Raw genomic sequence first — 57,671 nt, forward strand, 5'->3', positions numbered from 1 at the left:
GAATCCAGCGAACCCGACTTCGGCGTAGTGGTCGAGGCGCAAGCCGGTGGCCTGTTCGACGGTCTGCGCCAGCAATGCCGCGACCACCGATGGCTCCGCCACACCAGCGCGTGGCGGCGCCGACCAGACCGGCCCCCGCGAAACCTCGCCTCAAAAAACGCAGGCGTCGCTGGCTCCGTACAACGGCCCTGTGCCTGCTGATTCTGCTGTTGCTGGGCACGGCGGGCGTGCTCGGCAGCATGCTGTGGTTCGACTCCGCGGTACACCGCCAGACAGTGCTCGCCAATTACGCAGGCCGGCCGGCGGATGTCGCGGTGGAGAATCGGCGGGGGTTCCCGTTGTTCCGGTGAGCGATCGCCGTTCACCTGGCTAACGTACGTCTCCCCAGCAGTTGGTTATGGACGCGCGCGCAAACCGTTGACGAATGGGCATCCCATCAGGACCCGAATCGCCTGGCTGAGCCCGTTCATGTCGTCGACGGGCTTGTGGAACGGCAGCCGGATGTCGCGGTCGCCGTCGTTTCCCTCGATGCGGAACCGCACGCCATACCGGTCCAGTCCGAGCGGACGGACATGCCCGCGCCGCAGCGGCGCGGGCAACCGCGAGACCAGGCGGGCGACGACGTCGTTGTGAGCGGTGGAGAGGTGCCACAACAAGGTCGACTCGATCTCACAGAACGGATCGGGCCGCGCGGCGAGCAGTTCGCGGACGCTGACCGGCTCGGCGCCGGTCGCATCGGTAACCACAACCGAGTCGATCTCTAGGCGCAGCAGGGTGTAGCGGGGATCGTCTCCGGTGGCGGGCCCCGACCTGGGGGTGTCGATCTGTAGCAATACCGGAGCCGGGTTCTCGGCGGCGATGAGGTCGAGCAACTTGGACACTGCCCCGCCGGGGATCTGGTGGAGCCGGCCGCGGACCCAGACCAGCGAGCGGACCGGTTCGCGCACCGGTAGCGGCGCGTAGTCGGTCAGCTCCAGCAGCGCTTGCGTGCCGCACGGCACGTCTTCCGCACCGGCGTGCTCGCGGGGGAGCGCGACGGCGAAGGTGCCGTCGCGCAGCAGGTGATGGACGGGTGTGGCCACCGGATCGTTGCCCTCGACGGCCAGCAGCGCGCCACCGGCCCGGGCACAGGCGCTGCGAATCCGCTCGGCCGTCGTCGGCGTAGGGTGTGTGACCGGTAGCACCATTACCTCCGTCATTTAGGTAAGCCTAAGATAACTTAGGGCTGGTACGGTCGCAAGGGCCGGTCCGCCGTTAGGGTTGTGTGCGTGGCCCGCATCGCTTACCTCGGTCCCGAAGGGACATTCACCGAGGCGGCATTGCTCCAAATGTCGGCCGCCGGACTAGTTCCCGGGCAGCAGCCCGATCAGCTGCAGCGACTGCCGGTGGAGAGCACGCCCGCCGCCCTGGACGCAGTGCGAGTCGGTACCGCGGACTATGCCTGCGCGCCGATCGAGAACTCGATCGACGGGTCGCTGACCTCCACGCTGGACAGCCTGGCCATCGGTTCGCCGCTGCAGATCTACGCCGAGACCACGCTGGACGTGAACTTCAGCATCGTGGTGCAATCCGGTCGCAGCGCTTCCGACGTACGCACCGTCGCAGCATTTCCGGTGGCTGCCGCGCAGGTGCGGCAATGGCTCACCGCCCATCTGCCCGTGGCCGAGTTGCGCCCCGCGTACTCCAACGCCGATGCCGCGCGCCAGGTGGTCGCCGGCGAAGTCGACGCCGCGGTGACCTCCTCGTTGGCCGCAGCGCACTATGGCCTTTCGTCGATCGCCGAAGGGGTAGTCGACGAGGCCGGGGCACGCACCCGGTTCGTCCTGATCGGCCGTACGGGACGGCCACCGGCCCGAACCGGAGCTGACCGCACCTCGGCGGTGCTGCGCATCGAGAATGCCCCGGGAGCCTTACTGCTGGCACTGACCGAGTTCGGGATGCGCGGCATCGATCTGACCCGCATCGAATCCCGCCCCACCCGCACCGGTCTGGGCACCTACCGGTTCTTCGTGGACTGCGTAGGGCACCTGGACGACGACGCCGTCGCCGAGGCACTAAAAGCGCTACACCGTCGTTGTGCGGAGGTGCGTTACCTGGGTTCCTGGCCGACGGGCCAGCCCGCGGGGGTACCGCCGCCGTCCTCGCACGAGGCCTCGAGTTGGTTGGCGGCGCTGCGGGAAGGCAACTCCGCGTCAGCAGTGAAGAGGGGGGAAGGGCAAGGATGAGTGGCCGACTGGTACTGCTGCGGCATGGACAGTCCTTCGGCAACGTCGAGCGCAGGCTGGACACCCGGCCGCCGGGGGCGGCACTGACGCCGTTGGGCCGCGATCAGGCCCGCGCGTTTGCGCTCGGCGGGTCCAGCCGACCAACCCTGCTGGCGCACTCCGTGGCGATTAGGGCGTGCGAAACGGCGCAGGTGATCGCCACCCAGGTCGATGTGCCGCCGGTAGAACTCGGCGGCATCCACGAGGTGCAGGTCGGTGCGCTGGAGAATCGCAACGACGATGACGCGGTCAAGGAATTCAACGCCATTTACGAACGGTGGCACCACGGCGAGCGGCAGTTGGCGCTGCCGGGCGGCGAGAGCGGCGACGAGGTACTGGATCGCTATGTGCCGGTGCTGACCGAGCTGCGCATGCGCTATCTGGACGACGACGGCTGGGACGGCGACATCGTGGTGGTCAGCCACGGCGCAGCCATCCGGCTGGTATCGGCAGTGCTGGCCGGCGTGGACGGCGGCTTCGTGCTGGACAACCCGCTGGACAACGCGGAGTCCGTGGTGTTGGCGCCGATCACCGACGGACGGTGGAGCTGCGTGCGGTGGGGGACCTTGACGCCGCCGTTCTACCCGGAACCCGAAACGACGCCGGTGCAGGACGCCGTCTCGTCAGGCTCCGACCCGATGGGTTGAGATGGCCACCGAGGTTGTTTCCGCGCAAGCGCAACCGACCGCGTCGCAGTCGATCACAAAAGTGTGGGTGAACAACTCGGGGGCTCCGCAGGCCGGGTCGGTGCACTCCGCTCTGCCCAGCCAATGACGAATGACGGTGCCATGGCAGTGATCTAAGCCTGCCTGGCAGTCGCGGCAGCCTGTGCTCATATGCCGTTCATAGCACTGGACGCTGACAAATGGGGGAGCAACGCCGGATTATCCAGGCCGGCTTAGGCCCAGCCCAGCTCATCGAGCCTGTCGTCGTCGATGCCGAAATGGTGTGCGATCTCGTGGATCACGGTGATCGCGACCTGGTCGACCACGTCGTCCTCGGAGTCGCAGACGTCCAGCAGCGCGTCCCGGTAGATCGTGATGGTGTCAGGCAGGACACCGGCGTAATCGGAGTCCCGCTCGGTCAGCGCCACCCCTTCGTAAAGCCCGAACAAGTCCTCTTCGGGATGCCGATCGGAAACGAGGACCACGACGTTGTCCATCGCGGCCGTGAGCTCGACCGGGATGAGGTCCAGAGCGTTGGACACCAGTTCGTCGAAACGCTCCGGGTCCATCCGCACGACCACGGCGCTAGCTCACCGGCGCCGGCTCGCCGGGTGGTGGGCCGCCGTCCGGCGGCGGCGCGGGTGCCTGGGGTGCCGGCGCCTGAGACGGCGGGGCGGCCGGAGCCTGGGTGGGCGGCGCCGCAGGCTGCTGGTTGGGCAGGTGCTGATTGCCTGGAGGTGCGGCCGGAGTCTGCTGGGCGGGCGTCGAGGGACGCTGGGTGGGCGCCTGAACCGGGATCGAAGGCAGGGTGAGCCGCTCCTGCGGAATGTCGGGTGGCGGCACCGGAGGCTGACCGTTGATCAGCAGCGGTCCCTTGGCGCTGTTCACCAGGGTCGCCCAGCCACCGTTGCCCAGCGTCGCACCGATGTTGCAGGCGACCTCCCGGCTGCCCGCGGACCAACTGGGCAGCGACACCGTGGGGTAGATCAGGGTCAGGGTGGTGGTGCGCAGTTTGATGGGCGCAAGGTAGGCGTCGGTCATCTTCGTGCACGCGTCCTTGATGAACCCGTCCTGCTCGGCTTCGGCGGGCAGCGCGTCAGGGAACTTCTCGGCGAGGTTGACCGTGCCCGTGACTTCCATCGCGTGGGGCGCGGCGCAGTCGACCGGAACGTCGACCGGTTGGTTGGTGGTCGAGTCGATGCCCAGACAGGTCCCGGCCGGCCAAACCTTCGATTGGTCGATCTCGGCGACCTTGCCTTTGTAGGCGACCTGCTGGTTATTGGGGCCTGGCAGTTGCAACCCGCACAGCATGCGGCGCTCGCCGGCCTGGCGCCAGGCCCGGTCACCCGACCACAGCATGCTCACCGTGAACTTGCTGTTGGGATCGAACTTGGTGCCCAGGTAGCGGCGTACCGCAGGTTCGCATTGTTCGGTGTTGATCTGCTGGATCCGCGCCGGTGACGGCGGCGGGGCAGTGGGGCCGTATTCGGTGCCGGGGAAGGTCCGCATGTCGACGGATTCGGCGACTTCAAAACGGTGGTCGTCGGCGCAGCTGACGATGGTCGCTGATTCCGGTGTGCCGTCCGGCCAGTTGAGGCAGTCGCCGCTGGTGGCGCGGCTGAACGCGGCGTTGCCCTTGGAGCCGGCGCTGGGCACCGGGTCGCTGTCGATGTAGCCGGCCAGCCGGCCGGGACCGGTGCCGACGGGCAGGGCGGTAACCAGCCCGGCGATCAGCAGACCACCCAGCGCCGTCAGCAGCAGTCCTCGTCGGGTGGCGGATGCCTGCAATGCCCGCGGCCAGCGAAACCCGCGGGCACGCTCGGGCTGCGGCACGTTCTCGTCTGCCGCGGGCTCGTCCGGCCCGACGACGGCGGCGTCGGGTTCGAGTTCGGATTGGGGTTGTGTATCTGGCGCGTCCAACATCGGCTTCCATTCTGACAGGGCCGGATGAGGGTCGTTACCAATGTTGCAGATGTGAGACCCGGGTGGACGGCCCAGTAGTCTTGCGCCCGTGATCGACCTGAAGTTGCTCCGGGAAAATCCTGACGCCGTGCGGCGTTCCCAACTCAGCCGAGGCGAAGATCCCGCGCTGGTGGACGCGCTGTTGGACGCCGACGTGGCCCGCCGGGCAGCGATTGCCGCCGCGGATACCTTGCGTGCCGAGCAAAAGGCGGCCAGCAAGAGCGTGGGCGCCGCCTCGGCAGAGGAGCGTCCAGCGCTGCTGCAGCGCGCGAAGGACCTTGCCGAGCAGGTGAAGGCGGCCGAGGCGGACCGGGGCGCGGCTGAGGCTGCGTTGACGGCAGCCCACCTGGCGATCTCCAACGTGATAATCGACGGCGTTCCCGCCGGGGGAGAAGACGACTACGCGGTCCTCGACGTCGTCGGCGAACCCCCGGCGCTGACCAACCCCAAGGACCACCTCGAACTTGGCGAATCGCTGGGTCTGATCGACATGCAGCGAGGGGCCAAAGTGTCGGGGTCGCGGTTCTACTTCTTGACCGGCCGCGGCGCGCTGTTGCAACTGGGCCTACTGCAGTTGGCGCTGCGGGTGGCAGTCGACAGTGGCTTCATTCCGATGATCCCGCCGGTGCTGGTTCGCCCCGAGGTGATGTCCGGGACCGGATTCCTGGGTGCGCACGCCGACGAGGTCTACCGGTTGGAGGCCGACGACCTCTACCTGGTTGGCACCTCCGAAGTGCCGCTGGCGGGCTACCACTCCGGCGAGATCCTCGACCTGTCCGGCGGCCCGTTGCGGTATGCGGGCTGGTCGTCCTGTTTCCGCCGGGAGGCCGGCAGTTACGGCAAAGACACCCGCGGCATCATCCGGGTGCATCAGTTCGACAAGGTGGAGGGCTTCGTCTACTGCCGGCCGGAGGACGCCGAGGCCGAACACCAGCGTCTGCTGGGCTGGCAGCGCGAGATGCTGGCGTACATCGAGGTGCCCTACCGGGTGATCGATGTGGCCGCCGGGGATCTCGGCTCGTCGGCGGCCCGCAAGTTCGACTGCGAGGCCTGGGTGCCCACTCAGGCGACCTACCGCGAGCTGACGTCGACCTCGAACTGCACCACCTTTCAGGCGCGCCGGTTGGCGACCCGGTATCGGGACTCCGCGGGCAAGCCGCAGACCGCGGCCACGCTCAACGGAACGTTGGGTACCACACGTTGGCTGGTGTCGATCCTGGAGAACCACCAACAGCCGGACGGCAGTGTGCGGGTGCCTGCGGCGCTGGTGCCGTTCGTCGGCACCGAGGTGCTGGAGCCCGCCTGAGGTCCGTTCCGGCGCTGGCGCGCTGAACATTTCGCGCTGCTAGACATTTCCTCCCGCAGCTGTCACGTTAAGAAGGCGCCGGACGTGGCCAAACGGGGGGACAGGTGGGTTTGCGATGAGCTGGCTCGGGCGCTGGTGGCGGCAGGCCGACCACTACGAGCAGCTGAGCGCGCACCTGCGTTACCGGGGAATGACGAGGCTGACCCGCAGCACCATCGCCACCGTTTGCGGCTCACTGGCGCTGGTCGCGATCGCGACGATCTGGACTCCGACCGGCCCGCGGGGCTGGCTGCAGATCGCGTGTGCACTGGTCGCCGGCGTCGGGGCCGGCATCGGTGCATTGCTGTGGGCGCGACGCTGGCCCGACCGCCGCGCGGCCGTGCGCTTCGCCGTGTTGTGCAACGTCAGCATCGCGTTGATCGCGCTGGCCCAGAGCGATCCCGTCGCCGCCATGCTGGCCTGCACGACGTTCGCGATCATGGCTGCGTATATCGCGGTGCTGCACACCGCGCCGTTGACGGCCTACAACTTTGCGGTCGCAGCCGGGGTGGGCGCGTTCGAGGCCGTGCGGTTCGCCGCGGCTCAGAACCTGCTCGCCGCCCTGTGCGGCTACTCGCTGGTGCTCACGCTGAACCTGGCGGTGCCGTTCGGCATCCAAACGGTCGTGCACTTGTTGGGCACCGACGCCATACGCGCCGAACTCGACCATCTCACCGGCCTGCTGAACCGCGGCGCCTTCCACCGGCGCGCGGGGAGATTCCTGCGGCGCGCCGATGCGACCCGAGCGGACCTGGTGATCACGGTGATCGACTTGGACCGCTTCAAGCAACTGAACGACGAGTACGGACACGGCACCGGTGACGACGCACTGGTCGCCGTGGCGGATGCGCTGCGGGAGAACACCGACCAAACCGCGGTTATCGCCAGGGTCGGCGGCGAGGAGTTCGTGATCGCCGACCTCTGGCATCCCGAAGAGCTGGAGGAGCGGGCGCAGATTCTGTGTGACGCCGTTGCGGCGTTGCCGTTCGGTCTCACTGCGAGCGTGGGCACGGCCCGCGTCCATCCCAGCGGTGGGACCAGCGCCGACGGTGAACTGCTCGGCAACCTTATCTCAGCGGCCGACGCGGCGATGTACGTCGCGAAACGTGGTGGGGGAAACCGGGTTTGCCACTATCGCGCGGCGGGTGCCGAATACTTCGACGACGAGCTCAGCGCTTAAGCAGTCACCGTCTGGCGGGAGCGTTCGTGCCGGTGCTGGCGTTCGATGGTGGCGAAGTAGAACGCGAAGGCGAACGCGAAGCTGGTAAACAAGCTGCTCACGAAGTACAACCACGGCCGCTTCAGTCCGCGCCGGTAGCCGTCGGTAATCGAGAACAGCGGCAAGAGAATGACATTCGCGATCGTGTAGTCCTGGCTTGCGGATCCTGCGGCCGGGTTGGTGAACATCAGCTGGATGTACTGCGTCCAACTGCCGGGGCCCCAGATGGGGTTGTGTGTTCCGGTGATGCCGTGCGGTGCGTAGCCCTGCACGAAGCGGATGTTGAAGTACCAGCCCAGCGCGATCGAGGCGACGCCGACGACGTAGTAAACGATCTCCAACCGTGAGAACGACGGTCCGTGGATGGGCCGGGCGTAGACCGCTGGGTTCGATTTGACGATCCAGAAGATGACGGCGATCCCGAGTACGGCGTGAGCAAGCAATGACACCATGCGCGCAGTCTCGCGCCCACCACAAAGTTTTGTCAATATTGCCAAAACAACGGATAGGAAAAATCGAGGCTTGGTAGTACTTTGTCGGGATGGTCCGGCCGGCACAGACGGTGCGCAGCGAACGCACCCGGGAGGCGCTGCGCCAGGCCGCCGTGGTGCGTTTCCTGGCCCAGGGTGTGGAGGAGACGTCGATCGAACAGATCGCCGCGGACGCCGGCGTATCGCTTCGAACCTTCTACCGCCACTTCAGTTCCAAGCACGACCTGCTGTTCGCCGACTACACCGGGCTGAACTGGTTCCGTGCCGCGCTGGAGGCGCGGCCCGCGGAGGAGTCGGTGGTCGATTCCGTGCAGGCAGCCATCTTCGCGTTCCCCTATGACGTCGAGGCCGTCACCAAGATCGCCGCGCTGCGCGGTGGTGATCTGGACCAGGGTCGCATCACCCGGCACATCCGGGACGTCCAAGCCGACTTCGCCGACGCCATCCAGGCCCAACTGCGGCGGCGCAGGCGCTCGGCGGGGCAGTCGGCCGAGGCTCAGCTGCGTATCACGGTGATCGGCCGCTGCATCGCGGCCGCGGTTTTCGGTGCGATGGAGGCTTGGATGGTCGGCGATGACCGATCGCTTGGCGCACTGGCCAAGATGAGTCACGTGGCGCTGGAGTCGTTGAGCCAGGGTATCGGCGACAGTTGGGCAGGCGCTGAAGTTTTGTCATGATTGACAAAACTTGTCGACCATGCCAGCCTTCGATCCGGGAGGTAGCGGCATGTCTGAATCGGAAACCGACTACGACGCGATCGTCATCGGGGCTGGCCACAACGGGTTGACCGCGGCGGTGCTGCTGCAACGGGCGGGGCTGCGAACCCTGTGTCTGGACGGCAAGCTCTATGCCGGCGGAATGGCGTCCACCGTCGAGCTGTTCGACGGCTATCAGTTCGAGATCGCCGGTTCGGTGCAGTTCCCCACGTCGTTGGAGGTCATCAGCGAACTCGGTCTGGACACGTTGCCGACGGTGGACCTCGAAGTGATGTCGGTGGCGTTGCGCGGCGTCGGGGACGACCCGCTGGTCCAATACAGCGACCCGATGAAGATGTTCGCGCACCTCAACGAGGTGCACGGAGCCGACGCCGTGGCCGGGATGGGTGGCCTGTTGATGTGGGCGCAAGCGCCGACCCGGGCGCTGGGCCGGTTCGAGGCGGGCACCCTGCCCAAGACTTTCGACGAGATGTATGCATGTGCGACAAACGAATTCGAGCGCTCGGCAATCGACGACATGCTGTTCGGGTCGGTCACCGAAGTGCTGGACCGCTACTTCCCCGACCGCGAAAAGCACGGTGCCATAAGGGGTTCCATGACCATGCTGGCCGTGAATACGCTCTATCGCGGACCCGCTACCCCGGGCAGCGCTGCCGCGCTGGCATTCGGACTCGGCATCCCGGAGGGTGACTTCGTCCAGATGAAGAAGCTACGGGGTGGCATTGGCGCGCTGACCACGCACCTGGCGGGAGTGCTGGAAGAACACGGCGGCGAGGTCCGTTTGCGCGCCAAGGTGACTGAGATCCTCGTCGACAATGCCGGTACTGGGGGGCGGGTGCGCGGTGTGCGCACCGAAGCGGGAGACACCGTGACGGCACCGATTGTCGTGTCCTGCATCGCACCTGATGTGACCCTCAACGACCTGATCGATCCCGCGCTGTTGCCGTCGGAGATCCGCGACCGCTACTCGCGTATCGACCACCGTGGCAGCTACCTGCAGATGCACTTCGCGCTCGAGGAAGCTCCCCGATTCGCGCCACCCTACGAATCGCTCAACGACCCGATCATGCAGGCATCCATCGGCATGTTCTGCACGCCGGAGGAAGTGCAGCAGCAGTGGGAGGACTGCCGTCGGGGCATCGTGCCGGCGGATCCGACGCTGGTATTACAGATACCGTCGGTGCACGACCCCGATCTGGCCCCGGAGGGTAAGCACGCCGCCTCGGCATTCGCGCTGTGGTTCCCGATCGAGGGCGGCCTACAAGAAGAGGGACGCTACGGTCAGGCGAAAGTGGAAATGGGGCAGCGCGTGATCGACAAGATCACCCGGCTGGCACCGAATTTCGAACGAAGCATCATCCGGCACACCACCTTCACGCCCAAACACATGGGCGTCATGTTCGGCGCGCCAGGCGGGGACTACTGTCACGGTCTGCTGCACTCCGACCAGGTCGGGCAAAACCGACCCGGTCCGAAAGGTTATATCGGACAACCCATTCCGGTCCAGGGCCTCTACCTGGGCAGTGCCGGGTGCCACGGCGGGCCGGGAATCACCTTCACGCCCGGGTACAACGCCGGGCGGGCTGCGCTGGCCGATCTCTAGCAGCGCGCTTGTAGCAGCGTGTCCAGGCAGGCGAGGAATTCGTCGGGACGTGCCGGGGTGAAAGCCGGCTTCGAACCCGGTATGTCCAAGGTAATCAGCGTGGACTTCAGCGGCCGGTACAGATCCAGCGGCAACCAGCGCCGAAAGTCGGGGCTGCCCCACACGTTGAATCGGAACGTGAACAGGCCCAGCGGCTCGGCCTGGTAGGACCGGATCTGGTCCAGCCCGATCACCTTCGCCGTTCCGGACGGAAAGTGATAGCGCCGCAACGTGATCGCCATCTCGTCCAACTGGACCACACCGTCGTCGTAGCAATGCTCGGCCATCGGGGTCATGCGCGGCCACTCCGCAACTCGTGGCCTCGGGTGGTCAGGCAGCGGCCGTCCGTCAGACGCCACTGCCAGCCGTGCAGGTTGCAGGTCAACGTGTCGCCCTCGATCACCCCGAATTTCGACAGGTCCGCCTTCAAATGCGGACACCGGCGCTGAATCTCCCAGCCGTCCATTGTGATCGACGCGGAATCGTCGTGGGTTTCGGCAAACCAACCGTCGGCGTAGGCGATCCGCTCGTCGGTCAGGCACTTGAAGAACGTGTACAGGTACTCGTTGTAGCCGCCCACCCGCCAGGCCCGGAAGCGCGTGGACAAGAAGATGGTGTTGACCCAGTCCGGTTCGTCGTCCCGCAACACGGTGCGCACCAACTCCGGCTCGATCGCGAACCCGTACCGCACCTTCTCGTCGGGAATGCGTTCGCGCACCGCCCTTTTGGGGAAGTCCAGGATCACCGTTTCGGGACCGATCACCAGCTCCACCGGATAACCGATGCCGTCGCAGATCTCGTTGCTCTGCAACATGATCGGCTCGAACAGCGCCCGCAGCGGCTCGAGCAGCGGCGGGCCGGCCGCTTCCGCCCAACCGGCCTTCTCGGCGGCCAGCACGGGCGCCATCCGCTCGGCGTAGTCGGCGATGTAGGCAGCCTTGCCGGTGGTGAAGATCTGCTCGACCTGATCGGTCGGCAGCGGGTGGTTCAGCGAGTTCAACGCCGAACCCGTGAAATCGGCAACCGTGCCCGGCATCATCAGCAGGCCGCCGTCATGCCCGTGGCTGCGCAACTGGTCAAGGAACACCATCTGGTCGGGAAAGATGTTGGCCGGATCTCCGCTGTCGTCGTTGAGGTCGCGCAGTGCCGGGTCCAGAAAGCACGGCGGGCCGGCCGACGGCACCACCCAGGTCGACCCGACCTGGGCGATGTACTGGCGGGCGCGGTCCATCTGGCGTTGCCGCTTCTGGGTGCCGAACGCCTCCTTGGCGCGAGCGGGCATGTCGTAGACCATCGGGTACCAAATCGCGCCGGAATACTGCAGCAGGTGCACATCGATGTGGCCGAAGTCCGCGGACAGGATGTCCAGGTCGACCGGGCGCGCGTCGTTCATGTTGAACACCGTGGTGTCACCGTCGGAAACCACCAGCGCCGAGTCGCCGATCGGTCCGTCGGCGGGTGCCCGCAAGGCGATGATCATGATGTCGAGATCGCCCTTGGGGCCCGAGAGCTGATGCTGCACCGAATCCGTGGTCTCGAAGAACCGGTGGAAGCCTAGCTTCTGTAACTCGTCGCGCAGGTCGGGGACCGGGAAGTCGGGCAACAGCACCACCGCGTCCTTGTTCACGTGGGCGGTGAGCAGGCGGGCGTCGAAGTGGTCTTTGTGCAGGTGCGAGACGTATAGGTAGTCACAGTCACCGAGGGCGTCCCAGTCCAGCCGGCTGTTGTCCGGGAATGGGAACCACGAGGCGAAGTACGCCGGGTTGACCCAGGGGTCGCACAATATGCTGCCCGCTCGGGTCTGGATGAGAAAGCCGGCGTGGCCGACGCTTGTGACCTGCACAAATACCTTTCGGGGGACGGTCGGAGTCACCACGAGTTTAGCGGCGTCACAGGCCTGGGTCTTGCCACAGCCGCATGCACCGGCCGGTCGCCCGCCAACCGTTGCGCTACCGCTGGAACGGCTGCGGACGGATGATCGGCTGGATATGTCAACACTCGCCCCGTACTAGGCTGAATTGCTGTGGAACCGGCATATGGCACCGCCATTACTCTCGCCCGCCTGATATTTCGCCTACAAGGTCTCAAGATCTCGGTGACGGGGGTGGAGAATCTGCCCACCAGTGGTGGCGCCGTGGTCGCGATCAACCACACCGGCTACCTGGATTTCACCCTGGCGGGCCTGCCCGCCTACCGGCAGGGATTGGGCCGGAAGGTGCGGTTCATGGCCAAGCAGGAGGTGTTCGACCACAAGATCGCCGGTCCGCTCATGCGCTCGTTCCGCCACATTCCGGTGGACCGGGAAAGCGGTTCCGCATCGTTTGCGGCGGCCGTCGAGAACCTGAAGGCAGGTGAACTGGTCGGCGTCTACCCGGAGGCGACGATCAGCCGGAGTTTCGAGATCAAAGAATTCAAGACGGGTGCCGCCCGGATGGCGCTCGAGGCGGGCGTGCCGATCGTTCCCCATGTCATCTGGGGTGCCCAGCGGATCTGGACCAAAGGTCATCCGAAGAAATTGTTCCGGCCGAAGGTGCCGATCCAGGTGATCGTCGGCGAACCGATCGAACCCACTCTCCCCACCGCCGAGTTGACCGCACTGTTGCATTCCCGGATGCAGCACATCTTGATCAAGGCGCAGGAGCAGTACGGGCCGCACCCGGCGGGTGAATTCTGGGTGCCGCACCGGCTGGGCGGTGGCGCCCCGTCGCTTGCGGAGGCGGCCCGCATGGACGCGGACGAGGCCGCACAGAAGGCGGCCATTCGAGCCGAACGCGCCCATCCATCTGGGGCCCCGGAGCAGTGAGCGATGGCGGAACCCACCTACCGCGCCTGCGAGATCCTGGCTCGCTTCCTGGTCCTGGCTACCGGAACCCGGATCACCTACCTGGGCGAGGAGAACATTCCCGAGCGCGGCGGGGCGGTGATCGCCATCAACCACACCAGTTATGTGGACTGGTTGCCCGCCGGGTTGGCAATGCGCCGGCGGGGCCGTCGATTGCGGTTCATGATCAAAGCCGAGATGCAACGAGTGAAGATCGTCAACTTCTTGATCGAACAGACGGGTGCCATCCCAGTGGATCGCAGCTCTGGAGCCGACGCCTACGCCTGCGCGGTGCAGGCGTTGCGGGCGGGCGAGGTGGTGGCGGTCTATCCGGAGGCCACGATCAGCCGCAGCTTCGAGCTCAAAAAGTTCAAGACGGGTGCGGCGCGGATGGCCATAGAAGCCGATGTGGAGATTGTTCCGTTGATCGTGTGGGGCACACAGCGCATCTGGACCAAGGGACGTCCGAAGCACCTGGGTTACCACCGGGTCCCGGTGACCGTGGCAGCTGGGCCGTCGATACATGCCACCGACGACATCTCGGCCACCAACGAAGTGCTGCGTGAGTCGATGAACGCTGTTCTGCATCGGGTCCAGGAGAACTATCCGCATCCGGCGGGCGAGTACTGGGTGCCGAGCCGTCTTGGCGGTAACGCCCCAACAATGGCGGAAGCAGCGAAAATGGATGCTGACGAGGCCGCGGCGAAGGCCGTCGGCCGGGACCGCGGGAGACGCGGTAGGGGTGAAGGAGACGTAACCGATGGCTGAGCCAGTCTTCCGGATGTTGGAATTCCTTGTTCCTTCTGCCGTCGCGTTGAACGGAACCAAGATCACGTACTACGGCCTGGAGAACATTCCCGCCAGCGGCGGCGCCATCGTCGCCCTCAATCACACCAGCTATGTGGACTGGATCCCGGCGTCGCTGGCCGCCAAGGAGCGTAAGCGGCGGCTGCGGTTCATGATCAAGGCCGAGATGCAGGAGGTGAAAGCGGTCAACTACGTGATCAAGCACATCCAGCTGATCCCGGTGGACCGCACGCAAGGGGCCGAGGCATACTCCGTCGCGGTTCAGCGCCTCAAGGAAGGTGAGCTCATCGGATTGCATCCAGAGGCGACCATCAGCCGAAGCTTTGAGCTGAGGGAATTCAGGACTGGCGCGGCCCGGATGGCCGTCGAGGCCCAAGTGCCGATCGTCCCGATGATCGTCTGGGGTGCGCATCGGATCTGGCCCAAAGATCATCCAAAGAAGCTGTTGCGAAACAAGATTCCGATCACCGCGGCAATCGGGCCACCCTTGCAGCCCGGGCGCGATCCCGATGCGCTCAATGGCACACTGCGCCAGGCGATGGAGGCGATGCTGTACTGGGTGCAGGAGCAGTACCCGCATCCCGAAGGGGAGTACTGGGTGCCGCGACGGCTGGGTGGCAGCGCGCCGACCCCGGACGAGTCCCGAGAATTCCGCATCGCCGAATTGGCCGAGCGGGCACAGAAACGAGCGCAGGACGGCGTGGCGTCGAAGAGGCGGAAAGAAGGCAACCCCCGCTGACGACACCGGCCGACTCTGACCAACGGATCCTATTGCTGAATCAGCCTGCACTCATTGGGTGCGACGTCGACGGCACCCTGTTCACCGATGACGAAACCCTCAGCCCTCGCACGCGTGCGGCAGTACGTGCCGCGGTCGACGGTGGCGCGCACTTCGTGCTGGCTACCGGCCGACCACCGCGCTGGATCCGGCCCGTCGTCGATGCGCTGGGCTTCGCGCCGGTGGCGGTGTGCGCGAACGGTGCCGTGATCTACGACCCCGGACAAGACCGGGTGATCTCGGCCCGCACGCTGGGCGTCAACACGTTGGCAGCCTTGGCCGAGATAATCCAGCGGGCCATCCCTGGCGCCGGGCTCGCGGTGGAACGGATCGGGGAGCGGGCGCATGACACGGCAACCCCGCAGTTCGTCAGCTCACCCGGCTACGAGCACGCCTGGCTCAATCCCGACAACACCGAGGTGTCGGTCCAGGACCTGCTCAGCGCGCCGGCGATCAAGCTGCTGATCCGCAAGGCGGGGGCGTCCAGCGCGGAGATGGCTGCGGTGCTGGCCCCGCACGTCGGCGACGAAGGAGACCTGACGTATTCCACCAACAACGGCCTGCTCGAGATCGTGCCGCGGGGCGTCAGCAAGGCCAGCGGTCTTCGTGAAGTTGCCGGGCCACTCGGGATCGGAGAAGACGAGATGATTGCCTTCGGCGACATGCCCAACGACGTCCCGATGTTGCTGCGGGCCGGCAGGGGCGTGGCGATGGGCAACGCACATCCCGACGCGGTGGCCGCGGCCGACGAGGTGACGGCCCGCAATAGCGACGACGGTGTCGCGCGGGTGCTGGAGCGTTGGTGGTCCTAGCCGTGGATGCGGCCGGGATGTGGGAGACTGCCCGCGGGTAGCGAAGGGACCGGAGGGTAGCTAGTGGGGTCAGAAGAAGACCCGCGGGAAGGTAACCAGCCCGCGGAGGGTGGGTCCGACGACGACCTCGAGGAGATCGAGCGCAAGAGAGAAGCCCGCGCGGACGGTGTCACCGAGCAGTTCGATCTCGAAGAAATCGACCGAACACGCAAGACCGCTGCTGAAGGCTCATCTGACAAAAGCAACGACCCGCCGGAGAAGCGCAGCCCGCGGAAGAGTTCGCTGGGCGCGAACCGCATCGCCAAGGACCCGGGTAAGGTGCCCGACTCTCCGCCCAAGCTCAAGCCCCTGGGCAGTGTCCAGTTCCAGGACGCCGCCACCACCAAGCCGCGCCCACCCACGCCGGCGGAGTTGCGCGCTCGACGGAAGTACGAAGACAAGCAGCGCGAAATCGAAGAGGCGCGACTCGCTGCCGAGGCCAAACGGCGCAAGCAGAAGCGGATCCTGATGGGTTCGGCTGCCGCGGTGGGCGTGGTGGGCCTGGTCGCGGGCGTCGGGTACTGGTTGTTGTCGCCCAGTCATGTCACCGCCCAGTGCGTCCGGGACGACCCGAGTGGTCAGCCGGTGATCGTCCCCGACAGCTACTGCACCGGGCACACTCCGGGTCTCAATGGATTCTTCTTCTGGGGCGGGCACTCTTACCGGTACTACTACGGAAGTTCCGGGTCGGTTGGCCAGCGGCCGATCGGTGGCTCGACTTCGGCCCCGAAGGGGGCCACCGTTACTACCAAGTCGGGCACCACAATTCAGCGCGGGGGCATCGGCGGCAGTGGCGGCAAGGGCGGCGGAGGCTCGTGAAGCGGGGCAGGACACCGCCGCGGCCGAACTGGCAGTCGATCGTCGAATCGCAGGGCCTGGTCTACGGGACGCCTGCGCGCGACGCCGGCGGTGCGGACCGGCCGTACTGGGACGAGTCGGTTTACTACGAATTCGAGATGGACGAGATCCTGGCCCTCGAAGCCGATGTTGAGCTACTGCACTCGATGTGCCTCAATGCCGTCGAGCAGGTGATCCTGATGGAGCGGTACGCCGATTTCGGCCTGCCGGAATGGAGTTGGCCCCATATCGCCGAATCCTGGCGCCGGTCCGACCCACATGTGTACGGCCGCTTTGACTTGCGCTACGACGGGCGCCGGCCGGCGGTATTGCTGGAGTACAACGCCGATACTCCGACCACACTGCTGGAAGCCGCCATCTGCCAATGGTATTGGCTCAAGGACAAGTTCCCCGGGGACGATCAGTGGAACTCGTTGCACGAACAGCTTGTCGACCGTTGGCGGGCAGTGCGAGATCTGTTGCCCAGCAACGAACTACACTTCTCCTGGTCTGGCGTCGAAGCCACCGGCGAAGATCAGATCACTACCACCTACATGCAGGAGACGGCCGCGGAGGCCGGCTTTCAGACCGTCGGCCTGCTGATCGAGGACGTCGGTTGGGACTCCGCGCTGGAGCGGTTCGTCGATTTGGAAGAAGACCCCATTCAGGCGATCTTCAAGCTGCACCCGTGGGAGTGGGTACTCGACGACCAGTTCGGCAAGTACGTGGTTTCCACACTGCCGCAGACGATGTGGATCGAACCGCTGTGGAAGACGTTGCTTTCGAACAAGTCGATCCTGGCCGTGCTGTGGGAGATGTATCCCGGTCACCCCAACTTACTGCCCGCATATCTCGACGACCCGCACGAACTCACCGAGTACGTGCGCAAGCCCAAACTCGGGCGTGAAGGCGCTAACGTCACCGTCGTCGGCGCCGGCATGGAGACCGCCACCGGCGGTTTCTACGGCGAGGAGGGCTTTGTCTACCAACTGCTGGACCCGCTGCCGGAATTCGACGACATGCGTCCTGCCCTGGGTGCGTGGGTTGTCGGCGACACCTCTGCGGGTCTCGGCATCCGTGAGACTGCCGGACTCATCACCGACGACGGCGCCGCCTTCGTTCCGCACCGAATCCCGCTCAGGTAACCGAAACAAGGGAGTTGATCTTCGATGACGACAAGCGTTGTAGCGCTGCATTCGGGAGACTACTGGACGCGGCTCGGCAGTGGCGCCGCGGCCATCGTCCTTTATTCGATTCTTGGGCTCGTGTTGATGGTGGTCGGGTTTTACGCGATCGACCTGACCACGCCGGGTCCGCTGCGCAAAATGGTCAACGCCGGAAAGCCCAACGCGGTCATCGTGGCCGCCGCCGGGATGGTCAGCATGGCGCTCATCGTGGTGCTGGCCATCTATTCGTCGTCGGGCAAGCTCGCTGAAGGGTTGCTGGCTTCGGCGGTCTTCGGGTTGGTGGGCATCGCGGCGCAGGTGTTGATGATGCGGATTGCCACCGTGGTGATCGGCATCGACATGGACGTTTTGTTCGAATCGGACGAGTACCGATGGGAATCGCGGATTGTGGCGGCAGCGCAATTCGCGCTGGGCATTATCGTGGCGGTCGCGATCCTCTGAGCCTGCTACCCGGTGGGCCTGATCGAGAGCGCAAGCTGCTGTGGGACGTAGTTGAGCAGTAGTGGGGCGAGCCCCATGAAGGGCGTGCCGAAGACGGTGGCCTCGATGTCAGTTGGCGGGGGGAACCCCAGGGGTGGGGCATAGCCCGGCACTCCAACCGTCGCGGTCAGATAATGCGGTTGCACAAGCAGCCCGTCGAATGGAACGTGGGGCGTGATCGCAATCGTGTGGGGGAGTGGAATTGCGATGTCAGGCACCGGTATGACGATGCCCGGCGGTATCACGATGTCCGGAAGGGGATATACGAAGTCAGTAAGACCGGTCGGCACCAGGATCGTCTCGTCCACGATCACCTGGCCGTTGAGAAAACCATTGAGAATGTTGGCCGGAGCGTCGACGAGGGTACTGATCGCTGCCACCGGGTTGCCCGTCGTTATCGCCTGGTTGAAAGAGACCAGACTGGCGGTGAAGGCGTCGAGTGCCGCGAACGGCGGGCCCGCCAGCGCATATGTGGTAATCAACGGCACACTGTAGGTGAGGCTGACGAATCCGGTTTGCGGGCTGAGCAGCGGAGCTACGACTCGCGCTTCAACATCGGTGGCGGTCAACGCATTCAGTACATTGGTGAAATTCTGCGATATCTGTCTTGGGATGGATGGCGGCATCAGGTCGGTGAGATATTGCGCTTCCTGACCGGGAATGTTCAGGATGGTGAAGAAATCATTAAGTGGGCCAAGCAATTTGGGATAGGCCGTGCCCGTCAGCGTGAGTGTGGTGGCGTCGAAGTTGATCGAGTAATTACTCACGTCGTAACCGGTGATCAGAAGCTTTCGATACGCGTCGGCTAGCTGCGCGATCGCGCCGTTGTAATTGCCTGTCGTGACGAGTGTCTGGAACGACGCCTGAACGCCCGACGCAAATGCGGGCAGTCCGGCCACCAGGCCGCTGAGCCCGCTGCTGGCCGACGTGAAGAACGTTTGGGCAAAGCCGGCCTGGGTGTTGACGAACTGCTGGACGAAGGACGCCGCGTTGAAAGACTGCAGTTGCTGGAAAGCTGCCTGAGCGGTCGTCGGCAGATTTGCCAAGATCGTGGGGAAATTTTGGATCGTACTGGCGAAGGCGGTTGCCGTCTGCTGTGCGTAACCCAACTGGTTGGCCAGGAATTGCCGCAGGAACGGGAACGGATTGGCGGTCCAAGCACCGCCGAGCGCCTGCAGGTTGTTGACCGTGTTGGAGAAAAGTTGGACGTACGCCCCGCCCGGGGTGGCGGCGGCACCGGGCGCGTTGACCAGAGTGCCTGTGGCGTTGGCGATTTCGGCGCCCACATAGGCCGCCGCGCTGCCGCTCATGAGGCGGACGAACTCCGCGTGGAATGCGGCGCTTCGAGCGCTGACGACCTGGAACTGCTGACCGAAATCCGCGAACATATTCGAAACAGCGACCGACACCTCATCGGCCGCCGCGGCGGCCAGGCCAGTTGTGGGGCTCGCCGCTGCGGCAGTCGCCTGTTCCAGCGTGGAGCCGACACTGGCTAGCTTCTCGGCCGCCGTCGTGACCCATTCCGGCGTTGTGACCACGAACGACATGGTCGTGTCCTCTCGACTGACTTCCCCCAGTTGCCTGTGCCCGTCAGACAGATTTGAGCTTAATCTCGCGCACCTCCGAGCGTCGGCGAATCGGCTTATTGATCCGGCTACCCGGCGAAATCCCGGGTCACGAACAGCAGGTGGACGAGCACCACTTGAGCGAAGAGCATTGCGAGCCCGGTGCCCAGAATCAGCGCTTTGCCCCGGCGATGATCGGCATAAATGAGCGCCAGGGCTATGTAGATACACAGACACGGCAGCGCATACCGATGTACCGCTACGAAACTGCTGTTGAGCGTGAAGAAAACGAGCGAGCACAGACCGAAGATGCCGAGCGGAACACCCTTGCCGCGATACGCGCAAAGCAGGTAAACAGAGCAACTCAACAGCAACGCGAGGCAAAGCAGCGGAATCGCGTAGTTGACCACGATGTCGTTGTCGATCGGGCGCCTACCCGCGACAGCAAGGACTGTTTCACGTGCCGAACGGAATATGGAATAGGCGAAGTTCGGATCGAACGAAAGATAACCCCACGCTTTGGTGGATTTGTAGGCAGTGAACATACCGAAGAAGTCACCGCGGACGGCCAACAAGTAGCACCCGTAAAGCAAGAACCCAGCGGGCGCCAGCAAGAAATAACCCAGGTTGCGGTTGACGGCTTTCTTGACGTTCCATTCGTACGCGCGAAAGTATTCCAGCCCGCACAGCCCGACAAAGAGGAATGCCGGGAGTCGGGTCGCGGTGAGGAGGGCGAGGGCAACGGCCATGAACGCCCAGCGCCGTTGCAGCGCGAAAGCATAGGCCCAGAACCCGACAGCGACAAAGACTGCTTCCGTGTAGAACAGATGCAGGAAGACTGCGGCAGGCGCCGCGAGGAACAGCGCGACGGTGACGTAGCGAAATTCTCGAAGCTTGAATTCACGCGAAATGGTCAAGAGCGCGGCGATGGCTAGGGCAAGGGCGACAGTGTTTACCAAGAGGCCGAGCAGCGGATAGGGAATGCTGTGGAGGGTCAGCGCCGAGCCGGTACCGACAATGAGCGGGAATAGCGGATAGAACGCGGCCGACGCGGGATTGATTTGGTAGCGCTCGTTGAGAATATTCAAATACCATTGCGCGTCCCACTGCATGGTGTGATCGAAGATCCCCGACCGATCACTGGACAGAAGCGCACCGATGAGTGTCAGCAGCGCCTGCCACGACACGGCAAGAAGCAGAGCGGTCGCTGCGTCGGAAAGACGTGCGCGGGTTCGGCGAACTGGTGCCGGTGTCTGGTGTGCCGGTTCCGGAGCAGTTGTCTCGCTGGGGGCCGCCAGCGTGAGCAGTTGTTCGGACTCGATCCGCACACGCCCTCCCTCGGTAAGCGCCGGTACGAAGTCCCTGAGGCTACCGAGGCGCCGCATTAACCGCACTTGATACCCACTTGCGCGGGGAGTCACACCTTGTCCGGCATTAGACGCGGACAGGGGCTGCCAGGTTCCATCCTCAAAGCTGTTGCACTGCATGGGGATTTGCGTCTCAACTTGTCGGGACCGAGCGGTATTATTCGAACATGCTTTCGAGTTCTCGTGAGGAGATTGACGAGGTCTTCGACGCACTCGATACCGACGCTGATCGGTTCTGTGCGTTGACTTTCGACGCGATCACCACCCCGGAGCGGTTGCGGGCGTTGGAGCGGTTAGAACAGGTGAGCCGCCGCCTACGCAGCCCGCAGCACACCCTGATCAACGAGGTCGGCGCCCAGGCCAGCGCTGAAGAGTTGGGCGGGACGCTGCGGGGTGCGTTGGCGGACAGGTTGCGGATCACCAAAGCCGAAGCCAGCCGCCGCATCGCCGACGCCCAAGACCTCGGGCCGCGCCGCGCCTTGACCGGGCAACCCTTGGCGCCGGTGCTCAGTGCGACCGCTCAGGCCCAGCGCGAAGGCTTGATCGGCGACGGGCACATCAAAGTCATCCGCGACTTCTTCGACCACCTGCCCGCCACCGTGGACGTGTTCACCCGCGAAGCCGCCGAAGCCGACCTGGCCGCCAAAGCTTGTGAATACCGGCCCGATCAGGTCGCCACATACGCCCGCCACCTGATGGACCTGCTGCACCCCGACGGCGACTTCTCCGACGGGGAACGCGCCCGCAAACGCGGCCTGACCCTGGGCGCCCAGGACGCCGATGGCATGTCCCGGTTGACCGGCGTGATCACCCCCGAGTTACGCGCACTGCTGGAGGCTGTCTGGGCCAAACTCGCCGCCCCGGGCATGTGCAACCCCGACGATGAGGCTCCACGCGTGGACGGCGAACCCGACGAGGAAACCGCCCGCCGCGACACCCGCAGCACCAGCCAACGCCACCACGACGCCCTGGTCGCCGGGATCCGCGCGCTGTTCGCCTCCGGCGATCTGGGTCAGCACCGTGGGCTGCCCGTGTCGGTCATCGTCACCACTAGTTGAAGGATCTGGAAGCCGGCACCGGTAAAGCCCGCACCAGCGGCGACACCCTGCTCCCCATGACCGACCTGATCCGCATGGCCAGCCACGCCCACCACTACCTCGCGATCTTCGACGGCGCCAAACCCCTCGCGCTCTACCACACCAAACGCCTGGCCTCCCCCGCCCAACGGATCATGCTGGCCGCCATACACGGTGGCTGCACCAAACCGGGCTGCGATGCCCCGGCCTACCACAGCGAAGTCCACCACGTCACCGGCTGGACAACCACCGCCCGCACCGACATCACCGACCTCACCCTGGCCTGCGGCCCCCACAACAGACTCGCCGAAACCGGATGGACCACCCGCACCAACACCCACCACCAAACCGAATGGCTACCACCACCCCACCTCGACCACGGCCAACCCCGCACCAACAGCTTCCACCACCCCGAGAAACTCTTCACCGACGAAGACGACGAGAAAGACGACGACGACGAAGATCCCTAGCTGCGCAACGACTTCGGCGGCACCGTGCACGCAGCCAACGAGGCAGCGTCGATGGTGCGCGGGCGGTAAGGCAATGTCGCCAGCCGCTTCGACATCACCGCAGCCGGGTCGCCATGCAGCTGACCGGAAAGGCCGGAGAGAAAGGCCCACTCGTGTTCGTTACTACCGAAATACACGACAGTAGAGAATGTTTCGTGGAAGCGACGCCAGGACGACCGCAATGTCTCGTTTCGCCACAGCGTCGGGCAGCCGGCCTGGTCGACCACCACCCGGCCGATCTCACGGCACCTGGCCAGGAAGCCGGTGTCGTACAGACGGTTGTGCTGGGCCGGCTCGATGCGCTCGTCGGGTAGGTCGACGATCACGATGTCGTAGGGGTCCGAGCAGTGCTCCACGAAGTCCCAGCCGTCGCGGTAGTGCATGTGGACCGAGCCCAGTCCCTGTTCGGCGCTGCGCAATTGGTCGACCGAGTAACCGTACGGCAGGTGTTCGGCGCATAGCCGGACCGCTTCGCGATCGATATCGACGTGGTCGACGTGCGTCGCCCCGGCCGCGATCGCGAGTTGGCTCACCACACCTTCCCCGGAACCGATGACGAGCACCCGTCCGATCCGATCGGCCAGCAGTAGCGCGGGCACCAGCAGCGCCTCGTGATAGACGAGTTGGCTGAACTCGGTGCTCTGCCGTTCGTCGTCGCTGAACAACGCGACACCTTGCGGGGTTCGGCCGATGACCAGGTGCTGGTATTCGGTCCGGACTTCGCAGATCACCTCCGAGAGCCACCAGTTCCTGGTCATTCCCGGTGCGAGCGGCTCGGCGATTGTCCGGCCGGTACTGGCAGCGGCACCGAAATATGTTGGCAGTGGCGGAAATCCATTGAAATCCACCGACCCGTAGCTCGCGGTGTAAGCGCCCGCATCTTCGATCTGGACGGAATCACCAGGCCGTAGCGTCACCGGTAGCGGGTAGTCGCGGTATAGCACGTCATCCCCGTCACAAGTCGGCCCCGCGACCACGGCATCGCCGGCCGAATCCCCATCGCGTCGGGTCCGCAGCCGATACCGGATGTACTCGTTCTCGGTTTCCGCAAGCCCCCCATAGCGACCAATGTCGAGATACACCCAGCGGCGACCGTCGGTGCCGGTGCGCACCGAGACCACTTCACACTCGATACGCCCGGCTGAACCCACGATAGCGCGGCCCGGTTCCAACACCAATTGCGGTGCGCGGGAACCGAAGTAACGGTCCAGCGCCGAGGTAATGGTGTCCGCAATCACCTCGATCGCGGGCGCGTCCCCCGCGTACGGCAGCGGAAACCCGCCACCGACATTGATAGTCGGCAATTCCCCGAATATCTCGGCTACCGTAGCAGCGCAGCGAATCCCGATATTCCACGCGTCCGGATCGAGTTGCTGTGATCCCACGTGAAAGCTCACACCCTCCGGCGCCAGGCCGAGCTCCCGCGCACGGCTCAACAGCGTCGCGGCTTCCTCCGGCGTGCAACCGAACTTATGCCCGAATGGCGTAATCGACGGCGGAAACAGCGGCGCAACACGACATTCCACCGCAGCGCCGGGCGCGTGCTCGGCCAGCACCGCAAGATCATGCGCGGTGTCGAAGGCGAAGCGCCGAACTCCCGCTCCATAGGAGTGCAGCACCGCCGTCGGTTTCTTGATGGTGTTGCCAAAGGTCAACCGGCGGCCCTCGATTCCGACCGCTACGCAGGTGTTGACCTCACCCACCGACGCGACGTCGAACTCCGCTCCCTCGTCGGCAAGCAGCCGCAGGATGGGTGCAGCTGGATTCGCCTTGACGGCGTACCGGATCCGCGCGCCAGGCAGGGCAGCTTGCAGGGTACCGAAATTGCCGCGGACGCGATCGAGGTCGATCGTCAGATAGGGCGTCTCCGGCACACGTGGCAGATTAGCGCCGGCTCAGTTGGGCGGATGGGCCGGCAGCGAGAAGTGCTCAGGCGGCACCTCCGGCCCGCTCGGTGGTTGGGTGGAAAGCGGTGTGGTGATCCCGTCCATGACTTCGGTCATGTTGCCGGTGAGCCGCTCGAAATTCAGCGTCCCGTGCTGGAAGTTCTGCGTGATCCGCAACGGCTCGTGGATCTCCGCGCTGGTGGGCAGCCCGAGCGGGCCGCGCTCGTAACTCTGCGCCGCCCAGGCGTCATAGATGGCGCCGGTGACAGGCTGGGCACCGGTGTCGGGTGACCAGTACATCGCGCCCTTGGCAAACGTGGCGAACCGCGACGCACCGGCGCCGTCGGCCTCCGGTGACGTCGGAGCGCCCAGCGCGCTGGTCATGCCGCCGATCGCCTGCCAGTGCTGATAGATCGCCCCACCCTCCAGTGCCTTGATCAGCTCCTCCGGCGGGTCATTGAAATGCGCTGCGATGTCCCGGATTTCGTCCATCAGGGCATACGCGGCGTTACCCGGGCAATCGGTGTTCCCGACGTCGCGGTGCGTGAAGATGGTCGGGAGCTTCGCGATCGCACCGCCCGGATAGGTGGTGTAGGAGCTGCCCGCTGAGACCAACTCGACGCTGCCCTTCGGGTCAACGTCGGCCATGCCCAGCCGCCAGCCCAGCAGCCGTCCGACAGCGCGGATCTGCGAGGGGGTGGGTGCCACGTCGTCGAAGTTGCCGAGCATGGCCACACCCCAGGTGTCCTGGTTGAATCCGCCGGTGTGGAAGGCCTCCACCGGTTTGGTGAGTCCGCCGGCACTGCCCTCGAAAATCTGACCGTACTTGTCGACCATTGCGTTGTAGGCGATGTCGCACCAGCCCAGCGTTTTGCTGTGGTAGGTGTAAATGGCCTTCACGATGCCGGCCGATTCCAGCGGCGAATAGTCGTTGCTGCCCGCGGTGTGGTGGACCACGGCGGCACGCACGGCGCGGTCGTATTGCGGGCTACCGCATCGCAGCGATTCGTCGGCGCCCCATTCCGCGCGACTGATGACGGGCGGCGCCTGTCCCGGCATGGTGACCCCGGTCGGCGGCGTCCAGTGCGTCTCGGCGGGTGCCAATGGCGGGGAAATGAGGATCGCGGAAATGTTCTGCCCGAAGGGTTGTTCCTTGGTGACCGGTCGATAGCCCAGGCCGGCCGGCTCTCCGGGGGCGGGTGGTGGTTGGGTCGTCGGCGCGCCCGCTGGCCGGGTGACCGCAATCTGCACCGCCGTGGTGGTGCCGACGAACACCGGATCGGTGCTACGCGGATCTGCCGTGGACGCCGCCCCGTCGGGTGCTGACGTCTGGAATTCGGCCTGGTACCAGGGGCCCCACGACCCGTCGGGCCGTTTGGCGCGAACTCGGCTAGCGGTGCCGGCCAGGTCACCGGTAAGGGCGACCAGGGAAAACGGTGTGTCCTGAGTCAGCTCACGCACCGTCACGCCAGCGCCGAGTCCGATCAGCGGCCGTTCGGTGAGTTGCGTGTCGCGGGTGGGTGCCGGCGGATGAGTGCCGATCGGGGGTCGTATCAAGACCCAGGTGACGATGACGACCGTCGCCAGAGCTGCGGTGAGCAGCATCGTCGGGGCGCGTCCGCGGGGCACCAGGCGATGTTACGCATGTGACTAGTGTTTCATATGGGGCGACACGGTCCGAGCGCCGGAAAACCTGTCGACGGCACCGCAGAGCATCTCCGCGGTGCCGTCCAGCGACAGGTTTGTTGGGGTTCAGGACAGGTTGGTTGACCTGTCTAGACGGGCGGTGCTTCTGGTGTGATCGCCGCCGGCACGGCCACCGGGGCGGCCGGAGCCGCGGCTGCGGCGGGTATTGCGGCCGCCGCGGGTACCCCGGGCACTGAAGGCACCGCGGGGGCCGCCGGAAGGCCGGCCGCCGCGGCAGCACCAGGCAGCGCAGCAGGCAGCGCGGGCGCACCCGGTACCGCGGGGACGCCGGGCAGCGCAGGTGTCGCACCGGCCGGAGCTCCCGCTGCACCACCCTGGACGCCCTGCATGATCGCCGGCATCACCAGACCCTTGAGCAGGTCGATCGCCTGGCTGGCACCCAACTGGTTGGCCGCCTGCATGAGGTCGTTGACCAGGCCGCCGCCTCCGCCACCGCCGCCGCCGCCGCCGGTGGCGACCGGGCTGAGCGGTGCCAGGCCGCCGCCGCCACCGCCCAGGCCCGAGGTGTCGCCCAGGATGGGGTAGGTACCGTCCACGCCCGGGTCCAGGCCGACGGGCGCGGAGATCGGCACCTCGCCGGTGCCGGTCGCGGGACTCAACGCCGAAGGGCTGGTCAGGCCCGGCGCCACCCCGGTGGGGCTGGTCAATGCCGGGTTGACACCCGTGCCTGTCGCCGCGGTCGGCGGCGTCAGCGTGGTGCCCGGCAGGGCCAGCGAGCCGGGTGTGCTGGGCGCCAGGCCGGGACTGGCCAGGCCGGGACTGGTAAGGCCCGGGCTGGCGAGGCTTGGGCTGGTCAGGCCAGGGCTGGTGAGGCCGGGGCTGGTCAGGCCGGCGCCGCCGAGTCCGGGGCTGGCCAAACCGGGACTCGTTCCCAGGCCGGTACTGGCGCCACCGCCGCCCAATGCCGGGACCGGTGGCAGGTTGACGCCGAACTGCGACAGCCCCTGCGACAGGGCGCCGATCAACTCGTTGGGCAGGTCGGCCACGCTCGCCGCCCGCTTGAACTCGTGGTGTTCCACCGGTTTGGTGTCGGCAGTCGACTCGTAAACAAGGAAATAAGCGCAAGGACTTGCGACGGCCAGGGCGGCGACCGCGCTCATGGTCTTCGAGAGCTTGCGACGGCGTCGGTTCGGCACGGAAGTCTCCTCAATCTGGATTATGTGGAGTCGGGTCGTAGACCCACAGGACCGATGGTACGAGTGAGATTGTTGTGACTAGTGTGGCGATACCGAATCGTGAGGGGAGCGGTTCACAGGTGTGACGTTCGACCGACGTCCGGCCTCGTATCCTCTGATACCTGGGAAAACCCGGACCCCCCCGACCCGCCAAATCAGGTTTTGGCTGCGAGGTCCGATACCCTAGGCAACCGATGATCTCGCGTTCCGACCCTCCCGCTGGTTACGACCTCTACGTCGTCGGCTCTGGATTTTTCGGCCTGACGATCGCCGAGCGCGTGGCTACCCAACTCGACAAGCGGGTCCTCGTCGTCGACCGCCGCCCGCACATCGGTGGTAACGCGTATTCCGAAGCCGAACCCCAGACCGGGATCGAGGTCCACAAATACGGGGCCCACCTATTCCACACCTCCAATAAGAAGGTGTGGGATTACGTGCGGCAGTTCACCGAGTTCACCGATTACCGGCACCGGGTCTTCGCGATGCACAACGGGCAGGCCTACCAGTTCCCGATGGGGCTGGGCCTGGTCTCACAGTTTTTCGGACGGTACTTCTCGCCGGATGAGGCACGAGCGCTCATTGCCGAGCAGGCGGCTGAAATCGACACCGCGAACGCGCAAAACCTTGAAGAGAAAGCCATCTCCCTGATCGGCCGGCCGTTGTACGAGGCGTTCGTCAAGGGTTACACCGCAAAGCAGTGGCAGACCGATCCCGTCGACTTACCGGCTGCCGTCATCAGTCGATTGCCGGTGCGCTACACCTTCGACAACCGGTACTTCAGCGACACCTACGAGGGTCTGCCGGTCGACGGTTACACGGCGTGGTTGCAGAACATGGCTGCCGACGATCGCATCGAGGTCAGGCTGAACACCGACTGGTTCGATGTCCGCGACTCATTGCGCAACCAGAACCCGTCGGCTCCCGTCGTCTATACCGGACCGCTGGACCGCTACTTCGACTACGCCGAAGGCCGACTCGGTTGGCGCACACTGGATTTCGAGGTGGAAGTGCTCGGCGATTGTGGAGACTTCCAAGGCACCCCGGTGATGAACTACAACGACCCCGACGTCCCCTACACCCGCATTCACGAATTTCGCCATTTCCACCCGGAGCGGAGCTACCCGTCGGACAAGACGGTCATCATGCGCGAATATTCGCGGTTCGCCGCCGACGACGACGAGCCCTACTATCCGATCAATACCGAGGCCGACCGCGCCCTGTTGGCTGCCTATCGGGCCAGGGCGAAGTCCGAGACCGCGTCGTCGAAGGTTCTGTTCGGCGGACGCTTGGGCACCTATCAATATCTGGATATGCATATGGCCATTGCCAGCGCTTTGAACATGTATGACAACGTCCTCGCGCCGCATCTGCGCGACGGCGCCCCACTGACGCAGGAAGACGACGCCAAATGACCGCCGTGAGCCTGCTGTCGCGCATCATCCTGCCGCGCCCGGGTGAACCGCTTGACGTGCGAAAGCTGTATCTCGAGGAATCCACCACCAACGCGCACCGGGCGCACGCAACCAGCCGCACCTCGCTGCAGATCGGCGCCGAGTCCGAGGTCTCGTTCGCGACCTACTTCAACGCCTTCCCCGCCAGCTACTGGCGGCGCTGGTCGATCTGCACCGCGGTGGTGCTGCGCGTCGAACTCGCCGGGACCGGACGCGTCGACCTGTACCGCACCAAGGCAACCGGGGCGCGGATCTTCATCGAAGGGCGCGAATTCGCCGGCACGGAGGATCAACCTCACGTGCTCGAAATCGAAGTGGGATTGCGGCCGTTCGAAGACGGGGGCTGGATCTGGTTCGACATCACCACCGACACCAAGGTCACCCTGGTCAGCGGCGGCTGGTATGCGCCCATGCCGGCGCCCGGGACCGCCAACATCGCGGTCGGCATCCCGACCTTCAACCGCCCGTCGGACTGCGCCAACGCGCTCGGGGAACTCACCGCCGATCCGCTGGTGGACGAGGTGATCGGCGCGGTGATCGTGCCAGATCAGGGCACCCGCAAGGTGCGCGACCATCCGGACTTCCCGGCGGCGGCGGCCAGATTGGGTGCCCGGCTCTCGATTCATGATCAGCCCAACCTCGGGGGTTCCGGCGGCTACAGCCGGGTGATGTACGAGGCGCTGAAAAACACTGACTGCCAACAGATCCTGTTCATGGATGACGACATTCGCATCGAACCGGATTCGATTCTGCGGGTGCTGGCCATGAGCCGTTTCGCCAAGACTCCGATGTTGGTGGGCGGCCAGATGCTCAACCTGCAGGAGCCGTCGCACCTGCACATCATGGGCGAGGTGGTGAACCGGTCGAACTTCATGTGGACCGCCGCGCCGCACGCCGAGTACGACCACGATTTCTCCGAGTACCCGCTGAGCGACAAAGAGGACAAGAGCAAGCTGCTGCACCGGCGCATCGATGTCGACTACAACGGCTGGTGGACATGCATGATCCCGCGGCAGGTCGCCGAGGAGCTGGGTCAGCCGCTGCCACTCTTCATCAAATGGGACGACGCCGACTACGGCCTGCGGGCCGCCGAGCACGGCTACCCCACGGTAACGCTGCCGGGTGCTGCGATCTGGCATATGGCCTGGAGCGACAAGGACGACGCCATCGACTGGCAGGCCTACTTCCACCTGCGCAACCGCTTGGTGGTGGCGGCGATGCACTGGGACGGCGACATTTCCGGCCTGGTGCGCAGTCATCTCAAAGCAACGCTCAAACACCTTGCCTGCCTTGAGTATTCGACCGTTGAGATCCAGAACCGGGCGATCGACGACTTCCTGGCCGGGCCGGAGCATATCTTCTCCATCTTGGAATCGGCTCTGCCGGAAGTGCACCGGATGCGCAAGGCCTACCCCGACGCGGTGGTACTCCCGGCCGCCAGCGAGCTGCCGGCGCCGCAGAACATGACCAGCGCGATGAAGCCGCCGGTGAACCCGGTGACCATCAGCTACCGGCTAGTCCGTGGGATCCTGCACAACCTGAAGGCGGCCGACCCGGCGCACCACGAACGGCCCGAGTACAACGTGCCGACGCAGGACGCGCGCTGGTTCCGGCTGTGCACGGTCGACGGCGTCACCGTCACCACTGCCGATGGGTGCGGTGTGGTTTACCGGCAGCGCGACCGGGCCAAGATGATGTCGCTGCTGCTCGAATCGATCCGCCGGCAGCGCAAGCTGGCGCGTCGATTCGACGAGATGCGCCGGGTCTACCGCGACGCGTTGCCTGTGTTGTCGAGCAAACAGAAGTGGGAGACGGTGCTGTTCCCGGCCGGCGCGGCAGCCAACCAAGAGTCACGACATGGCTGAAAACCCGGAGTCACCGCGCGGTGAAGTTGCCGCCATGGTGGCTGTTCAGTCGGCGCTGGGCGGTCGCCCCGGGGTGCTGCCGGCCACCCGGGCGATGTCGCATTTCGGTGAGCACAGCCTCGGGTGGCTGGTGCTGGCGTTGCTCGGAGCGATCTTGTCGCCGACGCGGCGCCGGGACTGGGTGGTGGCCGGCGTCGGTAGTTTTGCTGCGCATGCCGCCGCCGTGCTGGTGAAGCGGGTGGTGCGCCGGCAGCGGCCGCATCATCCGGCCATCACCGTGAACGTCGGCACGCCGAGTCGGCTCAGCTTCCCGTCGGCGCATGCCACGTCGACCACCGCCGCGGCCATCCTGCTGGGCAGGGCGACCGGCCTGCCACTGCCCGCCGTGTTGGTCCCGCCCATGGCGCTGTCGCGAATACTGCTGGGCGTGCACTACCCCAGCGACGTGGCCGCCGGTGTGGCCCTCGGGGCCGGGGTCGCCGCACTGGCCGTTCGGGTGGACAGCGCTGCTGGACAGAGATGGGTGCGATGAGCGACAACGTGACGAAAGTGGCCGGACCGCCGGGAAACTTGGTGACCGGGGTGATCAAGGCGATCCGCCCGCGGCAGTGGGTGAAGAACGTGCTGGTGCTGGCCGCGCCGCTGGCCGCGTTGGGTGGCCCCGACCCCTACGACTACAAGAAGTTGGCGTTTCAGGTCTCGGTGGCGTTCGTGGTGTTCAGCCTGGCTGCATCGGCGGTGTACCTGGTCAACGACGTCCGCGACGTCGAAGCCGACCGCGAACATCCCACCAAGAGGTTCCGGCCGATCGCGGCCGGCGTAGTGCCGGAATGGCTGGCTTACACGCTTGCGGTGGTGCTCGGTGTGGTCTCGCTGGGTGTTTCCTACTGGCTGACACCGAATCTGGCGGTGGTCATGGCCGTCTATCTGGTCATGCAGCTGGGCTACTGCTTCGGCCTGAAACACCAAGCGGTGATGGACATCTGCATCGTGTCGTCGGCGTATCTGATCCGCGCCATCGCCGGGGGTGCGGCCACCGGTATCTACCTGTCCAAGTGGTTCCTGTTGACGGCGGCGTTCGGGTCGCTGTTCATGGTGGCCGGCAAGCGTTACGCCGAACTGCAATTGGCCGAACGCACCGGTGCGGCCATTCGCAAGTCGCTGGAAAGCTACACCAGCACCTATCTTCGCTTCGTTTGGACGCTGTCGGCCACCGCGGTGGTGCTCTGCTACGGGCTGTGGGCCTTCGAGCGTGACGGCCGCAGCGGATCCTGGTTTGCCGTGTCGATGGTTCCGTTCACCATCGCGATCCTGCGTTACGCCGTCGACGTCGACGGCGGCCTGGCCGGAGAGCCAGAAGACATAGCGCTGCGCGACCGGGTGCTGCAGCTGCTGGCGCTGGCGTGGATCGCAACCGTTGGTGCTGCTGTTGCTTTCGGCTAGTCAACGGCTGAAGGCGCTGCAGATCGGTGCTCTGCAGAAGGCCGCCCGCCCTTCGGCGGTCCGCCGGGTCAAGTGGCCGGTGTTTCCCTTCGATCGCAGCGTCCGGGTGAGCCTGTGGCTCAGTGTGGCCCTGGTGACCGTGTTGTTCGGTTGGGGTGCCTGGCAACGCCGCTGGATCGCCGACGACGGCCTGATCGTGCTGCGCACGGTGCGAAACCTGTTGGCCGGCAACGGACCCGTGTTCAATGCCGGCGAGCGGGTCGAGGCCAACACCTCCACGGTCTGGACCTACCTGCTGTACGCGGCGAGCTGGGTGGGCGAGCCGATGCGGCTGGAGTACGTGGCCCTGGCCGTGGCGCTGACGCTGTCACTGCTCGGTGTGGTGCTGCTGATGCTGGGCGCGGCGCGGTTGTACGCGCCGAGTCTGCGCGGCCGCCGGGCGATCATGTTGCCGGCCGGTGCATTGGTCTACATCGCGGTACCACCGGCTCGCGACTTCGCGACGTCCGGCCTCGAAAGCGGGCTGGTGATGGCCTATTTGGGCCTGCTGTGGTGGATGATGGTTTGCTGGGGTCAGCCGCTGCGGGTACGTCCGGAGAACCGGTGGTTCATCGTTGCGCTGGCGTTCGTCGCCGGCTGCAGCGTGCTGGTGCGCCCAGAGCTGGCGTTGATCGGCGGGGCGGCGCTGATCATGATGATGATCGCGGCCCGGAGCTGGCGCCGCCGCGGTTTGATCGTGCTGGCCGGCGGTCTCCTGCCGGTGGCCTACCAGATCTTCCGGATGGGCTACTACGGACTGTTGGTGCCGGGCACCGCCCTGGCCAAGGACGCCGCCGGCGACAAGTGGTCACAGGGCCTGATCTACCTCGCCAACTTCAACCAGCCTTACGCGCTGTGGGTACCCGTCGTCCTGCTGGTGGTGCTGGGCGTGATGCTGATGTTCGCGCGACGCAGGCCCTCCTTCATGCGTCCGGCCCTGGCGCCCGACTACGGGCGGGTGGCCCGCGCGGTGCAGAGCCCCGCCGCAGTGGTGACATTCATGCTCGTCAGCGGCTTGCTGCAGGCGCTCTACTGGATCCGCCAAGGCGGCGACTTCATGCACGGCCGCGTCTTGCTGACACCCCTGTTTTGCTTGCTGGCACCGGTGGCGGTGGTTCCGCTGGCGATTCCCGACGGGAAAGACTTCTCGCACGAGACCGGCTACTGGCTGGCCGGGGCGGTAAGCGTGCTCTGGCTGGGTATCGCGGGCTGGTCACTGTGGGCGGCGAACTCGCCGGGCCTCGACGACGACGCCACGCACGTCACCTACTCCGGAATCGTCGACGAACGTCGCTTCTACGCGCAGGCCACCGGCCACGCGCATCCGCTGACCGCCTCCGACTACCTCGACTACCCGCGCATGGCCGCCGTGATGGTCGCGCTGGACAACACCCCCCAGGGTGCGTTGCTGCTGCCGTCGGGCAACTACACCCAGTGGGACCTGGTGCCCATGATTCCGCCCGGTAGTTCGCCGGCCGTCCCCGCCACCCAAAAGCCGCAACACACCGTCTTTTTCACCAACCTGGGCATGGTGGGCATGAACGTCGGCCTCGACGTCCGGGTCCTCGATCAGATCGGTCTGGCCAACCCCCTGGCCGCGCACACCGAACGCCTGAAGCACGGCCGAATCGGCCATGACAAGAACCTGTTCCCGGACTGGGTGGTGGCCGACGGGCCGTGGGTGAAGTGGCCGCCGGGCATTCCGCCCTACCTCGACCGGCAGTGGGTGGCCGAAGCGGAGGCGGCGTTGCAGTGCCCGGATACCCGGGCGGTGCTCAACTCGGTGCGGGCTCCGATGACGATCCGCCGCTTCATTTCCAACCTGGTGCACTCCTACGAGTTCACCCAGTACCGCATCGATCGGGTGCCGCGCTACGAACTCGCCCGATGCGGCCTCCCGGTCCCGCAAGTCCCGCCGTCCCCACCGCGGGAGTGAGGGCGATCGGGGCATTCGCGCGAGGCACCTCGAATATTTTTTTCCTACCAACCGTGCGCTGTCGCAAGCGCCGGATTCTGCTGCTCCGATGAGATTGACAGCAACATCACATCCGCCCTTTACCAGCGCGCACCGGACGATCGGCACATGCGGAAACGCCGACGTGCGACTCGTTTTCACCGCCGCCCAAGACACAGGATCAACGCCGGATAACGCCGGCAGCGACCTCCTGGAGGAGAGGGGTCGAGGCATGGTGTGGTTGACTACTAAAGCACTGCAGCGCCGCGTGCGTGCAGTCTGACCCAAATCGGGACGCGCCCCCCAAGCACAGCGATGCGCAAGGATGCGCCCAAAAGGATGAGGATGAGGAAGCAAGGATGAAGCTTGTTGACAGGTTTCGTGGCGCCCTGACGGGTACGCCGCGCCGCCTCGCTGTGGGAGCCGTCGGTGCGGCCCTGCTGGCGAGTCTGGTCGGTTTCGTCGGGGGCTCGGCGACCGCGAGTGCGTTCTCGCGTCCGGGCCTTCCGGTCGAGTACCTGCAGGTGCCGTCGGCGGCGATGGGCCGCAACATCAAGGTCCAGTTCCAGAGCGGCGGAGCCAACGCGCCGGCGCTGTACCTGCTCGACGGCATGCGCGCTCAGGAGGACTTCAACGGCTGGGACATCAACACCCCCGCGTTCGAGTGGTACCTGCAGTCGGGCCTGGCAGTCGTGATGCCGGTCGGTGGCCAGTCCAGCTTCTACAGCGACTGGTACAACCCGGCCTGCGGTAAGGCTGGCTGCACCACCTACAAGTGGGAGACCTTCCTGACCAGCGAGCTCCCCGCCTACCTGGCGAGCAACAAGCAGGTCAAGCCGACCGGCAGCGCTGCCGTCGGTCTGTCGATGGCCGGCTCGTCCGCCCTGATCCTGGCGGCCTACCACCCCGACCAGTTCATCTACGCCGGCTCGCTGTCGGCGCTGCTGGACCCGTCGCAGGCGATGGGCCCCTCGCTGATCGGCCTGGCAATGGGTGACGCCGGTGGTTACAAGGCGTCGGACATGTGGGGTCCCAAGGAAGACCCGGCGTGGCAGCGCAACGACCCCTCGCTTCAGGTCGGCAAGCTGGTCGCGAACAACACCCGTCTGTGGATCTACTGCGGTGACGGCAAGCCGTCCGACCTCGGTGGCAACAACCTGCCCGCCAAGTTCCTCGAGGGCTTCGTGCGGACCAGCAACCTGAAGTTCCAGGAGGCCTACAACGGGGCCGGTGGCCACAACGCGGTGTTCAACTTCGACGCGAACGGCACGCACGACTGGCCCTACTGGGGTGCGCAGCTCAACGCCATGAAGGGTGACCTGCAGAGCACGTTGGGCGCAACGCCCGGCGCTGGTCCGGCCACGGCCGCACCCGCCCAGGGTCAAGGCACCTAAACACAAATCACTACTGACGGCGGCGACCCTTCCCGGGTCGCCGCCGTTAGTTATTGGGTCGCCGCCGTCGGCTATTGGGTCGCCGCTGTTAGTTATTGGGTCGCCGCCGTTGGTTATTGGCTTGTGAGCGCCCCTTTATCCGATCGATAGCAGTGTGGTTAGCTACCTTGCGGGCAGGATGCTGTGCGCGCAGCGAAACACCATGGAGGTGCACATGAGGGGTCTGTCGGTGCTGCTACGGCTGTTCGGCATTGCGGTGCTGGCAGTCGCGTTCGGTGGGCTGGCGGCTGGGGGGTCAATCGGTCCGATGGGCACCGCCAAGGCGGCCCCTTACGAGACCCTGATGGTGCCCTCGGCGGCTATGGGCCGCGACATCCCGGTGGCGTTCCTGGCCGGCGGGCCACACGCCGTGTACCTGCTGGATGCCGCCGATGCCGCCCCGGATGTGAGCAACTGGGTCACTGCGGGCAATGCGATGAACACGCTTGCCGGCAAGGGGATTTCGGTGGTGGCTCCGGCCGGTGGTGCCTTCAGCATGTACACCAACTGGGAGCAGGACGGCAGCAAGCAGTGGGACACCTTCCTGTCCAGTGAGTTGCCTGACTGGCTGGCGGCCAACAAGGGTCTGGCACCCGGCGGGCACGGCGCGGTAGGCGCCTCGCAGGGCGGTTACGGCGCGATGGCCCTGGCGGCGTTCCACCCCGACCGCTTCGGCTTCGCCGGTTCACTGTCCGGTTTCCTGTACCCGTCGGAAACGTTCACCAATGGCGCGATCCTTGCCGGGTTGCAGGAATTCGGCGGGGTGGACGGCAACGGCATGTGGGGCGCCCCACAGTTGGGTCGCTGGAAGTGGCACGACCCCTGGGTGCACGAGGCCCTGCTGGCCCAGAACAACACCCGGGTCTGGGTGTGGAGCCCGACTGCCGGCGGCAGCAGTAATCCCGCCGCCATGCTCGGCGCAGCGGATGCCGCGATGGGCACCAGCCGGTCGTTCTATCAGCACTACCGCGAGGTCGGTGGGCACAACGGTCACTTCGAGTTTCCCGGCGGCGGCGACAACGGCTGGGGCTCGTGGGCCGGACAGCTCGGTGCCATGTCGGGCGACATCGTCGGCGCGATTCGCTAACCTGCTGCGCTAACCTCCTGCTCCGCCCCACAGTCCGGCACCCTGAGGGCCGGCTGAGAATCGGCGGACCTGCTCGAATGGGCCGGTACCGTGTACACAGAGGTGAGTCAGGGCGCGACGTGGCGCTCCCGCATCGATGTGCAACCACCTGCCCCATCCGGACTCTGTTAGCGGGAGAACATGGCCAACAACGCCCGTCGTAAACGTCACCGACGCCTAGCCTGGGTAGCGGCCGCGTCGATGGCCCTGGTGGTGGCGCTGGTCATCATCGGCGGGGTGATGCTGCTGCGCCACGAGGACGTGCCGCCCAGCGCGGTGCCCCCGGGTGTGTTGCCGACCGGGCCGACTGGCTCCCACCCGAAGAAACCGCGCCCCGAGTCCCAGGACGCTTCCTGCCCCGACGTGCAGTTGGTCTCGATCCCGGGAACCTGGGAATCGTGGCCGACGGATGATCCGCTGAACCCGACGCAGTTCCCCCGGGCATTGCTGCTCAATGTGACGGGACCGGTCAGTCAGCAGTTCGGCGCGGGCCGCGTGCAGACCTACACCGTCCCCTACACGGCCCAGTTCCGTAATCCGCTGTCCGCAGACGGCCAGATGAGCTACAACGAGAGCCGCGCCGAGGGCACCCGCGCGACCGTCAAGGCCATCACCGACATGAACAACAAGTGCCCCTTGACCAGTTACGTCATCGTCGGCTTCTCGCAGGGTGCGGTAATCGGCGGCGACGTGGCCAGTGACATCGGCAACGGCCGCGGTCCGGTCGACGAGGACCTGGTCCTGGGTGTGACGTTGATCGCTGACGGCCGCCGTCAGGAGGGCGTGGGCAACAACATCCCGCCCAGCCCGCCGGGCGTGGGTGCCGAGATCACGCTGCACGAGGTCCCGGTGCTTGCCGGGCTGGGTCTGACCATGACCGGCGCGCGGCCCGGTGGCTTCGGTGACCTCAACGCCCGCACCAATGAGATCTGCGCCGAAGGCGATCTGATCTGTGCCGCCCCGAAGGAGGCCTTCAGTCCCGCCAACCTTCCGACCACGCTGAACACGCTTGCGGGAGGCGCGGGTCAACCGATCCACGCGATGTACGCCACCACGGATTTCTGGAACGCGGACGGCCAGTCCGCGACCCAGTGGACGCTGAACTGGGCGCAAGGAGTGCTGGACAAAGCGCCTCATCCCAAACACGGGTGACCTTCGCGGCCGAATTATGTAGGTGAGCTATTAGACACACCGCTCGTGCGACGGTAAGAACCGCGATCAGGCGTACCTTGTGATTTGGTCTGCCGCTCACTGCCCCTTAACATTAAGAGAAAATTAAGAGCATGTGGTTGACCCGGTTGGGTCGAAGTTGGCTGCGACACGCGCCGGTGTGTAACGGGCGCAGGTCGGAGCCAAACCGCGCGCAGATCTTTAGTCGGCTATGCCGGCAGCAAACGGACTACCCGTCGGCGGACGCTGACACCTAGAGAGCTTGTAACAGGAGAGGGCCATATGGCGTACCACAATCCGTTCGTCGTGAACGGAAAGATCAGGTTCCCGTCCAACACCAACCTGGTCCGTCACGTCGAGAAATGGGCGAGGGTTCGCGGCGACAAGTTGGCGTACCGCTTCCTGGACTACTCCACCGAGCGGGACGGCATCGAGCGGGACATTCTCTGGTCGGAATTCAGCGCGCGGAACCGCGCGGTAGGTGCCCGGCTGCAGCAGGTCACCCAACCGGGTGATCGCATCGCCATCCTTTGCCCGCAGAACCTGGATTACCTGATCGCCTTCTTCGGCGCGCTGTACTCCGGGCGGATCGCGGTGCCGCTGTTCGACCCGGCGGAGCCGGGTCACGTCGGCCGTCTGCACGCGGTGCTCGACGACTGCACACCGTCGACAATCCTGACCACCACGGAGTCGGCCGAGGGCGTGCGGAAGTTCATCCGTTCGCGTTCGGTCAAGGAACGTCCTCGCGTCATCGCGGTCGACGCGGTGCCGACGGAAGTCAACTCGACCTGGCAAGAGACCGAGGCTGACGAGAACACCATCGCCTACCTGCAGTACACCTCCGGTTCCACCCGCACGCCGACCGGCGTGCAGATCAGCCATCTGAATCTGCCCACCAACGTGTTGCAGACGCTGGTCGCGCTGGAGGGCGCTGAAGGTGACCGCGGCCTCAGCTGGCTGCCGTTCTTCCACGACATGGGTTTGATCACTGCGCTGTGCGCCCCGGTGCTGGGGCAGAGTTTCACCTTCATGACGCCCGCGGCGTTCGTGCGCCGGCCAGGACGCTGGATTCGCGAACTCGCCCGCAAGCCCGGTGAAACCGGGGGAGTGTTTTCCGCGGCGCCGAACTTCGCGTTCGAGCACGCCGCGGTGCGCGGCGTGCCCAAGGAGGGTGAGCCGCCACTGGACCTGAGCAACGTCAAGGGGATCCTCAACGGCAGCGAGCCGGTGTCGCCTTCCTCGATGCGCAAGTTCTTCGAGGCGTTCGAACCGTACGGTCTGCCGAAGACAGCGGTAAAGCCCTCGTACGGACTGGCTGAAGCGACGCTGTTCGTCTCGACCACACCGATGGACGAGGCGCCCAGGGTCATCCACGTCGACCGGGAAGAGCTGAACAAGCAGCGCTTCGTCGAGGTGGCCGCCGACGCTCCGAACGCCGTGGCGCAGGTGTCCGCGGGCAAGATCGGGGTGGACGAGTGGGCCGTCATCGTCGATCCCGACTCGGCCAGCGAGCTGCCGGACGGGCAGATCGGCGAAATCTGGTTGCACGGCAACAACCTCGGTGGTGGCTACTGGGGCAAGGAAGAAGAGTCCGTCTACACGTTCAAGAACATCCTGAAGTCGCGCGTCACCGAGTCACATGCCGAAGGAGCGCCTGACGACGGCATGTGGGTGCGTACCGGCGACTACGGGACCTACCACGACGGACACCTCTATATAGCGGGCCGCATCAAGGACCTGGTCATCATCGACGGCCGCAACCACTACCCGCAGGATCTGGAGTTCACCGCGCAGGAGTCCAGCAAGGCGTTGCGGGTGGGCTACGTCGCCGCCTTCTCGGTGCCGGCCAACCAATTGCCGGCCAAGGTTTTCGACGACCCGCACTCCGGTCTGACGAAGGACCCGGAAGACAGCTCCGAACAGCTGGTCATTGTCGGTGAGCGGGCCGCGGGTGCGCACAAGCTCGAATACCAGCCGATCGCCGACGCCATCCGCGCGGCGATAGCGGTCGGGCACGGGGTGACCGTCCGTGACGTGCTGCTGGTGTCAGCCGGCACGATCCCGCGAACCTCCAGCGGCAAGATCGGCCGTCGCGCGTGCCGTGCGGCCTACATCGACGGCAGCTTGCGCAGTGGCGTTGGCTCGCCGGCGAGCTTCGCGACGAACGACTGAGCGCAAAACCAAAAGGTAATCAATGTCTGACATGAGCGATTTCCAGGAGAACCTGCCCGCCAACGAGACCGATGCTGAGGAGCGGCGCATATCGCCAGCCGGGGATGCTGCAGAGCGAAGCATCACTACGGTCCCCGAGATGCGCCAGTGGCTGCGCAACTGGGTCGGCAAGGCGGTTGGGAAGTCGCCCGACGACATCGACGAGTCGGTGCCGATGGTCGAACTGGGCCTGGCGTCGCGCGACGCGGTGGCGATGGCAGCCGACATCGAAGACCTGACCGGGGTGACCCTGTCGGTAGCTGTCGCGTTCCAGCACCCGACCATCGAGTCGCTGGCCACCCGCATCATCGAGGGCGAGCCGGAACGGCCGGACGACGGCGGCGCTGACGCCGACTGGACCCGCAACGGGCCTGCCGAGCGCGTCGACATCGCGATCGTGGGTCTGTCCACCCGCTTCCCGGGCGACATGAACTCGCCGGAGGAGACCTGGCAGGCGCTGATGGAGGGTCGCGACGCGATCACCGACCTGCCGGACGGCCGTTGGTCGGAGTTTCTCGAGGAGCCGCGCTTGGCCGAGCGGGTGGCCAAAGCCCGCACCCGCGGTGGCTACCTCAAGGACATCAAGGGCTTCGACTCCGAGTTCTTCGCGGTGGCCAAGACCGAAGCCGACAACATCGACCCGCAGCAACGGATGGCGCTGGAGCTGACCTGGGAGGCGCTCGAGCACGCCCGCATTCCGGCGTCCAGCCTGCGCGGCGAGGCCGTCGGCGTGTACGTCGGGGTCACCAACAACGACTACGGTTTCCTGGCTATCTCGGACCCGACTGTCGCGCACCCGTATGCAATCACCGGCAACTCGGGTGCGGTCATCGCCAACCGGGTTTCGTACTTCTACGACTTCCGCGGCCCATCGGTGATGGTCGACACGGCGTGTTCGAGTTCGCTGGTGGCAATGCATCAGGCCGTGCAGGCACTGCGCAACGGCGAGGCCGACGTCGCGATCGCCGGCGGTGTCAACGCGCTGGTCACGCCGGCGGTAACGCTCGGTTTCGACGAGATCGGTGCGGTGCTGGCTCCGGACGGCCGGATCAAGTCGTTCTCCGCCGACGCCGACGGTTACACCCGTTCCGAGGGTGCCGGGATGCTGGTGCTCAAGCGGGTGGACGACGCCCGCCGCGACGGCGACCAGATCCTGGCCGTCATCGCGGGCAGCGCGATCAACCACGACGGCCGCTCCAACGGCCTGATCGCCCCCAACCAGGATGCGCAGGCCGAGGTGCTGCGCCGGGCCTACAAGGACGCGGGGATCGACCCGCGCACCGTCGACTACATCGAGGCGCACGGCACCGGCACCATCCTGGGTGACCCAATCGAGGCGGAGGCGCTGGGACGCGTCGTCGGCAAGGGCCGTCCGGCCGATCGGCCGGCGCTGCTGGGTGCGATCAAAACCAACATCGGACACTTGGAGTCAGCGGCCGGTGTGGCCAGCGTGGCCAAGGTTGTGCTGGCGTTACAGCACGACAAGCTGCCGCCGTCGATCAATTTCGCCGGCCCCAGCCCCTACATCGACTTCGACGCGATGCGCCTGAAGGTGGTCGACCAGGCCACTGAGTGGCCCCGGTACGGCGGCTATGCGCTGGCCGGTGTGTCGAGCTTCGGTTTCGGTGGCGCCAACGCGCACCTGGTGGTGCGCGAGGTGCTTCCCCGAGACGTGGTGGAAAAAGAGGCGCCCGAGCCCGAACCTGAGACGACGCCGCAGGCCGCGGTGGTGTCCGCGGGTGGCGAACTGACCGAAGCGCAGGGCCACTCGCTGCGCTTCGACGAATACGGCGAGATCATCACCGACGACGACCCGGCGGCCGTCGCCGAGGAGGAGCCGGAACTGCCCGGCGTCACCGAAGAGGCGTTGGCGCTCAAGGCGGCGGCGATGGAAGAGCTTGCGACGCAGGAGCTTCCGGCCCCGGTCATTCCGCTGGCAGTGTCAGCGTTCCTCACCTCGCGCAAAAAGGCCGCCGCCGCCGAACTGGCCGACTGGATAGAAAGCCCCGAAGGCCAGGCGGCGTCGCTGGAGTCGATCGGCCGGTCGCTGTCGCGGCGCAATCACGGTCGCTCCCGAGCGGTGGTGCTGGCTCGCGACCATGAAGAGGCCGTCAAGGGCCTGCGCGCGATCGCCGAGGGCAAGCAGCGGCCCAATGTGTTCAGCGCCGACGGACCGGTGACCAACGGCCCGGTCTGGGTGCTGGCCGGCTTCGGTGCGCAGCACCGCAAGATGGGCAAGAGCCTTTACCTGCGCAACGAGGTGTTCGCCGAGTGGATCGAGAAGGTCGATGCGCTGATTCAGGACGAGCTGGGCTACTCGGTGCTCGAGTTGATCCTGGATGACTCGCAGGACTACGGCATCGAGACCACACAGGTCACCATCTTCGCGATTCAGATCGCGCTGGGTGAGCTGCTCAAGCATCACGGTGCCAAGCCCGCCGCGGTCGTGGGTCAGTCGTTGGGTGAGGCGGCGTCGGCGTACTTCGCCGGCGGCCTGTCGCTGCGCGACGCCACCCGCACCATCTGCTCACGCTCGCACCTGATGGGCGAGGGCGAGGCGATGCTGTTCGGCGAGTACATCCGGTTGATGGCGTTGGTGGAGTATTCCGCCGACGAGATCAAGACGGTGTTCTCCGACTTCCCCGACCTGGAAGTGTGCGTCTACGCCGCACCCACCCAGACCGTCATCGGCGGACCGCCCGAGCAGGTGGACGCGATCATCGCGCGGGCGGAATCCGAGGGCAAGTTCGCCCGCAAGTTCCAGACCAAGGGCGCCAGCCACACCCAGCAGATGGACCCGTTGCTCGGTGAGCTCGCAGCCGAACTGCAGGGCATCAAGCCGACGAGTCCGACGTGCGGCATCTTCTCGACCGTGCACGAGGGCAGCTACATCAAGCCCGGCAGCGACCCGATTCACGACGTCGACTACTGGAAGAAGGGTCTGCGGCACAGCGTCTACTTCACCCACGGCATCCGCAACGCCGTGGACAGCGGTCACACCACCTTCCTGGAGCTCGCGCCCAACCCGGTGGCACTGATGCAGGTGGGTCTGACCACCGCGTCGGCCGGCCTGCACGATGCCCAACTGATCCCGACGCTGGCCCGCAAGCAGGACGAGGTCGAGTCGATGATCTCGGCGATGGCTCAGCTGTACGTGCACGGTCACGACTTGGACGTGCGGACTTTGTTCACCCGGGCCTCCGGTCCCGAGGATTATGCGAACATCCCGCCGACCCGGTTCAAGCGCAAGGAGCACTGGCTGCCCGCGCACTTCTCCGGCGACGCCTCGGTGCTGATTCCCGGCAACCACGTCGCGCTGCCGGACGGCCGCCACGCCTGGGAGTACGCGCCGCGGGATGGTCAGGTCGACTTGGTCGCGTTGGTGAAGGCGGCGGCGACGCAGGTGCTGCCGGACGCGACGCTGACAGCAGCCGAGCAGCGCGCGGTGCCCGGCGAGGGCGCCCGGTTGGTGACGACGATGACGCGGCACCCAGGCGGCGCCTCGGTGCAGGTGCACGCCCGCATCGACGAGTCGTTCACGCTCGTGTACGACGCGCTGGTGACGCGGGGCGGGACCGAGTCGGTGCTGCCGGCCGCAGTGGGTGTCGGCACGGCCGTTTCGGCAGCCGCCCCGCTGACCAACGGTGAGACCACCGGCGCTCCCGTCGTCGACGACGATGACGCCGACACGTTGACCGACAGCCTGACCAACCGCTACCTGCCCTCGAGCGTGGGCAGATGGTCGCCGGACTCGGGCGAGACAATCGCCGATCGGTTGGGCACCATCGTGGCGGCAGCTATGGGATACGAGCCCGAGGACCTGCCGTGGGAGGTCCCGCTGATCGAGCTCGGACTGGACTCGCTGATGGCGGTGCGGATCAAGAACCGCGTCGAGTACGACTTCGACCTGCCGCCGATCCAGCTGACGGCGGTGCGCGACGCCAACCTGTACGCCGTCGAGAAGCTGATCGAGTACGCGATCGAGCACCGCGACGAGGTCGAGCAGCTGCACGAGTATCAGAAGACCCAGACCGCCGAGGAGATCGCGCGGGCCCAGGCCGAGCTGCTCAGCGGTGCATCGCCGGCCAGCCTGGCGGCCCCGGCGCCGGACCCGCAGGCCGAACCGGAGACGCAGCCGGCTCCGCCCCCGCCGCCCTCCGATGTGCCGATCCCGCCGCCGCCGACCAACCCGCTGGGTCCGTCGGCCGCAAACGGCGGCGGCGCGCAGGCCCCGGATCTGAAAGGGGCTGCGGAGGCGCTCAACCAGGAGGCGGTCGCGCAAGCGCTCAACTCCGACGTGCCACCGCGCGACGCCGCCGAGCGGGTCACGTTCGCCACCTGGGCGATCGTCACGGGCAAGTCCGCGGGCGGCATCTTCAACATGCTGCCCAAGCTGGACGAAGCCACAGCGGCCAAGATGGCGCAGCGGCTTTCCGAGCGTGCCGACGGTCCGATCAGCACCGAGGACGTGCTGAGCGCGCAGAACATCGAGGCACTGGCCGACAAGGTGCGCCAGTACCTGGAAGCCGGCGTGATCGACGGGTTCGTGCGTACCTTGCGCCCCCGTCCGGAAGGCAGCTCCCGGGCCCCCGTCTTCGTCTTCCACCCCGCCGGGGGTTCGACGGTGGTCTACGAACCGTTGCTCAACCGGTTGCCCGCCGACGTGCCGATGTACGGCTTCGAGCGGGTCGAGGGATCGATCGAAGAGCGAGCCGCCCAGTACGTCCCGAAGCTGATCGAGATGCAGGGCGACGGGCCCTACATTCTGGCCGGTTGGTCGCTGGGTGGGGTGCTGGCCTATGCGTGTGCGATCGGGCTGAAGCGGCTGGGCAAGGATGTGCGGTGGGTCGGCCTGATCGACGCCGTGCGCGCCGGCGAGGAGATCCCGCAGACCAAGGAAGAGGTCCGCAAACGCTGGGACCGCTACGCGAAGTTCGCCGAGAAGACGTTCAACGTCACCATCCCGGCGATCCCGTACGACGAGCTCGAGCAGCTGGACGACGAGGGTCAGGTCCGGTTCGTGCTGAACGCCGTCAGCCAGAGCGGCGTGCAGATTCCGGCCGGAATCATCGAGCACCAGCGCACGTCGTACCTGGACAACCGGGCGATCGACACCGCAGTGATCCAGCCGTTCGATGGGCATGTCACGCTCTATATGGCCGATCGATACCATGACGACGCGATCATGTTCGAGCCGCGGTATGCCGTCCGCAAACCCGACGGCGGCTGGGGTGAGTACGTGTCCGACCTTGAGGTGGTGCCTATCGGTGGCGAGCACATCCAGGCCATCGACGAGCCGATCATCGCCAAGGTGGGCGAACACATGAGCCGTGCGCTGGACGAGATCGCGGACGAGTCGGACAAAGTGGACCAGGTGAGGTAGGCGACCAGTGACGGATTTAGCTCCGGACCCAGCTCCCGTCGTGCATTCGACAGCCGAGAAGCTGGCCGAGCTACGCGCTCGTCTGGAGCTGGCCAAAGAGCCCGGCGGCGAGAAGGCTGCCGCCAAGCGCGAGAAGAAGGGCATTCCGAGCGCCCGCGCCCGCGTGCACGCGCTGGTCGACCCGGGCACCTTCTTCGAGATCGGGGCGTTGTGCAAAACCCCGGGTGATCCCAACGCACTGTATGGCGACGGTGTGGTCACGGGGCATGCGTTGATCGACGGCCGTCCGGTCGGGGTGTTCTCGCACGACCAGACGGTGTTCCAAGGCACCGTCGGCGAGATGTTCGGCCGCAAGGTCGCCCGGCTGATGGAGTGGTGCGCGATGGTCGGCTGCCCGATCATCGGTATCCAGGACTCCGGCGGGGCTCGCATCCAGGATGCTGTCACCTCGCTGGCTTGGTACGCCGAACTGGGCCAACGCCACGAGGCGCTGTCCGGAGTGGTACCGCAGATCTCCCTTATTTTCGGCAAGTGCGCCGGGGGAGCGGTTTATTCGCCGATTCAGGATGACCTGCTTGTGTCGGTGCGCGACCAGGGTTACTTCTTCGTCACCGGCCCCGACGTGATCCGGGAAGTCACCGGTGAGGACGTCACCCTGGATGAGCTCGGCGGTTCGGACGCGCAGGCCCGCTACGGCAATATCCACCAGGTCGTGAACTCCGAAGCCGAGGCATTCCAGTACGTGCGGGAATTCCTGTCCTTCCTGCCGTCCAACTGCTTCGGCAAGCCGCCGATCGTCAATCCCGGACTGGAACCGGAGGTCACCCCGACCGACCTGGAACTGGACGCGATCGTGCCGGACTCCGACAACGCGGCCTACGACATGCATGAGATCCTGCTGCGCATCTTCGACGACGGAGACTTTCTGGACGTCGCTGCCCAGCACGGGCCCGCGATCATCACCGGCTATGCCCGGGTCGACGGACGCCCGGTGGGCGTCATCGCCAATCAGCCGATGCACATGTCCGGCGCGATCGACAACGAGGCGTCCGACAAGGCGGCGCGATTCATCAGGTTCTGTGACTCGTTCCAGATTCCGCTGGTGTTCGTAGTGGACACGCCCGGGTTTCTGCCAGGCGCCGAGGAGGAGAAGCGGGGCATCATCAAGCGCGGCGGCCGGTTCCTTTACTCGGTGGTCGAGGCCGACGTGCCGAAGGTGACGATCACAATCCGCAAGTCCTATGGCGGTGCCTACGCGGTGATGGGGTCCCGGCAGCTGACTGCCGACTTCAACTTCGCCTGGCCGACGGCGCGCATTGCGGTGATCGGCGCCGAGGGGGCCGCGCAGTTGCTGATGAAGCGCTTCCCGGATCCCACCACGCCCGAGGCGCAGCAGATCAAGAAGGACTTCATCGAGGGTTACAACCTCAACATGGCGATTCCGTGGACAGCCGCTGAGCGCGGGTTCATCGACGCGGTGGTCGACCCGCACGAAACCCGTTTGCTGCTGCGTAGGTCGCTGCACTTGTTGCGGGACAAGCAGAATTGGGCCCGGTTGGCGCGCAAGCACGGCCTGATCCCGATCTAGTAGCTCGGGGTGCTCGCGGCCGGCGCGCGTGCTCGCAGGCTCCCGGCCCGCGAGGCTCGCCGAGTGTGCAACTGGCGACGCGACACGCCGGTGCACCGTCGGCTGACGCACACTCGACGTCAAGTGACTCGCGAAGGCGACTTGTGGCCCCGTTTGAGCATGATTCGGGTGCGGCTACCACTCCTCGCCGATAGTTAGCGCCCCGTCGACCAGTTCGTCGAAGCGCTCCAGCCCCTCGTCGGAATCCGTGTCGATCCCGCGCAGTGGCCCGTGATCGGCGAGGTACCGCCGCGCGTACAAGCGCGCCAGGAGCGCTTTGCGCTCACCGCCACGCGTCTCGCGCTCCCATGCCGCCTGCTCGGTGAGCAGCGCACCGGCATACACCTCGCCCATGAACTGCGCCAACGGGAAGAGCCGCGCCTCGGCCACCGCGCCGTCCAATTTCTCCCATGCCGTGATCGCGGCGTCCAAATCCTCGATTCTCTCGACGACCAACTGGGTGGTCTCGTCGTCGTCGGACACCGAGACCGCGTCGCGCATCCGGCCCAGTAACGCCTCGTGGGCACGGGACTGCACAATGCCGCGCCGCACGTCCAGGCACAGGATATTGTCCGGGCCCTCCCAGATGGTGTTGACTTGCCCGTCGCGCAAAAGCCTTGCCACCGGCCAGGTTTCGATGTAGCCGTTGCCACCGTGGATCTCGATCGCATCCGATGCCGCGGTGATGCCCAGTCGCGCGACCTTCAGCTTTGTCACCGGAACCGCGATGCGCTGTCGGATGCCGCGAGGCTGGCGGTGGTTGGTCGCGCCGGTGCAGTCGAACACCATTGCCTGCGCGGCCTCGACGTCGACGACCATTTCCGCCAGCTTGCGTCGCATCAGTGGCTTGTCGATCAGCGGACCGTCGAAAGCACGTCGTTGCCGCGCGTAGCACAACGCCTCCACGAGCGCGCGGCGCGCGTTGGCCAGCCCGAACAGCGCAATCCCGAGACGCGCCGCGTTGGTCAACTCCATCATCCGTCCCAGGCCCTTGCCGTCAGACGGGCCCGCGTCGGTGGACGGTTCCCCGGACAGTAGAAAAGCCTCGGCGTCAACGAACTCGACCTCACCGGACGCGACCGAACGAGTGCCCAGTTTGTCCTTCAGTCGGCGCACGCGCACGCCGTTGCGGGTGCCGTCGCGGCGGGTGCGGAGCACCAGGAAGTTGGCGACGCCGCGGCTCGAATCGGGTGCACCCTCGGGCTTGGCCAGGACAACGAACGCCTCCCCGGCGCAGTTCGATGCGAACCACTTGAAACCGTTCAACAGCCAAGCGTCCCCGGCCCGGCGAGCCGTCGTCTCCAATGCGCCCAGGTCCGACCCGCCGGTCCGTTCGGTCAGCAGTTGCGCTGTCTCGCCGGCCCACTCACCGGAGTCGAACTTCCCCAGCACGTAGTCGCGCACGTCAGCCGGCGCATATGCGGCGACCAACGACTGGACCATGCCGCCGCCGGTTCCCAGCGCGCACCCCATCCCGATGTCGGCCTGATTGAGCAGATAGTTCGACGCGAACACCGACAGTGACGAGCGAAACCCCGCGCCGCGTACCGCGTCGCGCAACTCCTGTTGCGCATCCAGCACGGCGCGTTTGGACTGCGTGAACGACGGGGGCATGACGACCCGGCTGATGTCGTGGCCCCACCGGTCGTAGCGTTCCAGCCGCGGCGGGTTGCGGTCGGTCTCCTCGGCCCAGCGCGCCACCGGCCCGCCCATCAATTCACCGATGCGGTTCAAATGCGGTTCGACCACCGCGAGCTCGTCGGGCGTGAGGTAGTACGCCATGGTGAACTGCAGGGTGGGATCCGTCCGATACCAATTGAGTCCTGTTGCCCCGGAATAGCTTTCGGTGCGGTAGCGCTGAGACTTCTCCTGGGTGGAGAACGGCAGCCGGTCGACGGCCTCCAAGTCGTACTCGGTCATGCCGCGACGGTATTACAGTTTCACCCGATCCCGCGTTAGACCGGGGCCACAAACTCGGACGTGAAAAACTCCGCGGGCGCCTGATTGTTGGGATTCGGTGACTCGACGATCACCCACACACCGGTCGTGCCGGACTGAATCGGTGCCGTGATCGTGACGGTCGCCTGGCCGGTCGCGTCGGTGTCCATACCGGTGAAAGTGGTGCCTGGATCCCCGGGACCGCAGGTTGCCGACGACGGCCGGGGAAGCTGTATCAGACCGACGTCGTAATGGGCGCCGGGGCTGTTTGCGATGACCATGTGCACGTCTGCGACCACCGACGAGCCTGAGGAGCTAATTTGAGCGGTGCCGCGGCCCACTAACGCGCGTGGTCGTTGGATCGCGGTTGGGACGAGACTGAAATCGCAATTCCGCAAGTCCGGATTGAGAGGCACCGGTGAAGTCGCGGTGGCCGCACCGGCCCCCAGTACCACTGTCGCGCCGGCCGAGACCGTCATTGCCGCGATAAAGATCCTCGAGCGGGCTAGTGCGCGCATCTGCTCACCATTCCTTTGAAATGAGTCCCTAAATCGAGATATTGACAGAATCTACTCGAATAAACCAGATCAGGGGAGCGAAAGCCCGGGCGAAATGAGGCCTAATCCCGGTTTGGTCGATCTCTATTGGAATTTCTTCAGCGGCAACATATTTCACGCGATACTTGCAGCCGGCGGCGGGATATTATTGCTTTGAATAAGTAATTTAATTGGAAACCGAAGAGCGACTATCGGTTTTCGGAGAGAACGAGATAATCGGTTAACGCGTTACCCACCGCGATCGCACCCAAAGCTGTCGGGTGCAGTGGCACGCTGTCGTCGTCGGTGGTGACGTAGCCCTCCACATATCTTTCGCCGGCTGGGGCGCACATGTCGTGTCCCTGCGACATCGCTCTGGTGTCGAAGAACTCGATCCTCTTTTCGGCGGCGAGATGTGCCTGCCGATCGGCGAGTTCGTCGACCTTGGCTTGCAGATAGTTCGCGTCGGGGGGCAACAGCGGCTGGTCGGGGAAACAACCGCCGGGCCGAACGAACATGCCGTAACCGACCATGATGATCCGTGCCCTGGGCGCTGCGGTGCGAAGCTGGTCGATCATGTTGGCCCACACCGGTACCTGTGCGGCGATGGTGCTCGACAGCCGATCTTCGTTGGCGACGACGAATTTGGTGCTGCAGGGCTTCGGGTCGGCCGTCCTGACCTCACACGACTCGGCGTCCCCGGCCAGCCCGACATCGTTGGCGCCGATGGTGATGGTGATCAGGTCGGTCGGCGGGCCGATCATATTCAGCTGACGGGGGATCAGACCGTGGTCCGTCTGCTGGTCGCGGTCGACGACGTCATCGGTGGTGGCGCCGCTGCAGCTGACGTCGTGGAACGCCGACGCGTCGAGGCGCCGGGCCAGCACGGACGGGTAGTTATTGGTCGAGCGGTGGCAGCCGCGCGGCAGCGCAGGTTCCGCGACACCGGGCGCGGCCGCGAAAGAATCACCCATGGCGACGTAGTTCGGCCGCGCGACCGAGCCCGGGCCGGCGGGCGGCGCAGCAGCGCATCCCGCGCACACCAGACCGACCGACACCAGACCGACCGACACGGCAATGCCCAGGCGGCTCAAGGACATGCCAGCCAGTGTTTCATCCGGCAGTTACGGCGCGATGCGGATCTTGCCCGGCGACCACAGTCCACTACGGGTCGCCTCACCGAGGTCCAGCCGGGCGGGCGGCGCGTCCACCAGCGTCTCGAATTCGCGCAGCGACCCCCAGTCGCGGGCCCAGTCGCGGGACAGGTAGGTCGCCATCACATGGGCACGCAGCAACAGGTCGGTGATGCCAAGCAGGCCACCGTTCTTGCCGTCTTCCCAGGTATCGGTGTCCAGCTTCTTGGCCGAATAGTCCGGTGTGATGCGGAACCGCGGAATTTCGGTGACCCCGTTGGTGTGCAGCATCGGCCGCTGACAGGGGAAGGCCAATCCGACCGCCCAGTCCAACAACACCGGCTGCGTCGACCCGACGTACTCCTGCAACGATCGCAACTCCGGCACCCGCGGCGGGGTGATCGCGATCCAGTCGTCCGGGGTCAGCGACAGGTCCTCGGCCACCACCCGCACAGCGACGGCATCGGCCGGCATCTTCTCCCGGGCGAAACGCAGGTTGCGCCACGCCTTCGGCTGTTCGCCGTAGAGGTCATCTGGCACCAGTCGTCCGGCCGGCACCAGGGCACCGGGGGCAGGGCGAGCATATTCCAGCACCACGGTCTGGCCGGCTGTGTAATGGTGCAGGACACTGTTGCCGGCGATCTTGCCCGCCGCGGTCACGACGACCAGCGGGTGCCCGTCGTCCGGCTTGGGTAACAGGTACCACGCCGACGCGAGCTTGCTCTGCTGCTGAGCCCCCGTGGTGTAGGTGCCCGCCAGCGGCACCCGCGCCGGATCGAGCTGGTAGGGCAACGGCACCCTGGAGCCGTTGATCCCTGTTTGTTTCGTTTTGGTCGGGGCGTCCCAGTCGTAGTCGGTGCCGGGCTGGTTGGGCTTCATCACGATGGCCTCGGCGACGGTTTGTTCGGGCACGCCATTGGGGGAGAAGCCCACCGGGTCGGTGCCGCCCAACGGGCCCAATGGGCCCCAAGGATCGGGGCCAGCGGGCAGCGGTGTCATGAAGCCCGCGTTGGCGTCCGGTTCGACGAGCACGTCGTCGGCAAGGCCGCAGCCGCCGGCGAAGGCGCGCAGGTTCGACCAGCCGTTGGAGTAGGTGGGGTACTGGCGCACGATCCCAATGCCCATGGACGCGATGAACACCAGGGCCATGAACCCGGCGGCCAGCGCGACCGGTGCCGTCGTCAGCGCCCGGGTCGCCCGGTTCTCACCGCTGCTGCGGGGCGCGAAGTGCAGCCAGGCTGCATACGCGGCTGAGAGGGCGAAAAGCGCGAAGAACATTGCGCTGACCGGGATCCCGGCGACTTTCGGCATGGTGTTGTTGAACGGAACGCCGTAGCTGGAGACGTACCACCAACCGTTGGTGGTGGCAAAACACAATGCCAGCATGAAAAACACCGCGGCCAGGAATGCCATCCGGTTACGTGACCAGCGCAATACCGCAGGGGACACCAGCACTGTCGTCAGCGCGGCCATGGCGGCGCCCACTGCGGCGAACAGTCCGAAGTGGTGCACCCACTTGGTGGGGGTGAACATCAAAAAGAACATGGTGCCGAAGATGACGCCCATCAGCCGCCACGCTGGGCCCCGCGCCACCCCGGGCACACGCTTGCGCCGCAACATGATGAAGACCGCTGTGAACAGACACAACGCGGTGATCAGGAACCCGAACCGGCGTGACAGCGAACCGTCGACGGTGGGCAGGATCAGGTAGTAGTAGCGCAGGTTCTCGGTGTACCAGGCCTGGCTGGGTCCGATCTTGCCGCGCACCCTGGTGGCTTCGAACACCGTCGACAACGTCTGGTCGGCGAAGACCACGGTCAGGATGATGGTGCCGGCGGCGAGCATCGGCGACAGCAACGGCAACGTGCCGCCGACCATGCGGCGGCGTTTGGCCAGGATCCGCAGCATCGGACGACCACCGGCCACCAATGCCGCTACCGCGATCAGGCCGGTGGGCTGGACTCCCAGGGTGAAGGCCGCGGTGATGATGGCCAGCGCCGCCGGCGTCAGGCGGCTGTACCGCATCGACCGCTCGATCAGCACATAGGTGACCAGCGAACCGACCGCGATGATCCCTTCGGGCCGAAGCCCGTTGTCGAACGGCATCCACGCGGTCAGCAGCACCATGGCCGCGGCCCAATTGGCGGGTTTGCTGGCGGCGACCGCCGGACCCAACCGGGGCAGCACCTCGCGCGACAGCAGCAGCCAGCACAACAAGCCGGCGAACAGGTCGGGCAGGCGCATCCAGATGCTGGAGTCGCTGACGTGGGTCATCAGCGCCAGCAGGTTGTAGTACCAACCGAAGGGGTCTTCCGGGCTGCCGAACCAGCGGAAGTAATTGGACATGTAGCCCGCGTGGTCGGCGACGCGCGCCATGCCCAGGATGTAGCCGTCGTCGGACGAGTTGGCGCCGATCACGTGCCAGAGCAGGAACACGAAGATCACCACGGCGTCGAGCAGGGTGAAGGTGCGCCAATTGGCCGGAATCCACCGGCGCATTCGGTGCCCGTCCAGTTGATCAAGGCGCCAGAGCGCGATGAGCGCGACGATGGTGGACACGAGCGCACCGACCATCGCCAGCAGCTTCAGCGTCGTCGGCGTGGTGGAGAACCGGGTGTCGACCGTCGCCGACATGCTCAGTCCGGGTGGAGCGGGACCCGTCAGGTCGGTGAAGACGCCGACGATCTGCGGACGCAGGTTCGGGTCGGGGAATCCGCTGCGCAGGGGTCCGCCGCCGGGATCCTTCAGACCGATGAAGTTTGCGAACGTGCCTGCGTGCGTGGAGGTGATTTCGATGCGCTCGCACTGTGCGGAGGCCACCTGGTCCCGCGGCACGGACAGGATCACCACGTTGCGGTCGGTGACGTCCACCCGTTGGGCGCTGACCACGACGAACAGTGCGTTGAGATTGGCGTCCTTACCCTGCTTGGGCGCGGTGCCGAGCACCACTCCGCCGGTCGGGGGCATCTCGCGGACGATGCTGCACGGCACGGTCGCCATGAAGTCCACCGGCGTCAGCGAGATCAGCGGTGAGGTGACGCTGTTGAGTTGGCCGTTCTGCGGCCAGTTCAGCATCGCGGTGGTCTGGACCACCGGCAGCAGTGGCGTGGCGACCGACAACACAAAGCCCACCAGACCCGCGACGGTGGCCACCCAGCGGGTGATCCGCAAGCTGCGGTCGGGTTCGGTGCCGGCGAGGGTGCTGGGCCGGCCGTTCGTCACGGTCATGGGAGGGCCCTAATCGGTCCTTGCCGGCTCCAGCCGGGCACTGTGGTCACGCCCTGCTGCACGGCGGCGTCGGGCGCGCGATCGGTGGGGACCAGGCGGTGATACTGCTCGACCGAACCCCAGTCGCGGTACCAGTCCCCATTCAGATACGTCGAGATCGTCGACGTCCACAGCAGACCCTGGGTGAACATGAACGGTCCGCCGGTCGACGCCGCCTGCCACAGGTTGGACGACACCGCGGTCTGCTTGTGGTCCGGCAAGATCCGGTAGTCGGGCAGCTCGGCGATGCCAAGGTGCTCGGAGAACGGGCGCTGGCACGGGAAGTTTGCCGCTGTCGCGATGTCCATCAGCACCGGGGCCTGCGAGCCGATCAGCTGCTGCAGCGGTTCCAGCTCAGGCACCCGCGGCGGCGTGAACGCGAACCACTGCTCGGAGCTCAGGTTCGGGTCGTAGCCGACGATCCGGGCCACGTTGGCTTCCGGCGGAGCCCAGGCGATCGGGAAGCGCAGGTTGCGCCACGCGGGTTGCGGTCCGAGGTCGATAGGGAAAACCTCGCCCAGCGGCGTGAAGTTGCCGTCCGGGCGACCGATACCCCACTGCAGTTTGAGCGACTGCCCGTACATGAAGTCGCCGTCCTCTTTATAGGACCAGATGGCGCCGGCCGCCGACACCACGACCAGCGGCCGGTCCGGCCGCCGCGGCGGCAGCTGGTACCAGGCCGAGGTGGCCCGGGCGGCCAGGTTGTTCTCGCCGTAGCTGCCCATCACAGGAGTGCGGGCTGGGTCCAGCCCGAACGGCAGTAACGCATGCGAGCCGTTGACGCCGACGGGGCCCTTGCCCCCGGCAGTTCCGGCGGAGTCGGTGATGGCGGCGGTGGGCTTGTTGGGCGACGCGTCGGAGTTGACGACACCGGGCTTGCCCACCACCGGGTCGGACTTGAGGTCCTCACCGACGCCTTCGGGCTTGAAACCGAGCGGGTTGACTCCGCCGAGTGGGCCGCCCGGCCCGAATTGCTGACCCGGGACCGGCTGCAGCATGCCGGCGTTGGGATCGCGTTCAGCTAATACGTCGTTTGCCATCGCGCAGCTGGTCGGCGACAGACCCGACGTCAGGGCCGACAGGTTCGCTTTTCCCGTGGTGTAGAGCGGGTAGCGGAAGACCACCCCCTTGGCCAGCGAGCCGACCTCACCCAGCACCATGATCACCGCCACCACCAGCAGCGGCGCCGACGCCAGCACCCGATTGCGCCGGTTGTTCTTGACTTCGGTATGCCCGGCGTAGTCCATCCGGAAGTGGTACCAAGCGGCCAGCAGACCGGTGATGATCGAGAGCGTCAGGAACATCGACGTCACCGGTCGGCTGGCGACTACCGGTTGGATGTCGTACCACGGGACGCCGTAATTGCCGACGTAGAACCAGCCGTTGATGCCGGACGTCGCCCACGCCAGCACAAACAGCAGCGCGGTGACGTAGAGCGCCAGGTTGCGTCGACTGTGCAGCCCGATCCGGGCGACGGTGAACGCCGTCAGGCCGGCCAGCGCACCGGCCAGGCTGGCGAACGCACCGAACTGGATGGCCCACTTCGTCGGGGTGAACGTCAGCAGCAGCAGGCCTATCGCGACGGTGCCGAGCAACCGCCAGGCCGGGCCGGTCGCCAGCCCGGACACCCGGCCGCGGCGCAGCAGCACGAACAGCATCCCGAACATGCACAGCAGCAGCACGAGCACCGCGAACCGCCGCGCCATCGAGCCGTCCGCGTTGTTTTCCACGGTAAGGAAGTAGTACCGCAGGAAGTCCTGGTACCACGCGATGGTCGGCCCCACTTTGTATTTGATGCGGGCCGACTCGGCGACGGTGGCCAGTGTCTGGGCACGGAACACCACCACGGTGATCAGCGACAGCGACGCGGCCAGCACCACCAACGGTGCCAGCAGGCCGTCGGTGGCGCGTCGTCGCCGAATGGTCTGCGCGATGGCGCGGGCACCGGTCAGCAGCGCCGCGACGGCGATCAGTCCCTGCGGCGCCAGCGTTGCGGTCAGCGCGGCCACGATTATCGCGAACGTGGCCGGGGCGAGTCGGCCCCGCGCGATGGAACGCTCCACCAGGACCCAGGTGAGCAGCACACCGAAAGCGATCAGCGGTTCGGGCCGCAGTCCGTTGTTGAACGGCAGCCACGCGGCCACGAACACCGCGCCGGCGGTGTACAGGGCGACCCGGTTGCCGGCCAGACCACCCCGGCCCGGCCCGAGCCGGCGTAGCACGTAGTGGCTGATCAGCAGCCAGCACCCGATGCCGGCCAGCAACGCCGGCAGTCGCATCCACACCCCAGCGGTGCTCACCGCCGCCAGCTTGGACAGGACGCCGAAGTACCAGTCGAACGGGGCGTTCGTGGTGCCGAAGTAACGGTAATAATCGACGACGTACCCGGCTTTGGGTGCGACTCTGGCGATGGTCAGGTTGTAGCCGTCGTCGGAGGTGGTCGCGCCGATGAGGTGCCAGAGCAGCAGCGTGGCGATCACCGCGGCATCGGCGAGCCACACGGCCAGACCCGCGTGCGGGCCGCGAGGCAACCGGGGGCGGTAGCGCGCCAACCATGCCATCGGGGAGCGCCAGTTGCGCAGTGAATCGCCTCGACTCAGGCGATCCAGTGCCCCCAGGGCGAGGATGGCGGCAAGCACGGTCACCGCGCCGAGACCCATGGCCAGCGACTTCAGGGCGGTGGGCGCGAGGATGAAGCGGGTGTCGACGTCGACGCGAGCCGACAGACCCGGCTGGGCCGGCACTTTGAGGTCGGTGAAGATGCCGCCCACCTGAGGCTTCTTCTCCGGCGCCAGTTTGCCCATCGCACCGGGAATCCCGACGAAATCGGCGCCCGCGCCGCCGCGGTCGGCCCAGATGTGCAGCACCTGGCAGCCGCCCGACGCGATCGCCGGGCGCGGTGCGACCGCGGCCACTGTGTCGCGGAACGCGACGACGACAGTGTCCTTGTTGGCCCGCACGAACAAGCCGTGCTTGCCTGTCTCGAAGCCGTCAGTGGGCAGGGTCGACACCACCAGACCGCCCTTGGCGGGCAGGGTGGCGATCGCCGAGCACGGGATGGAAATGTCCAGCGCCCGGGGCGCGCCGGACACCAGCGGAGCGGTGATCTGGGTGATGTTGCCGTCCGAGGCGGTGCCCTGCGGCCAGAAGATGGTGGCGGTGGTCTGCCGCACCGGGAGCAGCGGCACCAATACACACAGGATCAGACCGACGATCCCGAAGGCGACGGCCAGTAACCGGGCGATCCGGTGGGATCGCTCATTACCGTCGGGGGACACGAGGGTCGATCGTAGGCGACGCGGATAAGTGCGTATTGGATGCGGGGCCGCGGTACCGGTCAGAACAGGTTCGTAGATATGGCGGGTGGACGGTCAGCTGATCCTCGTTCGGTTAGCTCTTCCGTAGCGGCGCCGGGCCCCACAACCCGCTGCGTGTGACGGTGCCCAACTCGAGACGGGCAGGCACGGCATCGGGATAGTAGGGAGTCAATCGCTGCAATCCGCCCCAGTCCCGGAACCAGTCGTCCTTGAGGTAGCTGGCCACCGTGGTGGGGTGCGTCAACAGTTCGGTGATGCCCAGCGGGCCGCCGCCGAGATTGTCCATCACGGGCGAATTCGCCTCGGCGCCGAACCGGTCGGGCAGGATGCGCCATTTGGGCGTCTCGTCGACGCCGTTCTGGTGGCCGAACGGCCGTTGGCACGGGAACGCCAGCCCCACCAGCCAGTCCAGGAATACCGGATCCTTG

42 protein-coding genes and 1 pseudogene (1 of these 43 running past the window's edge) are annotated in these 57,671 nt (G+C 66.0%); 25 read left to right on the forward strand and 18 right to left on the reverse strand.

Annotated elements, in window-relative coordinates; translation table 11 throughout:
* Positions 1-395 precede the first annotated feature (395 nt).
* Positions 396-1,187, reverse strand: coding sequence for a DUF2470 domain-containing protein (locus A5636_RS05955; RefSeq protein ID WP_065157823.1), 792 nt, complete (start codon positions 1,185-1,187; stop codon positions 396-398).
* A gap of 81 nt (positions 1,188-1,268) precedes the next feature.
* On the opposite strand from A5636_RS05955, the gene pheA reads away from it, so the two are divergent.
* Both pheA and A5636_RS05965 read left to right on the forward strand, forming a co-directional pair.
* On the forward strand, positions 1,269-2,225 hold the full coding sequence (gene pheA, locus A5636_RS05960) for a prephenate dehydratase (protein WP_065157824.1): 957 nt from the start codon (positions 1,269-1,271) through the stop codon (positions 2,223-2,225).
* On the forward strand, positions 2,222-2,911 hold the full coding sequence (locus A5636_RS05965; protein ID WP_065157786.1) for a histidine phosphatase family protein: 690 nt from the start codon (positions 2,222-2,224) through the stop codon (positions 2,909-2,911). Before pheA ends, A5636_RS05965 begins: the two co-directional genes overlap by 4 nt.
* Here A5636_RS05965 and A5636_RS27090 read toward each other — a convergent pair.
* The 3 genes from A5636_RS27090 to A5636_RS05975 form a co-directional block, all read right to left on the reverse strand.
* Positions 2,888-3,100, reverse strand: coding sequence for a hypothetical protein (locus A5636_RS27090; protein WP_081287628.1), 213 nt, complete (start codon positions 3,098-3,100; stop codon positions 2,888-2,890). The genes A5636_RS05965 and A5636_RS27090 overlap by 24 nt on opposite strands.
* A gap of 62 nt (positions 3,101-3,162) precedes the next feature.
* Positions 3,163-3,510: a metallopeptidase family protein gene (locus tag A5636_RS05970; protein WP_065157787.1), complete on the reverse strand. Its 348-nt coding sequence runs from the start codon at positions 3,508-3,510 to the stop codon at positions 3,163-3,165.
* Positions 3,511-3,514: 4 nt separating this feature from the next.
* Complete coding sequence (locus A5636_RS05975; RefSeq protein WP_065157788.1) at positions 3,515-4,852, reverse strand: septum formation family protein; 1,338 nt, start codon at positions 4,850-4,852, stop codon at positions 3,515-3,517.
* Positions 4,853-4,940: 88 nt separating this feature from the next.
* Between A5636_RS05975 and serS the strand changes: the two genes are divergently transcribed.
* Positions 4,941-6,197 (forward strand): serine--tRNA ligase, encoded by a 1,257-nt coding sequence (serS, locus tag A5636_RS05980; RefSeq protein WP_065157789.1) that lies wholly within the window; start codon positions 4,941-4,943, stop codon positions 6,195-6,197.
* Between the two features lie 115 nt (positions 6,198-6,312).
* Positions 6,313-7,416: a GGDEF domain-containing protein gene (locus A5636_RS05985; RefSeq protein ID WP_065157790.1), complete on the forward strand. Its 1,104-nt coding sequence runs from the start codon at positions 6,313-6,315 to the stop codon at positions 7,414-7,416.
* Here the strand turns inward: A5636_RS05985 and A5636_RS05990 are convergent.
* Complete coding sequence (locus A5636_RS05990; RefSeq protein ID WP_065157791.1) at positions 7,413-7,907, reverse strand: DUF2834 domain-containing protein; 495 nt, start codon at positions 7,905-7,907, stop codon at positions 7,413-7,415. The two genes, A5636_RS05985 and A5636_RS05990, sit on opposite strands and share 4 nt — an antisense overlap.
* A gap of 89 nt (positions 7,908-7,996) precedes the next feature.
* Between A5636_RS05990 and A5636_RS05995 the strand changes: the two genes are divergently transcribed.
* Entirely contained in the window at positions 7,997-8,623 is a 627-nt protein-coding gene (locus tag A5636_RS05995; RefSeq protein ID WP_065157792.1) for a TetR/AcrR family transcriptional regulator, read from the forward strand.
* Between the two features lie 49 nt (positions 8,624-8,672).
* Positions 8,673-10,265, forward strand: a complete 1,593-nt coding sequence (locus A5636_RS06000) for a phytoene desaturase family protein (RefSeq protein WP_065157793.1) — start codon at positions 8,673-8,675, stop codon at positions 10,263-10,265.
* Here A5636_RS06000 and A5636_RS06005 read toward each other — a convergent pair.
* Positions 10,262-10,591, reverse strand: coding sequence for a hypothetical protein (locus tag A5636_RS06005; RefSeq protein ID WP_081287630.1), 330 nt, complete (start codon positions 10,589-10,591; stop codon positions 10,262-10,264). The two genes, A5636_RS06000 and A5636_RS06005, sit on opposite strands and share 4 nt — an antisense overlap.
* A 5-nt stretch (positions 10,592-10,596) precedes the next feature.
* Positions 10,597-12,147: an MBL fold metallo-hydrolase gene (locus A5636_RS06010; protein WP_065157795.1), complete on the reverse strand. Its 1,551-nt coding sequence runs from the start codon at positions 12,145-12,147 to the stop codon at positions 10,597-10,599.
* Positions 12,148-12,327: 180 nt separating this feature from the next.
* On the opposite strand from A5636_RS06010, the gene A5636_RS06015 reads away from it, so the two are divergent.
* The 7 genes from A5636_RS06015 (at position 12,328) to A5636_RS06045 (ending at position 18,026) form a co-directional block, all read left to right on the forward strand.
* Entirely contained in the window at positions 12,328-13,107 is a 780-nt protein-coding gene (locus A5636_RS06015; protein WP_065157796.1) for a lysophospholipid acyltransferase family protein, read from the forward strand.
* Positions 13,108-13,110: 3 nt separating this feature from the next.
* On the forward strand, positions 13,111-13,893 hold the full coding sequence (locus tag A5636_RS06020) for a lysophospholipid acyltransferase family protein (protein WP_065157797.1): 783 nt from the start codon (positions 13,111-13,113) through the stop codon (positions 13,891-13,893).
* Positions 13,886-14,671 carry a lysophospholipid acyltransferase family protein gene (locus A5636_RS06025; protein ID WP_065157798.1) on the forward strand — a complete coding sequence of 262 codons (786 nt, stop codon included), beginning with the start codon at positions 13,886-13,888 and terminating at the stop codon, positions 14,669-14,671. The genes A5636_RS06020 and A5636_RS06025 overlap by 8 nt, the downstream gene beginning before the upstream one ends.
* Before the next feature lie 35 nt (positions 14,672-14,706).
* Positions 14,707-15,522 carry a Cof-type HAD-IIB family hydrolase gene (locus A5636_RS06030; RefSeq protein ID WP_065157825.1) on the forward strand — a complete coding sequence of 272 codons (816 nt, stop codon included), beginning with the start codon at positions 14,707-14,709 and terminating at the stop codon, positions 15,520-15,522.
* 63 nt (positions 15,523-15,585) lie between these two features.
* Complete coding sequence (locus tag A5636_RS27095) at positions 15,586-16,380, forward strand: hypothetical protein (RefSeq protein ID WP_253900510.1); 795 nt, start codon at positions 15,586-15,588, stop codon at positions 16,378-16,380.
* Complete coding sequence (locus A5636_RS06040; protein WP_065157799.1) at positions 16,377-17,543, forward strand: glutathionylspermidine synthase family protein; 1,167 nt, start codon at positions 16,377-16,379, stop codon at positions 17,541-17,543. The genes A5636_RS27095 and A5636_RS06040 overlap by 4 nt, the downstream gene beginning before the upstream one ends.
* 24 nt (positions 17,544-17,567) lie before the next feature.
* Positions 17,568-18,026, forward strand: coding sequence for a DUF350 domain-containing protein (locus A5636_RS06045; RefSeq protein ID WP_065157800.1), 459 nt, complete (start codon positions 17,568-17,570; stop codon positions 18,024-18,026).
* A 5-nt stretch (positions 18,027-18,031) separates the two neighbouring features.
* Here the strand turns inward: A5636_RS06045 and A5636_RS06050 are convergent, their stop codons facing one another.
* Both A5636_RS06050 and A5636_RS06055 read right to left on the reverse strand, forming a co-directional pair.
* Positions 18,032-19,612 carry a PE family protein gene (locus A5636_RS06050; protein WP_065157801.1) on the reverse strand — a complete coding sequence of 527 codons (1,581 nt, stop codon included), beginning with the start codon at positions 19,610-19,612 and terminating at the stop codon, positions 18,032-18,034.
* Between the two features lie 107 nt (positions 19,613-19,719).
* Positions 19,720-20,958 carry a hypothetical protein gene (locus tag A5636_RS06055; RefSeq protein ID WP_065157802.1) on the reverse strand — a complete coding sequence of 413 codons (1,239 nt, stop codon included), beginning with the start codon at positions 20,956-20,958 and terminating at the stop codon, positions 19,720-19,722.
* Positions 20,959-21,164: 206 nt separating this feature from the next.
* Between A5636_RS06055 and A5636_RS06060 the strand changes: the two are divergent.
* A pseudogene (locus A5636_RS06060) lies at positions 21,165-22,543 on the forward strand (HNH endonuclease signature motif containing protein).
* Here A5636_RS06060 and A5636_RS27100 read toward each other — a convergent pair.
* The 3 genes from A5636_RS27100 to A5636_RS27105 all read right to left on the reverse strand — a co-directional run bounded on the left by A5636_RS27100 (position 22,540) and on the right by A5636_RS27105 (position 27,311).
* Entirely contained in the window at positions 22,540-24,456 is a 1,917-nt protein-coding gene (locus A5636_RS27100; RefSeq protein ID WP_065157803.1) for an alanine racemase, read from the reverse strand. The pseudogene A5636_RS06060 and the gene A5636_RS27100 overlap by 4 nt on opposite strands.
* A gap of 21 nt (positions 24,457-24,477) precedes the next feature.
* The gene (locus A5636_RS06070; protein WP_065157804.1) at positions 24,478-26,073 is read right to left on the reverse strand and encodes an LGFP repeat-containing protein; all 1,596 of its coding nucleotides are present in this window, start codon (positions 26,071-26,073) and stop codon (positions 24,478-24,480) included.
* A 170-nt stretch (positions 26,074-26,243) separates the two neighbouring features.
* Positions 26,244-27,311: a hypothetical protein gene (locus A5636_RS27105; protein WP_253900511.1), complete on the reverse strand. Its 1,068-nt coding sequence runs from the start codon at positions 27,309-27,311 to the stop codon at positions 26,244-26,246.
* A 233-nt stretch (positions 27,312-27,544) separates the two neighbouring features.
* Between A5636_RS27105 and glf the strand changes: the two genes are divergently transcribed.
* The 11 genes from glf (at position 27,545) to A5636_RS06130 (ending at position 47,013) form a co-directional block, all read left to right on the forward strand.
* The gene (gene glf, locus A5636_RS06080; protein ID WP_065157806.1) at positions 27,545-28,762 is read left to right on the forward strand and encodes a UDP-galactopyranose mutase; all 1,218 of its coding nucleotides are present in this window, start codon (positions 27,545-27,547) and stop codon (positions 28,760-28,762) included.
* Positions 28,759-30,666, forward strand: coding sequence for a glycosyltransferase (locus A5636_RS06085; protein WP_065157807.1), 1,908 nt, complete (start codon positions 28,759-28,761; stop codon positions 30,664-30,666). Before glf ends, A5636_RS06085 begins: the two co-directional genes overlap by 4 nt.
* Positions 30,659-31,198: a phosphatase PAP2 family protein gene (locus A5636_RS06090; RefSeq protein ID WP_065157808.1), complete on the forward strand. Its 540-nt coding sequence runs from the start codon at positions 30,659-30,661 to the stop codon at positions 31,196-31,198. The genes A5636_RS06085 and A5636_RS06090 overlap by 8 nt, the downstream gene beginning before the upstream one ends.
* On the forward strand, positions 31,195-32,109 hold the full coding sequence (locus tag A5636_RS06095) for a decaprenyl-phosphate phosphoribosyltransferase (protein ID WP_065157827.1): 915 nt from the start codon (positions 31,195-31,197) through the stop codon (positions 32,107-32,109). The genes A5636_RS06090 and A5636_RS06095 overlap by 4 nt, the downstream gene beginning before the upstream one ends.
* Entirely contained in the window at positions 32,096-34,084 is a 1,989-nt protein-coding gene (gene aftB, locus A5636_RS06100) for a terminal beta-(1->2)-arabinofuranosyltransferase (protein WP_081287632.1), read from the forward strand. Before A5636_RS06095 ends, aftB begins: the two co-directional genes overlap by 14 nt.
* A 377-nt stretch (positions 34,085-34,461) precedes the next feature.
* Positions 34,462-35,496 (forward strand): diacylglycerol acyltransferase/mycolyltransferase Ag85A, encoded by a 1,035-nt coding sequence (ag85A, locus tag A5636_RS06105; RefSeq protein ID WP_065157809.1) that lies wholly within the window; start codon positions 34,462-34,464, stop codon positions 35,494-35,496.
* 214 nt (positions 35,497-35,710) lie between these two features.
* On the forward strand, positions 35,711-36,622 hold the full coding sequence (locus tag A5636_RS06110; protein ID WP_081287633.1) for an esterase family protein: 912 nt from the start codon (positions 35,711-35,713) through the stop codon (positions 36,620-36,622).
* A 180-nt stretch (positions 36,623-36,802) separates the two neighbouring features.
* Positions 36,803-37,813: a carboxylesterase Culp6 gene (gene culp6 / locus A5636_RS06115; RefSeq protein WP_065157810.1), complete on the forward strand. Its 1,011-nt coding sequence runs from the start codon at positions 36,803-36,805 to the stop codon at positions 37,811-37,813.
* Positions 37,814-38,113: 300 nt separating this feature from the next.
* Positions 38,114-40,003, forward strand: a complete 1,890-nt coding sequence (gene fadD32, locus A5636_RS06120) for a long-chain-fatty-acid--AMP ligase FadD32 (RefSeq protein ID WP_065157811.1) — start codon at positions 38,114-38,116, stop codon at positions 40,001-40,003.
* Between the two features lie 22 nt (positions 40,004-40,025).
* On the forward strand, positions 40,026-45,425 hold the full coding sequence (gene pks13, locus A5636_RS06125) for a polyketide synthase Pks13 (RefSeq protein WP_065157812.1): 5,400 nt from the start codon (positions 40,026-40,028) through the stop codon (positions 45,423-45,425).
* A gap of 7 nt (positions 45,426-45,432) precedes the next feature.
* Positions 45,433-47,013 carry an acyl-CoA carboxylase subunit beta gene (locus tag A5636_RS06130; RefSeq protein WP_065157813.1) on the forward strand — a complete coding sequence of 527 codons (1,581 nt, stop codon included), beginning with the start codon at positions 45,433-45,435 and terminating at the stop codon, positions 47,011-47,013.
* Between the two features lie 174 nt (positions 47,014-47,187).
* On the opposite strand, the gene A5636_RS06135 is transcribed toward A5636_RS06130, so the two are convergent.
* The 6 genes from A5636_RS06135 to A5636_RS06160 all read right to left on the reverse strand — a co-directional run.
* Positions 47,188-48,972, reverse strand: a complete 1,785-nt coding sequence (locus A5636_RS06135; protein ID WP_065157814.1) for an acyl-CoA dehydrogenase family protein — start codon at positions 48,970-48,972, stop codon at positions 47,188-47,190.
* A gap of 35 nt (positions 48,973-49,007) precedes the next feature.
* The gene (locus A5636_RS27110; RefSeq protein WP_253900512.1) at positions 49,008-49,289 is read right to left on the reverse strand and encodes a hypothetical protein; all 282 of its coding nucleotides are present in this window, start codon (positions 49,287-49,289) and stop codon (positions 49,008-49,010) included.
* A 446-nt stretch (positions 49,290-49,735) separates the two neighbouring features.
* On the reverse strand, positions 49,736-50,626 hold the full coding sequence (locus A5636_RS06145) for an SGNH/GDSL hydrolase family protein (RefSeq protein ID WP_081287629.1): 891 nt from the start codon (positions 50,624-50,626) through the stop codon (positions 49,736-49,738).
* Between the two features lie 24 nt (positions 50,627-50,650).
* Positions 50,651-53,887 (reverse strand): arabinosyltransferase EmbB, encoded by a 3,237-nt coding sequence (gene embB, locus A5636_RS06150; protein ID WP_065157816.1) that lies wholly within the window; start codon positions 53,885-53,887, stop codon positions 50,651-50,653.
* Positions 53,884-57,204 carry an arabinosyltransferase domain-containing protein gene (locus A5636_RS06155; RefSeq protein WP_065157817.1) on the reverse strand — a complete coding sequence of 1,107 codons (3,321 nt, stop codon included), beginning with the start codon at positions 57,202-57,204 and terminating at the stop codon, positions 53,884-53,886. Before A5636_RS06155 ends, embB begins: the two co-directional genes overlap by 4 nt.
* A 112-nt stretch (positions 57,205-57,316) precedes the next feature.
* On the reverse strand, positions 57,317-57,671 hold the end of the coding sequence (locus A5636_RS06160) for an arabinosyltransferase domain-containing protein (protein ID WP_065157818.1). The gene runs 2,936 nt beyond the window's last position; the window shows 355 of its 3,291 coding nt (coding positions 2,937-3,291); its start codon lies off the right edge, out of view — the gene reads right to left on this strand; it ends in the stop codon at positions 57,317-57,319.

Origin of the sequence: Mycobacterium asiaticum, assembly GCF_001673315.1 — a bacterium.
Classification (GTDB): Bacteria; Actinomycetota; Actinomycetes; order Mycobacteriales; family Mycobacteriaceae; genus Mycobacterium; species Mycobacterium asiaticum_B.

What these genes read in the sequence shown, in the direction of transcription:
- glf (WP_065157806.1), top strand. Translation starts at nt 27,545, where the DNA reads ATGATCTCGCGTTCCGACCCTCCCGCTGGTTACGACCTCTACGTCGTC.
- pks13 (WP_065157812.1), top strand. Translation starts at nt 40,026, where the DNA reads ATGTCTGACATGAGCGATTTCCAGGAGAACCTGCCCGCCAACGAGACC.
- A5636_RS06090 (WP_065157808.1), top strand. Translation starts at nt 30,659, where the DNA reads ATGGCTGAAAACCCGGAGTCACCGCGCGGTGAAGTTGCCGCCATGGTG.
- A5636_RS06020 (WP_065157797.1), top strand. Translation starts at nt 13,111, where the DNA reads ATGGCGGAACCCACCTACCGCGCCTGCGAGATCCTGGCTCGCTTCCTG.
- A5636_RS27090 (WP_081287628.1), bottom strand. Translation starts at nt 3,100, where the DNA reads ATGAGCACAGGCTGCCGCGACTGCCAGGCAGGCTTAGATCACTGCCAT.
- A5636_RS05975 (WP_065157788.1), bottom strand. Translation starts at nt 4,852, where the DNA reads ATGTTGGACGCGCCAGATACACAACCCCAATCCGAACTCGAACCCGAC.
- ag85A (WP_065157809.1), top strand. Translation starts at nt 34,462, where the DNA reads ATGAAGCTTGTTGACAGGTTTCGTGGCGCCCTGACGGGTACGCCGCGC.
- A5636_RS06005 (WP_081287630.1), bottom strand. Translation starts at nt 10,591, where the DNA reads ATGGCCGAGCATTGCTACGACGACGGTGTGGTCCAGTTGGACGAGATG.
- A5636_RS06095 (WP_065157827.1), top strand. Translation starts at nt 31,195, where the DNA reads ATGAGCGACAACGTGACGAAAGTGGCCGGACCGCCGGGAAACTTGGTG.
- A5636_RS06135 (WP_065157814.1), bottom strand. Translation starts at nt 48,972, where the DNA reads ATGACCGAGTACGACTTGGAGGCCGTCGACCGGCTGCCGTTCTCCACC.
- fadD32 (WP_065157811.1), top strand. Translation starts at nt 38,114, where the DNA reads ATGGCGTACCACAATCCGTTCGTCGTGAACGGAAAGATCAGGTTCCCG.
- A5636_RS06000 (WP_065157793.1), top strand. Translation starts at nt 8,673, where the DNA reads ATGTCTGAATCGGAAACCGACTACGACGCGATCGTCATCGGGGCTGGC.
- A5636_RS05955 (WP_065157823.1), bottom strand. Translation starts at nt 1,187, where the DNA reads ATGGTGCTACCGGTCACACACCCTACGCCGACGACGGCCGAGCGGATT.
- A5636_RS06110 (WP_081287633.1), top strand. Translation starts at nt 35,711, where the DNA reads ATGAGGGGTCTGTCGGTGCTGCTACGGCTGTTCGGCATTGCGGTGCTG.
- A5636_RS06085 (WP_065157807.1), top strand. Translation starts at nt 28,759, where the DNA reads ATGACCGCCGTGAGCCTGCTGTCGCGCATCATCCTGCCGCGCCCGGGT.
- A5636_RS05990 (WP_065157791.1), bottom strand. Translation starts at nt 7,907, where the DNA reads ATGGTGTCATTGCTTGCTCACGCCGTACTCGGGATCGCCGTCATCTTC.
- A5636_RS06070 (WP_065157804.1), bottom strand. Translation starts at nt 26,073, where the DNA reads ATGCTGCTCACCGCAGCTCTGGCGACGGTCGTCATCGTCACCTGGGTC.
- A5636_RS05985 (WP_065157790.1), top strand. Translation starts at nt 6,313, where the DNA reads ATGAGCTGGCTCGGGCGCTGGTGGCGGCAGGCCGACCACTACGAGCAG.
- embB (WP_065157816.1), bottom strand. Translation starts at nt 53,887, where the DNA reads ATGACCGTGACGAACGGCCGGCCCAGCACCCTCGCCGGCACCGAACCC.
- A5636_RS05965 (WP_065157786.1), top strand. Translation starts at nt 2,222, where the DNA reads ATGAGTGGCCGACTGGTACTGCTGCGGCATGGACAGTCCTTCGGCAAC.
- A5636_RS06050 (WP_065157801.1), bottom strand. Translation starts at nt 19,612, where the DNA reads ATGTCGTTCGTGGTCACAACGCCGGAATGGGTCACGACGGCGGCCGAG.
- A5636_RS06025 (WP_065157798.1), top strand. Translation starts at nt 13,886, where the DNA reads ATGGCTGAGCCAGTCTTCCGGATGTTGGAATTCCTTGTTCCTTCTGCC.
- A5636_RS05995 (WP_065157792.1), top strand. Translation starts at nt 7,997, where the DNA reads ATGGTCCGGCCGGCACAGACGGTGCGCAGCGAACGCACCCGGGAGGCG.
- culp6 (WP_065157810.1), top strand. Translation starts at nt 36,803, where the DNA reads ATGGCCAACAACGCCCGTCGTAAACGTCACCGACGCCTAGCCTGGGTA.
- A5636_RS06045 (WP_065157800.1), top strand. Translation starts at nt 17,568, where the DNA reads ATGACGACAAGCGTTGTAGCGCTGCATTCGGGAGACTACTGGACGCGG.
- A5636_RS06145 (WP_081287629.1), bottom strand. Translation starts at nt 50,626, where the DNA reads ATGTCCTTGAGCCGCCTGGGCATTGCCGTGTCGGTCGGTCTGGTGTCG.